The sequence below is a fragment of the Nocardia sp. NPDC051030 genome (assembly GCF_040683015.1).
Taxonomy (GTDB): domain Bacteria; phylum Actinomycetota; class Actinomycetes; order Mycobacteriales; family Mycobacteriaceae; genus Nocardia.
This window is the reverse complement of the sequence record NZ_JBFBCD010000008.1, coordinates 170,733-227,820: the sequence shown is the minus strand read 5'-3', so window position 1 is coordinate 227,820 and position 57,088 is coordinate 170,733. Positions and strand designations below refer to the sequence as shown.

55 protein-coding genes (2 of these 55 only partly in view) are annotated in these 57,088 nt (G+C 66.5%); 28 read left to right on the top strand and 27 right to left on the bottom strand.

All coding sequences use genetic code 11. The annotated features are described in order from the left end of the window. The 8 genes from AB0N05_RS26615 to AB0N05_RS26580 form a co-directional block, all read right to left on the bottom strand. A protein-coding gene (locus AB0N05_RS26615) for an SbcC/MukB-like Walker B domain-containing protein (RefSeq protein ID WP_364698581.1) crosses the window boundary here: on the bottom strand, positions 1–813 show its 5' portion. 3,798 nt of this gene lie to the left of the window's left edge; the window shows 813 of its 4,611 coding nt (coding positions 1–813); its start codon is at positions 811–813; the stop codon falls past the left edge of the window. Continuing rightward, entirely contained in the window at positions 813–2,231 is a 1,419-nt protein-coding gene (locus AB0N05_RS26610; protein WP_364698580.1) for a TIGR02678 family protein, read from the bottom strand. The genes AB0N05_RS26615 and AB0N05_RS26610 overlap by 1 nt, the downstream gene beginning before the upstream one ends. Beyond that, positions 2,231–3,886, bottom strand: a complete 1,656-nt coding sequence (locus tag AB0N05_RS26605; protein ID WP_364699103.1) for a TIGR02677 family protein — start codon at positions 3,884–3,886, stop codon at positions 2,231–2,233. Before AB0N05_RS26605 ends, AB0N05_RS26610 begins: the two co-directional genes overlap by 1 nt. A 272-nt stretch (positions 3,887–4,158) precedes the next feature. After that, positions 4,159–4,770 carry a TetR/AcrR family transcriptional regulator gene (locus AB0N05_RS26600; RefSeq protein ID WP_364698579.1) on the bottom strand — a complete coding sequence of 204 codons (612 nt, stop codon included), beginning with the start codon at positions 4,768–4,770 and terminating at the stop codon, positions 4,159–4,161. Then, the gene (locus AB0N05_RS26595) at positions 4,767–5,636 is read right to left on the bottom strand and encodes an SDR family NAD(P)-dependent oxidoreductase (RefSeq protein WP_364698578.1); all 870 of its coding nucleotides are present in this window, start codon (positions 5,634–5,636) and stop codon (positions 4,767–4,769) included. Before AB0N05_RS26595 ends, AB0N05_RS26600 begins: the two co-directional genes overlap by 4 nt. Further along, positions 5,620–6,984, bottom strand: coding sequence for a cytochrome P450 (locus tag AB0N05_RS26590; protein ID WP_364698577.1), 1,365 nt, complete (start codon positions 6,982–6,984; stop codon positions 5,620–5,622). Before AB0N05_RS26590 ends, AB0N05_RS26595 begins: the two co-directional genes overlap by 17 nt. Positions 6,985–7,188: 204 nt before the next feature. Continuing rightward, positions 7,189–7,962 carry a DUF2127 domain-containing protein gene (locus AB0N05_RS26585; RefSeq protein ID WP_364698576.1) on the bottom strand — a complete coding sequence of 258 codons (774 nt, stop codon included), beginning with the start codon at positions 7,960–7,962 and terminating at the stop codon, positions 7,189–7,191. Positions 7,963–7,987: 25 nt separating this feature from the next. After that, the gene (locus tag AB0N05_RS26580) at positions 7,988–9,181 is read right to left on the bottom strand and encodes an XRE family transcriptional regulator (RefSeq protein WP_364698575.1); all 1,194 of its coding nucleotides are present in this window, start codon (positions 9,179–9,181) and stop codon (positions 7,988–7,990) included. Positions 9,182–9,372: 191 nt separating this feature from the next. Between AB0N05_RS26580 and AB0N05_RS26575 the strand changes: the two genes are divergently transcribed. Beyond that, entirely contained in the window at positions 9,373–9,678 is a 306-nt protein-coding gene (locus AB0N05_RS26575) for a hypothetical protein (RefSeq protein WP_364698574.1), read from the top strand. Here AB0N05_RS26575 and AB0N05_RS26570 read toward each other — a convergent pair. Both AB0N05_RS26570 and AB0N05_RS26565 read right to left on the bottom strand, forming a co-directional pair. Continuing rightward, on the bottom strand, positions 9,580–12,213 hold the full coding sequence (locus AB0N05_RS26570; protein ID WP_364698573.1) for an AMP-binding protein: 2,634 nt from the start codon (positions 12,211–12,213) through the stop codon (positions 9,580–9,582). The two genes, AB0N05_RS26575 and AB0N05_RS26570, sit on opposite strands and share 99 nt — an antisense overlap. A 92-nt stretch (positions 12,214–12,305) precedes the next feature. Then, positions 12,306–13,199, bottom strand: coding sequence for a PAC2 family protein (locus AB0N05_RS26565; protein WP_364698572.1), 894 nt, complete (start codon positions 13,197–13,199; stop codon positions 12,306–12,308). Between the two features lie 116 nt (positions 13,200–13,315). Here AB0N05_RS26565 and metH point away from each other — a divergent pair, with 116 nt between their 5' ends. Next, positions 13,316–16,894, top strand: a complete 3,579-nt coding sequence (metH, locus tag AB0N05_RS26560; protein ID WP_364698571.1) for a methionine synthase — start codon at positions 13,316–13,318, stop codon at positions 16,892–16,894. An 87-nt stretch (positions 16,895–16,981) separates the two neighbouring features. Continuing rightward, positions 16,982–18,721, top strand: a complete 1,740-nt coding sequence (locus AB0N05_RS26555; protein ID WP_364698570.1) for a protein kinase — start codon at positions 16,982–16,984, stop codon at positions 18,719–18,721. Here the strand turns inward: AB0N05_RS26555 and AB0N05_RS26550 are convergent. Continuing rightward, on the bottom strand, positions 18,718–19,137 hold the full coding sequence (locus AB0N05_RS26550; RefSeq protein ID WP_364698569.1) for a VOC family protein: 420 nt from the start codon (positions 19,135–19,137) through the stop codon (positions 18,718–18,720). The genes AB0N05_RS26555 and AB0N05_RS26550 overlap by 4 nt on opposite strands. Positions 19,138–19,162: 25 nt before the next feature. After that, positions 19,163–19,576 carry a VOC family protein gene (locus tag AB0N05_RS26545; RefSeq protein WP_364698568.1) on the bottom strand — a complete coding sequence of 138 codons (414 nt, stop codon included), beginning with the start codon at positions 19,574–19,576 and terminating at the stop codon, positions 19,163–19,165. 189 nt (positions 19,577–19,765) lie between these two features. On the opposite strand from AB0N05_RS26545, the gene AB0N05_RS26540 reads away from it, so the two are divergent. Further along, the gene (locus tag AB0N05_RS26540; RefSeq protein ID WP_364698567.1) at positions 19,766–20,356 is read left to right on the top strand and encodes a TetR family transcriptional regulator; all 591 of its coding nucleotides are present in this window, start codon (positions 19,766–19,768) and stop codon (positions 20,354–20,356) included. A gap of 81 nt (positions 20,357–20,437) precedes the next feature. After that, positions 20,438–21,112 (top strand): HAD family phosphatase, encoded by a 675-nt coding sequence (locus tag AB0N05_RS26535; protein WP_364698566.1) that lies wholly within the window; start codon positions 20,438–20,440, stop codon positions 21,110–21,112. A gap of 39 nt (positions 21,113–21,151) precedes the next feature. Here the strand turns inward: AB0N05_RS26535 and AB0N05_RS26530 are convergent, their stop codons facing one another. The 3 genes from AB0N05_RS26530 to AB0N05_RS26520 all read right to left on the bottom strand — a co-directional run bounded on the left by AB0N05_RS26530 (position 21,152) and on the right by AB0N05_RS26520 (position 22,032). Beyond that, a complete protein-coding gene (locus AB0N05_RS26530) occupies positions 21,152–21,358 on the bottom strand; it encodes a hypothetical protein (RefSeq protein WP_364698565.1) in 207 nt (68 codons plus the stop codon). 105 nt (positions 21,359–21,463) lie between these two features. Continuing rightward, positions 21,464–21,712 carry a hypothetical protein gene (locus AB0N05_RS26525; protein ID WP_364698564.1) on the bottom strand — a complete coding sequence of 83 codons (249 nt, stop codon included), beginning with the start codon at positions 21,710–21,712 and terminating at the stop codon, positions 21,464–21,466. A gap of 20 nt (positions 21,713–21,732) precedes the next feature. Next, positions 21,733–22,032, bottom strand: coding sequence for a hypothetical protein (locus AB0N05_RS26520; protein ID WP_364698563.1), 300 nt, complete (start codon positions 22,030–22,032; stop codon positions 21,733–21,735). 406 nt (positions 22,033–22,438) lie between these two features. Here AB0N05_RS26520 and AB0N05_RS26515 point away from each other — a divergent pair, with 406 nt between their 5' ends. Then, complete coding sequence (locus AB0N05_RS26515) at positions 22,439–23,308, top strand: hypothetical protein (RefSeq protein WP_364698562.1); 870 nt, start codon at positions 22,439–22,441, stop codon at positions 23,306–23,308. Here the strand turns inward: AB0N05_RS26515 and AB0N05_RS26510 are convergent. Next, entirely contained in the window at positions 23,292–24,410 is a 1,119-nt protein-coding gene (locus AB0N05_RS26510) for a hypothetical protein (protein ID WP_364698561.1), read from the bottom strand. The genes AB0N05_RS26515 and AB0N05_RS26510 overlap by 17 nt on opposite strands. 106 nt (positions 24,411–24,516) lie before the next feature. Here AB0N05_RS26510 and AB0N05_RS26505 point away from each other — a divergent pair, with 106 nt between their 5' ends. Together AB0N05_RS26505 and AB0N05_RS26500 are read left to right on the top strand one after the other, a co-directional pair. Continuing rightward, positions 24,517–25,215 carry a hypothetical protein gene (locus AB0N05_RS26505; protein WP_364698560.1) on the top strand — a complete coding sequence of 233 codons (699 nt, stop codon included), beginning with the start codon at positions 24,517–24,519 and terminating at the stop codon, positions 25,213–25,215. 73 nt (positions 25,216–25,288) lie between these two features. Then, a complete protein-coding gene (locus tag AB0N05_RS26500; RefSeq protein WP_364698559.1) occupies positions 25,289–25,654 on the top strand; it encodes an MmcQ/YjbR family DNA-binding protein in 366 nt (121 codons plus the stop codon). Here AB0N05_RS26500 and AB0N05_RS26495 read toward each other — a convergent pair. After that, positions 25,597–26,571, bottom strand: a complete 975-nt coding sequence (locus AB0N05_RS26495; RefSeq protein WP_364698558.1) for a toprim domain-containing protein — start codon at positions 26,569–26,571, stop codon at positions 25,597–25,599. The genes AB0N05_RS26500 and AB0N05_RS26495 overlap by 58 nt on opposite strands. Before the next feature lie 126 nt (positions 26,572–26,697). After that, complete coding sequence (locus AB0N05_RS26490; RefSeq protein WP_364698557.1) at positions 26,698–28,083, bottom strand: FAD-binding oxidoreductase; 1,386 nt, start codon at positions 28,081–28,083, stop codon at positions 26,698–26,700. 179 nt (positions 28,084–28,262) lie between these two features. Here AB0N05_RS26490 and AB0N05_RS26485 point away from each other — a divergent pair, with 179 nt between their 5' ends. The 6 genes from AB0N05_RS26485 (at position 28,263) to hisG (ending at position 33,777) form a co-directional block, all read left to right on the top strand. Beyond that, on the top strand, positions 28,263–29,162 hold the full coding sequence (locus AB0N05_RS26485; protein ID WP_364698556.1) for an arpA protein: 900 nt from the start codon (positions 28,263–28,265) through the stop codon (positions 29,160–29,162). 27 nt (positions 29,163–29,189) lie between these two features. Then, positions 29,190–30,035 (top strand): class I SAM-dependent methyltransferase, encoded by an 846-nt coding sequence (locus tag AB0N05_RS26480; protein ID WP_364698555.1) that lies wholly within the window; start codon positions 29,190–29,192, stop codon positions 30,033–30,035. Next, complete coding sequence (locus AB0N05_RS26475) at positions 30,032–31,834, top strand: choline/carnitine O-acyltransferase (protein WP_364698554.1); 1,803 nt, start codon at positions 30,032–30,034, stop codon at positions 31,832–31,834. Before AB0N05_RS26480 ends, AB0N05_RS26475 begins: the two co-directional genes overlap by 4 nt. A 64-nt stretch (positions 31,835–31,898) precedes the next feature. Then, positions 31,899–32,480, top strand: a complete 582-nt coding sequence (locus AB0N05_RS26470; RefSeq protein ID WP_364698553.1) for a TerD family protein — start codon at positions 31,899–31,901, stop codon at positions 32,478–32,480. Between the two features lie 94 nt (positions 32,481–32,574). After that, positions 32,575–32,838 carry a phosphoribosyl-ATP diphosphatase gene (locus AB0N05_RS26465; protein ID WP_364698552.1) on the top strand — a complete coding sequence of 88 codons (264 nt, stop codon included), beginning with the start codon at positions 32,575–32,577 and terminating at the stop codon, positions 32,836–32,838. Positions 32,839–32,925: 87 nt separating this feature from the next. After that, complete coding sequence (gene hisG, locus AB0N05_RS26460; protein WP_364698551.1) at positions 32,926–33,777, top strand: ATP phosphoribosyltransferase; 852 nt, start codon at positions 32,926–32,928, stop codon at positions 33,775–33,777. Positions 33,778–33,954: 177 nt separating this feature from the next. On the opposite strand, the gene AB0N05_RS26455 is transcribed toward hisG, so the two are convergent. Further along, positions 33,955–34,812, bottom strand: coding sequence for a PD-(D/E)XK nuclease family protein (locus AB0N05_RS26455; protein ID WP_364698550.1), 858 nt, complete (start codon positions 34,810–34,812; stop codon positions 33,955–33,957). Positions 34,813–34,899: 87 nt separating this feature from the next. On the opposite strand from AB0N05_RS26455, the gene AB0N05_RS26450 reads away from it, so the two are divergent. After that, complete coding sequence (locus AB0N05_RS26450; protein WP_364698549.1) at positions 34,900–35,733, top strand: tRNA (adenine-N1)-methyltransferase; 834 nt, start codon at positions 34,900–34,902, stop codon at positions 35,731–35,733. A gap of 245 nt (positions 35,734–35,978) precedes the next feature. Here AB0N05_RS26450 and AB0N05_RS26445 read toward each other — a convergent pair whose 3' ends face one another. Together AB0N05_RS26445 and AB0N05_RS26440 are read right to left on the bottom strand one after the other, a co-directional pair. Next, positions 35,979–36,515 (bottom strand): DoxX family protein, encoded by a 537-nt coding sequence (locus AB0N05_RS26445; protein ID WP_364698548.1) that lies wholly within the window; start codon positions 36,513–36,515, stop codon positions 35,979–35,981. An 82-nt stretch (positions 36,516–36,597) separates the two neighbouring features. After that, positions 36,598–37,362 (bottom strand): class III extradiol ring-cleavage dioxygenase, encoded by a 765-nt coding sequence (locus AB0N05_RS26440; protein ID WP_364698547.1) that lies wholly within the window; start codon positions 37,360–37,362, stop codon positions 36,598–36,600. An 89-nt stretch (positions 37,363–37,451) separates the two neighbouring features. On the opposite strand from AB0N05_RS26440, the gene AB0N05_RS26435 reads away from it, so the two are divergent. Further along, entirely contained in the window at positions 37,452–37,901 is a 450-nt protein-coding gene (locus tag AB0N05_RS26435) for a MarR family transcriptional regulator (protein WP_364698546.1), read from the top strand. Positions 37,902–37,974: 73 nt separating this feature from the next. On the opposite strand, the gene AB0N05_RS26430 is transcribed toward AB0N05_RS26435, so the two are convergent. From AB0N05_RS26430 to AB0N05_RS26420, 3 genes are read right to left on the bottom strand one after another with little or no spacing between them, the layout of a single operon-like run. Beyond that, positions 37,975–38,760 carry an alpha/beta hydrolase gene (locus AB0N05_RS26430; protein ID WP_364698545.1) on the bottom strand — a complete coding sequence of 262 codons (786 nt, stop codon included), beginning with the start codon at positions 38,758–38,760 and terminating at the stop codon, positions 37,975–37,977. A gap of 46 nt (positions 38,761–38,806) precedes the next feature. After that, positions 38,807–39,229: a hypothetical protein gene (locus AB0N05_RS26425; protein WP_364698544.1), complete on the bottom strand. Its 423-nt coding sequence runs from the start codon at positions 39,227–39,229 to the stop codon at positions 38,807–38,809. Between the two features lie 46 nt (positions 39,230–39,275). Further along, positions 39,276–39,737: a hypothetical protein gene (locus AB0N05_RS26420; protein ID WP_364698543.1), complete on the bottom strand. Its 462-nt coding sequence runs from the start codon at positions 39,735–39,737 to the stop codon at positions 39,276–39,278. Between the two features lie 243 nt (positions 39,738–39,980). Here AB0N05_RS26420 and arc point away from each other — a divergent pair, with 243 nt between their 5' ends. Continuing rightward, complete coding sequence (gene arc, locus AB0N05_RS26415; protein ID WP_364698542.1) at positions 39,981–41,741, top strand: proteasome ATPase; 1,761 nt, start codon at positions 39,981–39,983, stop codon at positions 41,739–41,741. Positions 41,742–41,849: 108 nt separating this feature from the next. On the opposite strand, the gene AB0N05_RS26410 is transcribed toward arc, so the two are convergent. Next, positions 41,850–42,257, bottom strand: a complete 408-nt coding sequence (locus tag AB0N05_RS26410; RefSeq protein ID WP_364698541.1) for a hypothetical protein — start codon at positions 42,255–42,257, stop codon at positions 41,850–41,852. Between the two features lie 321 nt (positions 42,258–42,578). Continuing rightward, positions 42,579–43,307, bottom strand: coding sequence for a peptidylprolyl isomerase (locus tag AB0N05_RS26405; RefSeq protein ID WP_364698540.1), 729 nt, complete (start codon positions 43,305–43,307; stop codon positions 42,579–42,581). Positions 43,308–43,546: 239 nt separating this feature from the next. On the opposite strand from AB0N05_RS26405, the gene AB0N05_RS26400 reads away from it, so the two are divergent. The 3 genes from AB0N05_RS26400 to AB0N05_RS26390 are packed head-to-tail and all read left to right on the top strand — an operon-like array spanning position 43,547 to position 47,774. Next, positions 43,547–45,046 (top strand): serine/threonine-protein kinase, encoded by a 1,500-nt coding sequence (locus AB0N05_RS26400; RefSeq protein WP_364698539.1) that lies wholly within the window; start codon positions 43,547–43,549, stop codon positions 45,044–45,046. Next, positions 45,033–46,289 (top strand): hypothetical protein, encoded by a 1,257-nt coding sequence (locus AB0N05_RS26395; RefSeq protein WP_364698538.1) that lies wholly within the window; start codon positions 45,033–45,035, stop codon positions 46,287–46,289. The genes AB0N05_RS26400 and AB0N05_RS26395 overlap by 14 nt, the downstream gene beginning before the upstream one ends. Further along, the gene (locus tag AB0N05_RS26390; protein ID WP_364698537.1) at positions 46,290–47,774 is read left to right on the top strand and encodes a serine/threonine-protein kinase; all 1,485 of its coding nucleotides are present in this window, start codon (positions 46,290–46,292) and stop codon (positions 47,772–47,774) included. Between the two features lie 11 nt (positions 47,775–47,785). Here the strand turns inward: AB0N05_RS26390 and AB0N05_RS26385 are convergent, their stop codons facing one another. After that, a complete protein-coding gene (locus tag AB0N05_RS26385) occupies positions 47,786–49,213 on the bottom strand; it encodes an aminotransferase class I/II-fold pyridoxal phosphate-dependent enzyme (protein ID WP_364698536.1) in 1,428 nt (475 codons plus the stop codon). A gap of 122 nt (positions 49,214–49,335) precedes the next feature. On the opposite strand from AB0N05_RS26385, the gene AB0N05_RS26380 reads away from it, so the two are divergent. From AB0N05_RS26380 to AB0N05_RS26345, 8 genes are all read left to right on the top strand, one after another. Continuing rightward, complete coding sequence (locus AB0N05_RS26380; protein WP_364698535.1) at positions 49,336–50,172, top strand: nitrilase-related carbon-nitrogen hydrolase; 837 nt, start codon at positions 49,336–49,338, stop codon at positions 50,170–50,172. Positions 50,173–50,188: 16 nt separating this feature from the next. After that, positions 50,189–51,610, top strand: coding sequence for a dihydropyrimidinase (hydA, locus tag AB0N05_RS26375; protein ID WP_364698534.1), 1,422 nt, complete (start codon positions 50,189–50,191; stop codon positions 51,608–51,610). 27 nt (positions 51,611–51,637) lie between these two features. After that, the gene (locus AB0N05_RS26370) at positions 51,638–52,675 is read left to right on the top strand and encodes a TIGR03842 family LLM class F420-dependent oxidoreductase (protein WP_364698533.1); all 1,038 of its coding nucleotides are present in this window, start codon (positions 51,638–51,640) and stop codon (positions 52,673–52,675) included. A gap of 253 nt (positions 52,676–52,928) precedes the next feature. Further along, entirely contained in the window at positions 52,929–53,855 is a 927-nt protein-coding gene (locus AB0N05_RS26365) for an ABC transporter permease subunit (protein WP_364698532.1), read from the top strand. Then, a complete protein-coding gene (locus AB0N05_RS26360) occupies positions 53,852–54,718 on the top strand; it encodes an ABC transporter ATP-binding protein (protein ID WP_364698531.1) in 867 nt (288 codons plus the stop codon). The genes AB0N05_RS26365 and AB0N05_RS26360 overlap by 4 nt, the downstream gene beginning before the upstream one ends. Continuing rightward, on the top strand, positions 54,715–55,488 hold the full coding sequence (locus AB0N05_RS26355; protein ID WP_364698530.1) for an ABC transporter permease subunit: 774 nt from the start codon (positions 54,715–54,717) through the stop codon (positions 55,486–55,488). Before AB0N05_RS26360 ends, AB0N05_RS26355 begins: the two co-directional genes overlap by 4 nt. Next, complete coding sequence (locus tag AB0N05_RS26350) at positions 55,485–56,627, top strand: ABC transporter substrate-binding protein (protein ID WP_364698529.1); 1,143 nt, start codon at positions 55,485–55,487, stop codon at positions 56,625–56,627. Before AB0N05_RS26355 ends, AB0N05_RS26350 begins: the two co-directional genes overlap by 4 nt. A gap of 53 nt (positions 56,628–56,680) precedes the next feature. Then, positions 56,681–57,088, top strand: the 5' portion of a protein-coding gene (locus tag AB0N05_RS26345; protein ID WP_364698528.1) for a TIGR00266 family protein. The gene runs 273 nt beyond the window's last position; only the first 408 of its 681 coding nucleotides appear in the window; its start codon is at positions 56,681–56,683; its stop codon lies beyond the right edge, outside the window.

Genomic DNA, 57,088 nt, shown 5'->3' with positions numbered 1-57,088 from the left:
GATATCCGTTTTCGCCTGCACGGCAAGGTATTTGCGATAGACGCCGACGAAGGCGCGGGTGGCGGTGTCGGCCTGGACCAGGCCCTCGAGGGTGCGGCCGACCTCCTCCATATCGCTGAAGGAGCGGGCGGCGTCCAGGATGAGCTGCTCATCGAGGGGGCGCAGACCGTCGGTGAGCGCCTGCGAGAGCCCGCGCGGGTCGAGGTTCTTGGCCAGCTGGGGGCGGCGCAGTGTCAGGATCAGATTGATCAACTGGTCGTAGCGCTGCTGGCCGAGGCCGAACATGCGGGCGTCGATGGCGGCGCGATATTCCACCGGCCGGTCCACAATGGCGTCGGAGCCGATCTGCTCGGCCAGTTGCTTGCGGGTGAGCGGGCGATCATCGGGTCCGAGCAGCGAGAAGTCCACGCCCACACGGCCATCCGCGACGAAATACCAGCGCGTCACCTTGTCCTGGGAGCGGGTGGCGCGCATGCCGATGCCGACGGTCACGGTTTCCGGGTTGTCCCAATTGCCGCGCGCGAACTCCATCCACACATACGAGTACGCCGATTCCTGCTTGCGGTACAACAGGTTCGACTTCATGGTGCGCTCTTCACCCGCGAACGGGTTGAGCCGGCGCGGCTCGATCCGCCCGTCCAGCACGAACGGGAACAGCACCTCGAGGGCCTTGGTCTTACCGGAGCCATTGGGCCCGCGCAGCACCAATCGCCCGTCGGCGAAACAGAACTCCTGATCCCGGTAGTCCCACAGATTGACGATGCCCGCGCGGGTGGGGACGAAGCGGACGCCACCGTGAATGAGGTCTGCCATCAGTTCCCGGATCCCTTCTCTGTCGAGGCGATAGTGCCCTCGGTTTCGGCATCGTCGCCGACTTGCGTTGGGGAGATGAACAATTCGGTTTCCGCGCGGGTGCGAATGGTGACGATCGCGCCGCGATAGCGGGCCAGCGCGGGCATGATCAGCAACCCGCCGTCGACCAGTTCCACCAGTCGCAGCCGCTCCAGCAGCCCGACCACCTCGCCCATCAATCCGGGGACGTCGGCCTGCCACTGCGCGGCGAAGGTCGCGCCATAGCGATCGGAGAGCATCTGCACGGTGTCGCGTATCCAGGAGGACTCGATGAACGGGTACTCCGGAATCTCCGGCTCCTGCATCTCCGAATCCTCGTCCGGCGCAAAGATATCGAACGAATCCGCCAGCGGCGCGAACACGGTCGTCATCGGAATCGCGGAGTCGAGCTGCTCCACCAGATCGGTGAGCGGCCGATCCGGGCGCGGCCGCCGCGCCACCGGATTGTCGATATCGAGCACCAGATCCGCGACCTCACCGGCCAAGAGCAGCGCCACTTGGGCGAGCGTGCCGGTCCCGGGGAACCGCACATCGGACAAGCGCCCCGAACTATCGATCAGCGCCACACCCTCGGCCCGGCGCTCGGCCCGCAGCCCGGTCACCTTCTCGACCTCACCGACCAGCTTCTCCTGCCCCAGCAGAATCCGCTCGGACTCGTCCAGCTCATCGGCGTACACGACAGGCCGCTCCACCAGCGCTCGCCGGATCTTGCGCGCCGCGGAAGCCGTTGCGGGGGAGCGGGTATCGCCGCCACCCGCCTCCTCCCCGAGCAGTCCCGTCACACTCTGCAGGTGCTGCAATGCCCGCGGCGGCCGGAACAGCGCGAACACCACGGCCCGGTCAATGTCGTACAGCGCCTCCCCGGCCTCCGGATCCGAAGCCCACCCGCCCGCATCCCCATCGGCGAGCGTCACCGCCCCCCGCGCCGCCAGCCACCCGACCGCATCCACGAACGCATCCCGATCCGCCGCCCGGTCGGGAGCCAACTCCAGCCCCTCCACCCGCTCGGTATACGAGGCAACCTGATCAGCCAACTCGGACAACGTGATCTGATCCCCCGCCCGCCCCAACGCGGCCAGCCCGAGCGCGAGATAGGCATAACGCCGTCGATCGAACAACCGGTCCCCGGTCGTGCGCGCAGGCTGCCCCGCATCCAGCCGATCCAACACCGGAAACAGCCGCGCCGTCGTCTCGGTAACCTCCAGCCGATACCCGAACAGCTCGCCCAGATCCTCCCGCAACTCGGTCGCCCACCGCCGAATCAACGGCAGCGCAATACGATCCGGATAGGTCCGAGTCACCAGATGATTGGCCAGCATGACGCGGGCAGCCCGCTGATAGGAATCCAGCGCCAAGGAGTCAATCGACCGCGCATGCATCAGCGTCCCCCCTCAACCGTGGTCCCAGAATCCAAAGGCCGAGCATGCGGCTGTGTGGGTACCTTCTCGGCGTTTGCCTGCACAGTTGCATGCTCACGGGCGGCATCGCCGGGTACTGGGTCGGCCGGTGGGGTGGGGCTGCCGGGTCGGGGTGCGGCGGGCCGGTTCTGTTTGGCCGCGGCGGATTTGGTCTTGCGGATGGTGGCGGTTTCACGGACTTGGAGTCGCCGGTTGTTGAGGTGGAGGAGGCCGCGGGAGGTGCGGACTACCGTGGAGCCCTCGTGTTCGGACACGGTGAGGGTCACGCCGCTGTCGGAGCCGGTGCTGCTCACCTGGCCGCTGACCGGGACCCAGGCGGTGGAGGCGGCATCTATCAGGCGGAGCAGGACTTCGGTCTCGCGTTCGTCGAGTTCGCGTTCGTGCACATCGGCGGCGGCCAGGGATTGCGCGGCCTCGGCGCGGGCCCGTTGGGAATCGAGTTGGGCTTGGCGCAGGCGGCGGATGCCCGCGTCATTGCGCTGCAATCGGGCGGGTGCGCCGGGGGTGGGCGGTCGGCCCGTCTCGGCGAGGGTGCGGGCGATCTCCAAAGGTGGTGCGTCCCACCAGGATCGGATGGCGGGAATGACATCGGCGTCCGGATGTTGCATGGCCAGATGCCGTGGGCGGCCCAGCCCGAATACCGCGTCGTAGAGCGCGTGCGCGGCATCGGCGGTCGGAGTGGCCGTGAACCAGCCCGCGAGATGCCGCAGCGCCGATTCCCGGCTGACCCCGCCCTTACGCGTCTCGGTGACCCGCCGCAGCAGCGAGAGCACCGCCGCGATTGCACTCATGGTGGCTTCGCGTAGCCGTTCGCATTCGGTGAGCCCGCTCTCGGTGCCGTCCGCGACGAACCATCCGCGCAGCCCCTGCCAGCGCGCCCGCCAATCCGCCTCGCGCTCGGCGTGATTCATCAGCACCCGCTCATCGCATCGTGCCGCCCGCTCGAGCAGATCCTCCACGCCGGTTTCCTCGACCTCGAGAATGGCGGTGGCCAGCCGCGGCGCGAACCGCGCGAGATCCATCGAGAACTCGCGCATATGCGCCAGCAGCGCGTCCTTGTGCGCTAGGAACGCCTCGGGCGTGATCTCGGTGGCCCGCACCAGATCGCCCAGCGTCAGATAGAAGTGCGCCGCCCGCTCGGCCATCTCCGACAGTGCCCGATCGAGGCGATTCAGCACCCGATACACGCGCGGCGCATCCCCGGTCCGGTTCGCCTCCGCGAGCGTATTCAAATCGGCCAGCAGTTCCGGCAACACCAGCCGCGAGAGCGCGGCCTCATCGAGCCGCGCGTCCAGCACATCCGCCACCGCCCGATATGCCTGGAACCCGGCCTGCGAGAACTGATACACGAAGTGCCGATTCCGATACTCGGCCAGCGTCGCCGCCCGAGTCCCGTCATAACTGCGCTCCAGCACCCCCCACTGATGCAACTGCTCCAGCAATGGCCCGATCTCGGTAGCCGTCAACCCCGGAGCCCCCGGGCAACGATTGAGCGTCTCCACCACGTCCGAGGCGTGCAACAACACCACATAGGCGGCCCGGGCGGTATCGAACGCCCGCAACACCCACAGGTAATCCCCCCGTTTCTCGGCCGTGGCGAACGAGAACAGCCGCAGCCGATCAGCATGCGGGATCTCCTCGACACCGGCCCCTGGGGGGTCGGGCAGCAATCCGTCAGCGGACTCGGTCACCGGCAGTAGGTTAGTACGCCGCACCGACCGCCCCCACATTGCGCCGCGCGTCGGCGCGCCAACCCCCAGCCTCCGCCCGTTTTGCCCTACAGCCCGACACTTCGCCAGCCCCATGAACTGGACATTCGACCGTCACAATGATGCCCCACCACCCTCAACTGTGAGCCGCCGAACAAATGCTCAGAGGCCGGGCCGAGCTACTCGCAGCGCGGGCCGATCAGGGCGAGGGCGGTTTCGACTGCCACGGGAATGATTTCGTCCACGTCGCGCCCGGCTTCCACGGTGGAGGCGATGAGTTCGCGGAAGCCGCCGAAAAGGATGGTGGCCATCTGGCGGGTCGGGGGGTGTAGGCCCTCCGAGTGGAAAGCCGGTGTGGCGGTGAGATTTTGGATCAGGTCGACGAAGGCGTCCGCGGTATCGCGATGGAGTTGGGCGGCCCGCTCGCCGAGCGCGGGGGTGTCGCGAATCCAGGCGAGGGTGATGGAGGTGTCCTGTTGGGATGCGGCGATCCAGGATTCGACCGCCTGCCGGACCTGGGTGCGCCACGGGGCGGAGGGATCCACCGCCGTGTAGATCTCGCGAATGGTTTCGGTATTGCGTTCGGTCAGCAGGGTGATGAAGCAGGCCTGCTTGTCCGCGAAGTGCTCGTAGAAGGTGCGGCGCGAGGTGCGGGCGTAACGCACCACATCGGCGACGGTGGCGTCCTTGTAGCCGCGTTCGCGCACGGCCGCGGCCATGCCATCGAGCAGCCGCCGCCGGAATGCGGATTCGGCGGCGGCGTCGGTGCTGGTCAGCTCGGCTCGAGTCACGACGACCAGGGTAGTTTCTCCCTCCCCGCCGCCCGGGCACCCGCCCGCTCCATGACGAAGGACAGCACATCGAAATAGTGGGTGGGGGCCACCCGGGTGAGAATGTCGAACAGGTAGGCGTCCGGGCCGACCAGAATCCGCGCCTTACCGCGTTCCACTCCGCTACAGATGATCTCGGCCGCCTTCTCCGCCGAGGTCATGGCCAAGGCTTCGAATTCGGTGACCATCTGCTCGCGCGTGCGGCCCTTGCCCTCGGGATCCTTACGCACCCGGGCATTGCGGGCAATATTCGTGGTGATGCCGCCCGGATGCACGGTCACCGCCGACACCCCGGTGCCCCGCAGTTCCTGGCGCAGTGCGTCGGTGAACCCGCGCACCGCGAATTTCGCTGCGCAGTAGGCGCTTTGATATGGCATCCCGGCCAGCCCGTACACGCTGGAGGTATTCACGATCGCGCCGCTGCCCTGCTCCACCAGGAGGGGCAGGAAGGCGCGCGTCCCGTTCACCACGCCGTCGAAATTGATCTGCCGCAACCATTCATCGTCCTCGGGCACCGAGTCCAGCACCGTGGACGCCACCGCCACTCCGGCATTATTGAACACCGCCGCCAGCGGACTGCTAATCCATTCCTTCACCTCCCCGGCGAAGTCGACCTGATCGAGGGCGTCCCGCACATCCAGCACCCGGCTCAGCACGGGACCGGGCATGCTGGCGGCGGTCTGTTTCAAACCGTCGGCATCGATATCGGCGATGGCCACGGGCGAGCCACGGCGAGAAAGGAATTGGGCGAGTCCCCGCCCGATTCCGGAGGCCGCGCCGGTGATCATCACCGGGTGACCGGACAGTGGTCTAGAGGTACGAAGCATCGGTGCTCCTGGGTTCGGCGATGCGGTTGTGGGCGTCGACCGGGTGCTTCGGGGCACGCCGATGGACCACGGCGCGACCCTTCTTCGCGGGAACCAGTGCGACACCGCGGAAGTGCGCCCGCTCGTCCGGCGCGTCCGTCGTCTCCAGGGTGAAATCTCGCAGCAGCGTGCGCAAGACGATATTCATCTCCATGGTGGCGAATGCCGCGCCGATGCACCGGCGCTGGCCGCCCCCGAAGGGAATCCAGCTGAACGTCCCCGGCCGCACGCCCACGAACCGATCCGGATCGAAGGCCCGCGCATTCGGGAAGAGTTCCTCATTGTCGTGCATCAATCGAATGCTGACCATCACATGCTGCCCGCGCGGCAGGGTCCATCGCCCCAGCTGCATGGACTCGGCGCGCACCTTGCGCGCCGTCGCGTCGATGACCGGTCGCACCCGCTGCACCTCCAGCAGGGTCGCCTCGCGCAGCGCCGAGCCGCCCGAATCCGCCTCCGCCACCAGTCGATCCAGGATGTGCGGATGCCGTCGCAACCGTTCCACGGTCCACGCCAGCGAGGTGGCCGTCGTCTCATGGCCTGCGGTCAGGAGCGTCAGCAGCTCGTCCGCGATCTCCTGCCGCGTCATGGCCGATCCGTCGTCATAGCGCGCCTGCAAGAGCATGGCCAGAATGTCGTGCCGTGCGCCCAGCCCCGGATCCTCGGCTCCCCGCGCGATCATGCCCGCGACGATCTCGTCGTATTGCCGCCGGTATTGCGCGAACCGCGCCCAGGGTCCGAATCGCCCCAGGAACTTTCGCGGCACCGGCACCGCCGCCAGCGCCGACCCGACCAGCACCAGCTTCGGCAGTAGCACTCGCAGTCGCTCGAATTCGGCTCCCTCCGCACCGAATACGGCCCGCAGAATCACATTCAAGGTCAGCCGCATCATGGAATCCATGGTCGAGAATTCCCGGCCCGACGGCCACGAGGCCATCTCCTTGACGGCCTCCTCCTCGATCAGCTCCTCGTACACCGCCAGCCGCCGCCCATGAAACGGCGGCGCCAGCAGCTTCCGTTCCTTGCGGTGCTCATCCCCGCGCAGCGCGAAAAGTGAACCGCGCCCGAGAAATTGACCGAGGTTGGCGTCGATATTGTCCGCCAGCTCACTGCCCGCGGTGAACAGCGTCCGCACCTCGGCGGGATCCGATATCACCACCGTGGGGCCGAAGCGCGGCATGTGAATCACGAACGCCGACCCATATTTCCGATGCAGCCGCCGCCAAGCCCGCGTCCGCCCCACCAAAATCTCCGCGCCCTGCACGATTCCCGGCGTCGAAGGCCCCGCGGGCAATGTCACTGTGGTCATCAGCCACTCCCAGCTTGGTACTCCTATGTACCGCCCTGACGGTACGCCGCCGTACCAACTGTGGCAAGGGTCACTCCCTGCCAAGATCGCCCCAGGTGGGCGCTGCGCACTTCACCCACGTTTCTGTTCTCGACCAACGCAATTGGGTGGGTGGAGAGCAGCAGGCGTGGGTGAAGTCGGCGGATTCCTGATGGACGCCCGGGGTTAGGTGGCGGGTTTGGCCTCGGCGGCCACAGCGGAGCGCTCGACCGTGAGGAGGCTTTCGGAGTGGTGTTCCGCGTAGTAGGCCTTGGCTCCGCCATTGAGGCCGAAGAGGCGCTTGGACCAGAGCAGCCAGATGACCGCGGCGAGGTTGATGATCAGTGCGGCGGCCCGGAGGAAGGTGACCTTCTCGGTGAGTTCGTAGATTTCCAGGGGGAGGAAGATGCTGGTGGCGATGACCGCGAAGTATTCACCCCAGCGTTTGACCAGCCAGAGGCCCACGGCTTCGGTGAGTTGGATTGCGGCGTAGGCGAACAGGGCCACGGCCACCCAGATGAGGGTGGTGGGGGAGAGGGTGAAGGCGGTGTCTATCCAGTGGACGATTTTGGAATGGTCCGGGTCCCAGCCGATTTGGTCCGCCAGTTGGCGGATCAAGGGGAGTTCCTGTTCCCAGTTCGACTTCCAGGATTCCTGAGAGCTGCGGAGCTTGAGGACACCCGCCGCCAGGAGGATGAGGACCAGGGCTCGGCCGACTCGTTCGGCCGCCAGCAGGCGCATGATGATGCGGTCGCGCAGCAGATGTCCGCGGGGGACTTCGGGTGCGTCGTCGGCGGGGCCGCGGCGGCGGGGCTCGCCGGGAGCGAAGTCTCCGCAGCGCAGGCAGCGCCAGGCCTCACCGGCGGGCGTGGCCACGTGCAGGCGGGCCGCGAGCGCGGGCTCGTCGGGGGCGTAGGTCTCGTGACCTCGGAAGGCGCAGGTCCACAGACTGAAGTCCATGAGCTGGAGCGTAACCGGAGAATGGTCAGCTTGCCGCGAGGGCTCGCAATTGATCGAGATAGGTCCGGGTGCGCGGATCGCCCGGGAAGCGCTCGATCATTTCGCGGGCGGTCTCACCCGCGATCCACATGAGGGAGGGCAGGGAGCGCCGCTTGCCGGAGAAGGCGCGCATGCCCTCCTCCACTGCGAGCTCCAGATTGCGATCGCGGATTGCGACGACGGCGAGGGTCAGGTGAGCCTCGGACACACGCATGGGTTTGCGGATGCTGCCGTCGGGTCGGGTGGCGGCCAGGATGACTTGGTGCGCATAGTCTTCGGCGAGGCGGTCGTCACCGGCGACGCGGCAGCAATCCATGGCGTAGAAGTCGAACTTCTGCGGATCGACCACGAAGTGATTGTCCAAATTGGCCGGATGGTTCAGTTTGTCCAGAATCGAACGGCCTTGGCCCAGTGCGAGTTCCACCTGACGGCGATCACCGAGGCGAGCCCAGGCCTTGGCGCGCTGCGCGGCCAGTTGAACGCCCACGCCGAGATGCTCGGTGGTGAGGCGCGCGGACTCGGCGGTTTCGATGGCCCCGCGATAGTTGGCCTGCGTCAACGCGAACCAAGCGGCCATTTCGGCACCCCAGCCAATGATTTCGGCGTGCTCGGCCTCCTGTCCCAGCGACAGGGCGGCGCGGCGGGTGGCCTCGGCGGCGGTGCGCCAGCCCAGATCGTAATCAACACAACCGACCAGTAGGGCAACCCATCCGGCCAGTACCAGGACTTCTCGATGCTGCGCCAACGTAAGTCGACCGTCCAGTAGAGAAGTAATGCGCCGCAACCACGCAGTGCCCTCGGCATGCAACTCGTGCGGATCGGCACACGGATACTCCGAGCACAATCGATCCGCGGTGATGTGAATGGCGTCAAGGGTTGCTGACGACACATCGGACATGCGCAGCCGCCCGATGAACTCGAGGGTGTCCATCCCGGTCGCCGAGAGCAGTTCATCATCGCGATTGGGTCGGGCCTTGGGAAAGAAAGCGGCCGTGACCGTGTCGAACGCCGCCGCGATGATCGGCGCGTAGAAGTCGTCCGGCCGTGATTCGCCCGATTCCCAACGCCGCCAATTGCGCAGCAGTGTGCTGTCGGTGGGGAGATTGTGGCTGGATTTGGCTCGCATGGCCCGCACCGCGTCGGCCTGTGACCACCCCCGTGCATCGCGTTCGGCGCGCATTCGGACAGCCCAGACGGGTCGATCGTCACATGCGGACACGCTCTGTAGTATCTCACCAGTTAACGCCGGATGGACCCGGATAGGGCACGCGGATGTCAGTGGGTTGACATCTGCAATTGCATCTTCACGAACGCCATGATGTTTACGGGCACACTTTCAGAACAGCGATACCCAATCCAACGGAGGTTCGGGTGGAAGCGTTGATCTATGGGTACGTGCGTGACGATCTGGCAGACGGCCGTAGCGAAGAGCTGGAAACCGCGATGTGCGGCCTCGCTCAGTCGGCCGGAATGTGTTTCGCCGCAACGTTCCATGAATCGACCCCTGGCGATGGCACCGCATTCGCGGAGCTGACCGCCGAACTCAAGCGTGCCGATGCCCACCATGTGGTGGTGCCGTCACTCGATCACCTTGCCGGCCAGACGATTCCGCGTGACATCTTGATCGCGAAACTGGCCCATGAGGCGGAAGCCCAGGTCTGGGCCGTGGAACACTGAGCCCAGGCTGCGCTCGCGCAGCTCCCTCGTACGAATACCCCGCGCCGCGATATTTCGTGTCAGCGTCATCAGTCGCGCGGCCGCTACCCCGGCCGCCAGCGACGCCCCCAGCGCGAGCAGCCGGTGCTCGCCGAACAGCGGATATACCTGCCAGTGCAGCAGATACGCGAACAGCGAGGCATCCGCCAGCACCGCCGCCACCCCGGCCACCAGCGCGGGCACCCCCACCGAGGGCAGCCACACCAGCAGGAGCAAACCGGCCAGGATCATTCGTTCGCGCTCGGTGTCTCCGAAATAGCCGGTCACGGTCAAAAGCGCTACGCCGCTGAGCAATGCGCGCTGTCCGATCCCCTGGGCCTTGGCCGCCGCCCAGCCGAGCACGAAGAACCAGGCCGCCAGGGGTGAGAACGGGACATCGTGCGGCGCATAAAGATCGAAGGATTGGTAACGGAAAATCATTGCCAGAGCCAGCAATCCGAGAGCGAACCAGAATGGGGCCCGTCGTTCGAGGCTGTCCGCGAACGGCAGCCGCATGAGCAGCGCCGCCCCGACCATGAAGTAGACGACCACTTCCACGAACCAGAGGTGTCCGGCGGTCGGGCTGTCCTCCGGCCCGAGAATCTTATTGAGCAACAACACATTCTGCCAGCCGTAGTAATCACTGAAGGCCAGCGTGATCGCCACCCAGGCGGCGGTCGGCACCGCGATGACCGCCGCCGTGCGCAGCGTCTTGCGCAAACGCTGAGGTGCGGGGGCCGCCGTCACCGCGAACCGGGCGAAATTGAATCCGGCCACAGCCAGCAGCACATGTGCGCCGCCCCACAGGACGAAAAGTCCGATATGTGAACCGACTACGGCAATGATGCCGAGCGCCCGCAACAGCGTGGAGGTGTCGAGTGAGCGCCCGAACCGGCGGCGCTGGCGGGGGAGTGACTCCAATTCGGCGACGGTCATGGTCTGCCAATTGGCGGGCAGCTGCCCGAGTGCCCGATCCAGCTTCACCGACAGCGTCACATAGGTGAGCGAGTCACCGCCCAGATCGGCGAAGGTGCTGTGCGGGGTGAGCTCGGCCGGAGTGAGATTCAACGCATCGGCGAAGAGCGTGCGGACATCGGCGCGCGGTTCGGTGCGCGCACCCGGAAGTCGGCGGATCGCAGGATAATCCGGTTTTCCGCTGGGCAGTCGCGGGATCTCGCCGACCGCGCAGACCCGCACCGCCGCGGCGGGCAATCCGGACAGTTGCGCCGCTAGCTGAGTGGCCGCCGCCCAGTCCCGGCCTTCGACCGCGACCACCAGCATCTCGGCATCATCGGTGCAGGAGGCCGTGTAACCGGCTGCGGCCAGCCCGGATTCGATGCGATGCAGGTCGATGCGCAGTCCGAAGATCTTGGCGAACCGCGACCGCCGTCCGATCACCCGATACAGCCCATCCTCGTTCCGGCAGGCCAGATCTCCGGTGCGCAGCTCGGTCGATACCGGCCCGGCCGCCAGTTCGGCGGGGGATTCGGCATAGCCCATCATGACGTTCGGCCCGTGATAGACGAGCTCGGTGCCGCCTTCCTCGACCGGTTCCAGGGTGAAAGAGCCACCGGGAACCGGGATTCCGATGCAGTCCGGATGCTCCGCCGCCAGCCGCGGCGGCAGGTACGCCATGCGCGCGGTGGCCTCGGTCTGCCCGTACATGACGAAGAACCGCCATCCGGAGCGCTCCCCGAGCCCGGCATACCGGCGCACCCGCTCGGGCGCGAGCTTGCCCCCGGCCTGGGTGACATAACGCAGGTGCGGCAGCGACATTCGCTCGAAGCCGACGCGGTCGAGCAGGTCGAAGGTGTAGGGAACGGCCGCGAAGGACGTCGCGCCATGACATCGGAAGTCGTCCCAGAACTCGGGTTCCAGCACCGAGCGGCTGGTCATGAGCAGGCTCGCGCCGCGCAGCAGATAGCTGTGCACCACCGACAGCCCGTAGCAATAGAAGAACGGCAGCGTGGTCGCCGCGCGATCCTTCTCCTCTATATCCAGGTAGTCGGCAATGGCTCCGGCATTGGAGAGCAGGTTCCGGTAGGACAGCCGCACCAGCTTCGGCGATCCGGTCGATCCCGAAGTGCTCAGCAGCAGCGCCAATTCCGGATGCAGCGTATGCGCCGATCCGGTGCGTCGCCAGCGTGGTTCCGGGATTCCGTCCCCGTCGCCCGGCTCGATGATGATGTCCGGATCGTAGAGGCGCACCAGCTCGTCGCCGATCGAACCGGTCAGCAGCACCACGCATCCGGCCTCGAGCGCGCCGAGATACGCGACCAGCGAACCGATGTCATTGCGGGCGGACAGCGCCACCAGCCGTCGCGCCGGTCGCGGCGCGGTTGCCCCGGATTCGCGAGCCCCATGGGAAACCGAAAGACGTTCGGCCCCCAAGCGGTTCGCGTACCCGGTCACCAGCGCTGCTAGCTGCGCGTACGTGAGTTCGTGCGACCCCTCGCCGATTACTGCCGTGCGGTCGCCGAATGCAGTCAGGTGCGCGACAATCCGTGGCGAGGTCATTCGGGCGAGTCTAGTAAGGGCAGGTTTAGTTCCGTGCAACCACGCCCCTATGAATCGCCGGTGAACTCCCTGGGAGCCGCTCCCGCGCGAGGCTAGAGCCCGAAGCCCCCGCGCCCGCGTCGCCGCAGGTATTTCTCGAATTCCGCTGCGATGGCATCACCGTCGATCTTGGCCATGGCCTCGTTGATGTCCACGTCCGCGTCCCCGCGCTCCTCCAACGAACGCACGTACTCCGCGATTTCCTCATCGCCGACGGTCATTTCATTGACCGCGCCCTCCCACTCCTCGGCCTGCTCGGGCAGACCACCCAGGGGCACCTCGACATCGAGCACATCCTCGACCCGGTGCAGCAGCGCGATGACGGCCTTCGGGTTCGGCGGCTGCGATACGTAGTGCGGCACCGCGGCCCAGAAGGAAATGGCCGGGACACCCGCGCGCACGCAGGCGTCCTGCAGCACACCGGTAATACCGGTCGGTCCCTCGTAGCGGGTCTGCTCGAGATTGAAGCGCTCGGCGGCTTCCTTGCTGTATGCCGTGCCGGTGACCGGAACCGGGCGGGTATGCGGGGTATCGGCCAGCAGCGCGCCCAAGATCACCACGGTGGTCACCCCGAGCTGCTCCACGAATTCGAGCAGGTCATTGCAGAAGCTGCGCCACCGCATATTCGGTTCCACACCGCGCAGCAGCACCACATCGCGATCGCTACCGGGAGGTGAGCACACCGACAACATGGTCGACGGCCACACAATCTCCCGCGTCACCCCATCCACCTGACGCACGGTCGGGCGGTTCACCTGATAGTCGTAGTAGTCCTCGGAATCGAGCTCGGCCAGCGGCTGCGCGTCCCAGATCAGTTCCAGATGCTCGACCGCTCCACTGGCGGCATCGGCGGCGTCGTTCCAGCCTTCGAAGGCGGCGACGAGGATCGGATCCCGCAAGGTGGGGAGGTCCGAATCGGCTGGCACCGAGGGTTCACTGGCGTTCACCCGGTCAGCCTACGGTGTGCCGTTCGATGACGCGCCAGCGACGCGCAATGACCGAGTTCAGCGGGCGCGCAGGACCGAAGCCCGGATTGTCCGCGCCTCCCACTACTCTTGAGTACATGTCTGTGTCCCCCCGCGCCGAGTTCGACACCACCCTACTCGACACGCTCCAGCGGCGTGTCGTGATCGGCGACGGTGCGATGGGCACCATGTTGCAGGCCGCGGACTTAACCCTGGACGACTTCCTTGGTCTCGAGGGCTGTAATGAAATCCTGAACGAAACCCGTCCCGACGTGCTGAAAAGCATTCACCGCGCCTACTTCGAGTCCGGTGCGGACGCCGTCGAGACCAATACCTTCGGTTGCAACCTGCCCAACCTCGCCGACTACGACATCGCCGACCGGATCCGCGATCTATCCGAGCGCGGCACCCGCCTCGCCCGTGAGGTCGCCGACGAGATGGGCCCGTCCGCGGACGGCACCCCCCGCTATGTGCTCGGCTCGATGGGCCCCGGCACCAAGCTGCCGACCCTCGGTCACGCCCCGTACGGGATCCTGCGCGATGCCTACACCGAGGCCGCGCTCGGCATGCTCGACGGCGGCGCGGACGCGATCCTCATCGAAACCTGCCAGGACCTGCTGCAGGTGAAGTCCGCCATCGTCGGCAGCCGCAATGCCATGAAGCGGGCCGGGCGGCGCATCCCGATCATCACCCACGTGACGATGGAGACCACCGGCACCATGCTGGTCGGTTCCGAGATCGGCGCGGCGCTGACCGCCCTCGAGAACCTCGGCATCGACATGATCGGCCTGAACTGCGCGACCGGTCCGGACGAGATGAGCGAGCACCTGCGCCATCTATCCAAGCACGCACAGCTGCCGGTCTCGGTCATGCCGAACGCCGGTCTGCCGATCCTGGGCGCGAAGGGCGCGGAATACCCGCTGACCCCCGAAGAACTGGCAAACTCCATGCGCCAGTTCGTATCCGAGTTCGGTCTGGCCCTGGTCGGCGGCTGCTGTGGCACCACCCCGGAGCACATTCGGCAGGTGGCCGAGGCCGTGCGCGAGGTGACCCCGGCGGTGCGCAAGCCGGTGCACGAGCCGAGCGTGTCCTCCATGTACTCCGCGGTCCCGTTCGAGCAGGACGCCTCGATCATGATGATCGGCGAGCGCACCAATGCCAATGGCTCCAAGGCATTCCGTGAGGCCATGCTGGCCGGGGACTGGCAGAAGTGCCTGGATATCGCCAAGGACCAGACCCGCGACGGCGCGCACATGCTCGACCTGTGCGTGGACTACGTGGGCCGCGACGGCGCCGCCGATATGTCCGAGCTGGCCTCGCGACTGGCCACCGCGTCCACGCTGCCGATCATGCTGGACTCCACCGAAACCCCGGTGCTCAAGGCCGGTTTGGAGCATCTGGGTGGGCGCTGCGCGATCAACTCGGTGAACTTCGAGGACGGCGACGGACCCGAATCGCGCTACCAGCAGACCATGGCCCTGGTCGCCGAACACGGTGCGGCCGTGGTGGCCTTGACCATCGACGAAGAGGGCCAGGCACGTACCGCCGAGCACAAGGTGGCCATTGCCGAGCGGTTGATCGCCGATATCACGGGTAATTGGGGTGTCGCCGAGTCCGACATCATCATCGACACCTTGACCTTCACCCTGGGCACCGGCCAGGAGGAGTCGCGGCGCGACGGCATCGAAACCATCGAGGCCATTCGCCAGCTCAAGCAGAAGCATCCGAATGTGCAGACCACGCTGGGCCTTTCGAACATTTCGTTCGGTTTGAGTCCGGCCACACGGCAGGTGCTGAACTCGGTGTTCATGCACGAATGCGTCGAGGCCGGACTGGATTCGGCCATCGTGCACGCCTCCAAGATCCTGCCCATGGCACGCATTCCGGAAGACCAGCGTGAGGCCGCGCTGGATCTGGTCTATGACCGCCGCCGTGAGGGCTACGACCCGCTTCAGAAGCTGATGGCGCTGTTCGAGGGCGTGTCGCTGTCCTCCTCCAAGGCCTCGCGCGCCGAGGAGCTGGCGGCCATGCCGCTGTTCGAGCGGCTCGCGCGCCGGATTGTGGACGGCGAGCGCAATGGCCTCGAGGCCGACCTCGATGAGGCCATGAAAGAGGTTCCGCCGCTTCAGATCATCAATGAGACGCTGCTCTCGGGCATGAAGACCGTCGGTGAGCTGTTCGGCTCCGGGCAGATGCAGCTGCCGTTCGTCTTGCAGTCGGCCGAGGTCATGAAGACCGCTGTGGCGCACCTGGAACCGCATATGGAGGCCACCGACGACTCCGGCAAGGGTCGCATCGTGCTGGCCACGGTGAAGGGCGATGTGCATGACATCGGCAAGAACCTGGTCGACATCATTCTGTCCAACAATGGCTACGAGGTCGTGAATATCGGTATCAAGCAGCCGATTGCGAACATTCTCGATGCCGCCACGGACAAGAAGGCCGATGTGATCGGCATGTCCGGACTGCTGGTCAAGTCGACCGTGGTCATGAAGGAGAACCTCGAGGAGATGAACACGCGCGGCGTCGCCGAGCAGTTCCCGGTGCTCCTCGGTGGTGCGGCGCTCACGCGCGGTTATGTCGAGAACGATCTGACCGCGGTGTACGAGGGCGATGTGCACTATGCGCGCGACGCGTTCGAGGGCCTGCGGCTGATGGACGAGATCATGACCCGCAAGCGCGGCGGCGGCCTCGACCCGGACAGCCCGGAGGCCATTGCCGAACGCGAGAAGGCCGCCGAACGTAGGGCCCGGCATGAACGGTCCAAGCGAATCGCCGAGGAGCGCAAGGCCAAAGAGGTGCCCATCGAGGTGCCGGCGCGCTCGGATGTGGCCGCGGAGCTGCCGGTGCCGACGCCGCCGTTCTGGGGCACCCGCATCGTGAAGGGTCTCTCGGTCGGTGAGTACTCGGGGCTGCTCGATGAGCGTGCCCTGTTCCTCGGCCAGTGGGGTCTGCGCGGCCAGCGTGGCGGCGAGGGGCCCTCCTATGAGGAGCTGGTGGAGACCGAAGGCCGTCCGCGGCTGCGGTATTGGCTGGACCGGTTGATCGCCGAGGGCGTGCTCCAGCATGCTGCCGTCGTGTACGGCTATTTCCCGGCCGTTTCCGAGGGCGATGATGTGATTGTTCTCACCGAGCCGAAACCCGATGCGCCCGAACGGTATCGGTTCACCTTCCCGCGTCAGCAGCGCGACCGGTTCCTGAACATCGCCGATTTCATTCGCTCCCGCGAATACGCGGCATCGACCGGACAGGTCGATGTGATGCCGTTCCAGCTGGTCACCATGGGTCAGCCCATCGCCGACTTCGCCAATGTGCTGTTCGCGCAGGACAACTACCGCGATTACCTCGAGGTGCACGGCATCGGCGTGCAACTCACCGAAGCGCTCGCCGAGTTTTGGCATCGCCGAATCCGGGAAGAGCTTGTGTTGGAGGGCCATTCCGTCGCCGACGAGGATCCCGCCGATGTGCTGGATTACTTCAAACTCGGCTACCGTGGCGCTCGGTACTCGTTCGGCTACGGCGCGTGCCCCAACCTGGAGGATCGGGCCAAACTTGTTGACCTGCTGGAGGCAGGCCGGATCGGAGTAGAGCTGTCCGAGGAGTTGCAGCTGCATCCCGAGCAGTCGACGGATGCTTTCGTGCTGTTGCACCCGGAAGCCAAGTACTTCAACGCTTAATATTTCCAAGAGGTTCGGTCGGGCTTTCGCGCAGAGTTGCAGGGTGGCTCGGCGCGGCGCGAAAGCCAGCAGGAGGGGCACAACCACATGAGCAGCGACCGGCTGATTGCGGGACGGTACCGGCTGACGGATCCGATCGGCACCGGTGCGATGGGGGTCGTGTGGCGGGCGACCGATGTACGCCTGCGACGCACGGTCGCCGTCAAACAGTTGCTGCTGGGTCCGGGCCTGTCCCGGTCCGCGGCGATCGAGGCGAAGATGCGGGCCATGCGCGAGGGGCGGATCGCCGCGCGCCTGCATCATCCCAATGCCGTCACCGTCTTCGACGTGGCGGAGGAGGACGGCCAGCCCTGGCTGGTCATGGAATACGTGGACGCCGTGAGCCTGGCGGCGCTCATGCGCGAGAAGGGGCTCATCGCACCCGCCGAGGTCGCCCGCATCGGGGCGAAGGTGGCGGCGGCGCTGGCGGCGGCACACAAGGCCGGGATCGTGCACCGGGATGTGAAGCCCGCCAATATCCTTGTCGCCGACGACGGCACGGTGAAGATCACAGACTTCGGCATCTCGCGGGCGATCGGTGACGTCACGGTCACCTCGACCGGATTCCTGGCCGGAACCCCCGCCTACCTCTCGCCCGAGGTGGCGCGCGGGGAGAATCCCGAACCGTCCTCGGACGTATTCGCGCTGGGCTCAACGCTTTACGCGTCCGTCGAAGGCATGCCGCCCTTCGGTGAGGGCGATAATCCGCTGGCCGTGCTGCATTCGGTGGCGCGGGCCCGCGTACCCGAGCCCAAGCATGCCGGGGCGCTCGCGCCGGTGCTCATGGATCTGCTGGCCGCCGAGGCGGAGGGCCGGCCCACCATGGAGCAGGCCGCCGAGCGATTGCAGGCCGTCGCCGAGGGGCGGGTCACCGCGCCGATCCAGGCGACCAAGGTGCTGCCCAGGGCGAATGCCGGTGCGGCCGTGGACAGTTCGGCCGCCACCACAATTCTGCCCGGAGCGCGCAGCGGTGCGCGGGCGAGCAATGCGCATGATGCGACCGTGCACGTCGATATGACCGAGAAGGCCTCCTCGCCGTCCACTGGGCCACAAACGCCGGTGCCGCCCATCGTGCCGTTCGCCACGAATAGTGGTGGGGCGGACCGTAATCGACGCCAGCTCGGGCTGGTGGCGGTCGGCATTGTGGGCGCGCTGGTGATCGCGACGCTCATCGCGGTCGTGGTCAGTCGCAATGGCGGCGGCGGAAATACCCCGGTCGCAGGCGGATCCAGCGTGGTCAGCACGCCCGCGAATCCTCCGGCCACCGAAACCTCGCCGGACACCGCCGGTCCCGGCCAGGGCGATGGCGGTGCGGGGCAGCAGAAGCCCAGCGCCCAAAGCGGTGCGGGCCAGCTCACCCAGGCTCCGCCGAGCAGCGTCCCGCCGACCTCGGCCGCACCGAGCACCCCCGCGAACCCGAGTTCGACCACCCCGGTCAAGCCCACCACCACGGTCCCGCCGACCACCGCCCCCCTGGCGGGCCCGCCGTCGGCGGCCGCGATCGCCTCGTTCATCCAGGGCTACTACGGCCAGCTCCCCGGAAACGTGAATGGGGCCTGGTCCATGCTGTCCCCGGCATACCAGGCCGCGCACGGCTTCAACGACTTCTCGAGCTTCTGGGGTTCGGTCGCGTCGGTCAGCGCCGGAGCCATCACCTCCACCGGCGAGAACCGGGCCGTGGTCAACCTCACCTACGTCATGAAGAACGGCCAGACTTCGAGCGAAAGCCGGTGGATCCAAGTGGATTCCACCGGCGGTCGTCTGCTCATCGCGGCATCGGGCCTCTAGCTTGCCGATTCGGCGTACTTTCCGAGATCGCTGCCCTCGAGGGCGGCCTTCTCGTTCACGCCGATGACGTAGCCATCGAGATCGCGGAAGTAGAACATGCGCTGGCCATTGTGATCCTCGGTGAGGGGTTTCACGATCTCGGCGTGCTGGGAGATCTCCTCATACGCGCCCGAAAGGTCGTCCACCGCAAGGTAGAACATTCCGGCGAACCCGATCGGAGTGTCCGCCAGCACCGGCAGCCACTTCTTCAGATCGTCATTGAGATAGATCATGCCGACGAACTCACCCTTGTAGAGCAGCATGTGGATGTCATCGCCGGGGCGTGAGGTGCTGCTGTCGGCGCTGAACCCGATCTTCTCGTAGAACGCGAGGCTGGCCGCGGTGTCGCGGACGCTGATACACGGGGCGTAAGTCATGGTCTCTCCTTGTTGTCGGTTCGGTTCAGTGCCCGGTCCACGGGCGGCTGAGGCAGAAGGGCTGGCCGGACGGATCCAGCAGGACCGTCCATTGCTCGCCGCCCGGCTGAAAATCCGGTTTGGTCGCGCCGAGTTCCAGCAGGCGGCGTTCGGTCGCCTGCGGATCGTCGAAGTGCAGATCCAGATGGAACGGCAGCTCCTCGGCGGGCCAGTCCGGGGCCTTGAAGTGCTTGGCCGTGTAGAAGACGAAGGTCGTGACGCCGTCGGTGACGAGAAACGCGGTGGGAACGCCGTTTTCGTCGGGGAACTCCTGGGTGAGCTGCCAACCCAGCGCCGCGGCATAGAAATCGGCGAGTTGCCTGCCGTTCGCGGACCAGAAGGCGTACGAGGCGACGACGCCGACAGTGGGCTTCGACGGTGTTGTCGTGGTTCCGTTCATCGGTGCATCACTTCCTCGATATCGACTGCTGTGTTTAGTACATCTGTACTGTACGACTGGCAATGACGGCATGCAACCAGCACTTATGCCGATTTTCGAGGAAAATGTGGCGTCGACTGGATCGATCTGAGGGCTGACCTGGTACATATGTACTGAAGAGTGATTCGCCTCATCGACTGGAGTAACCGAATGGGTGCCGCCAAACCGGCCAAGCGTCGCCGTGACCCTGAGCGGCGGATCGAGGAGATCACCGCGGCCACCGAGCGGGTGATTGCCGCGCGCGGGATCGAGGGGCTGACGCATCGGGCGGTCGCGGAGGAAGCGGGCGTGCCGCTCGGCGCGACCACGTATCACTTCGCCACCAAGGGCGACTTGATCGCGGCGGCCCTGCAACGCGCTGTCGATCGCTTCGGCGTCTACCTCGACGACTGGGTCGCCCAGCGGCCGACGCTCACGATCGATCAATACGTGGTGTTGCTCGCCGATGCGCTGGTGCGCAGCTTCGAATCCGAACATGACCAACAGGTGCTGGAATTCGAGCTGTACATGGCTGCCTTGCGCCGTCCCGCCTTGCGCGTCATCGCGGACCAGTACACCGAGTTGACTGTCCGCACACTGATGCATTACTCCGACCCGGTCACCGCCACGGCCGCGGCCGCAGCTCTGAATGGCATCAGCCTGCGCGCCCTCGCGAACTCCACTCCGCCCACTCGCGCCGAGATCGAAACCATCCTCCGGCGGATCCTTACCCCCAACCCCGCCCTCCCTGTCGAGCCGTAGTCGGTCCTCGCCGATACGCTGATGGGCGGTTCGTGCCGTATGCGGTGCGCTGATGAGGGGTTTGGAAGGAGCTAGGTTCCGGTGACGCGGTTGGATGCGGTGCTTTGGGATATGGACGGCACGCTGCTCGACTCGGAGAAGCTCTGGGATCTTGCCATCGGTGAGCTTGCGGTCGAATTGGGTGGAGAACTGACCCGGGAGATTCGGCATGCGCTGATCGGTGCGTCGGGGCCGAATGCTTTCCGGATCCTGTTCACCGGGCTCGGTCTCGATCCGACACCCGCAGAGGTGATCGAGGCGGGCGAATGGATCGAACTCCGGATTACCGAACTGTTCCACGGTCCGATCCCGTGGCGGCCCGGTGCTCAGGAAGCTCTCACGGCCTTCCGTGCGGCGGGTATCCCCATGGCTCTGGTGACCAATACCAAACGGTCGATCACCGAATATGGGCTGAATACCTTGGGGCGGGACTTCTTCGAGGCGTCCATCTGCGCCGATGAGGTTCCGCACGGCAAACCGGCACCCGACCTCTACCTGCGAGCCGCCGAGCTACTGGGTGTCCTCCCGGAACACACTGTGGCCATCGAGGATTCGCCGACGGGCGCGCTCGCTGCCGAGGCAGCGGGCTGCTCTGTCCTGGTAATCCCTTGCGAGATCCCGGTTCCCGACGCTCCCGGCCGCACCTTCCGGGACAGCCTGGTCGGCTTGACCTCCGCTGACCTGCACAATCTCATTCTCGACCGCCGCGCTTCCTGAATAGGGCACATGCCCGATACCGGCGGGCGTCGCATGCTTCTAGCCTCGGTCCGGGTCGGGTGCGAGGCGAAGGGTGTGGAGAATGCGGACTGGTAGTCGGCTGCGAACGGTGAGTGGTGTTGTGCTGGCGGTGATTACGCCGGTGCTGATGATGACCGCGTGCTCGAAGGATTCCGGGTCCGGGGGAACGGCCTCGACTTCGGTGACCAAGACCTCGGCGACGGCGACGAAGACGACGACGCCCACGAGTTCGAATGGGTCGCAGGGGAATCCGGGTGGGACACCGGGGCAGGGCGGGAATCCGGGACAGGGCGGGACCTACTCGGATCCGACCGCGCCGGAGTCGCCGTACTACCCCTCGCCGGAGGTCACCGTGCCCGGTGGTACGGATAATTGCAGTACCGAAGCCTGCGGGAATCCCGATATCCCCGGGGGGCACGACCATTGCAATGACAATTGCGGTGTGCCTCCGACAACGACGACGAAGCCGACCACGCCCGGTGGCACGGACACGTGCGGTGCGACCTTCTGCGGTACGACATCGGCACCGGCGACCACGACGGTCGTCACCACCTCGCCCGCGGGTGCGGTCGTGACCACTTCGCCCGCTCCGCCGGTGGTCACCTCGGCGGCGAAATAGGGCTCGCGCTCATCTGGGCGTGATGCGGACGATCGTGCCATCGAGATCGGCGGCGAGGTACGCGCCGCCGTAATCGTCGGTCGGGCGAATCCACAATGTGGTGAATCGCCACCACATTCGGGTGGCCGATGCGGGCCAGCGCCCGCGCCTCGCGCAGCACCCGCTCGCGCTGCACCACCGAGGGGCTCACGCCGGGGGAATCGTCCGAGCGCACCTCTTTCAATGCCACCTCGCGATGCAGCGCGATGTCATAGGCTCGCCACCACCGTTCCCATTCCACCGCTACCGAGTGGCTCGACCAACTCGAAACGTCCGCCGACCACCGTCTGCCCGGAATTCGCCGCGCCAGCTTATGGTCTGGAGACATCGGGCGCGCGACACGGATCCGATTTTGCGGGAGATTCATAGCGAATTCTCGCGACGACCTGCTCGCTGTAGTATCTTTCGGAATGAAAGATGGTGCATTGCAACATATTTGACCAGGGGGTCGACTATGTCGCGGTGTAGGGGAATCCCGTCGGCACGGTGTGGGTGCGAGGCGGGAGGGGAATCCTTCGAAACTGAACTCGCGTGGACGCGCTCGTGGTCCCGCACGCGAATGGATGACACCGCTGATGTTGTCATCGACGACCTGGTGACCGTCCGGTTCCGCAGAGCCGAAAGCCGCTCGCACAAAGGAATCTCGAGTGTTCGACGTCTTCCCCGATCATCCCGCCGAGCTTTCTTCCACTCCGACCGATCTGTCCCTGCTGCTGCGCCCGGCCCCGCCCGGCACGCCCACCGGACTGGTGCGCCTGCACGGCGGCGACGGATTCCTGCTGTGGGCCGACCTACCGCCCGTTCTCGTGATGGGCAGTGCGGGTGGCGCGGGTGCGACCACCACCGCGCTGGGCATCGCGTCCGCGGCCTCCTTCGACTACTACGGGGAATACTCGCCGGTCGTGGTCGATGCCACGCCCACCGGCGGGGACCTCGCCCGCCGCGGCTGCGACGCCATCGACGCCGCGGGGACGGTCCAGTCCTGGCTGAATATGAGCCATCGCGGCCTCGCCTCCGCGGTGATCGACAGTTGCGGTGAGAGCACCGCGAGTGTCGGTGTGCTGCCGCGTGGTCCGGAGGCGCTACCCCGGCGCGAAAGCTATGCCTCGGTGCATCGCGACCTCTGCGACGCCGGATGCCTGCCGATCTATGACGGCGGCGGTCCGGTCACCAATCGCATGATCGCGCCGCTGCTGTGCGATTCTCGGATCTCGCTGGTGATCACCGTCGCCGCCCGCGCGGACGCGGTGAATCGGCTCAAACCGGCTCTGATCTGGCTCGACGACAATTACAGCCAGTACCACCTGGCGGACTGCGTCATCGTGGTGACCAGACAGCATCGCAGTGATGGCCCGGGCGTCGCCGAGCATGTGCGCACGTATCTGGGTGAGGTGGTGCGCGCAGTGGCCGAAGTGCCCTACGACTCGCACCTCGCGGCGGGCGGCCCGGTCAGCTGGAATCGGCTCGCGCCACCGACCAAGGCCGCTTATCGGCAGATACTCACCCTGCTGCGGTAGCGAAACACCACTCGCGGCGGTAGTCCGCCCAATCCTGGGGTGTGGCAGCGAAATCCACGTACAAGGCGACACCGAAGGCCTGCCGCCCGGGGGATCGGCGGTCGAGTCCGCGGCGAATGCCGTGAATCGCGGCGGCGACCGTCTCCGCCGATCCGTGATGGCCGGGGTCGTCGGTGTAGAAGGCGGGGACGCCCATGAGCAGGTCGGTATCGGCGGGGGACACCTCGAGGGCCAGTTCTGTCTGCTGGGCGACGTAACCGCCGTACAGGGATTTCGTCGGCATGGCGGTGTCGTAGGACATCACCGCGACCTGATCCACCCGGCGGGCCACCTCCGCGAAATACGCTTGGGACCACCATTTTCCGTGATCGAGGAGCGCTATGCCCAGCGAATGCAGCCCGGGCAGCGGGTCGATCTGAGGCGCGGATACCGACAGCAGCGCGTGACCGGCCGAGGTGACCTCATGTGTCTGCTCCAGCAGCGCGAGGAATCCGGAGGTCCCGGAACGAATCGGCTCCAGGTCGAAATGAATGCCCTCGAATCCGAGGGTGAGTACCTGCTTCACGGACGCGGCGATTCGGAGCCGGACGGAAAGGTCGTCGACATTCAATCCGTCGAACTCGGGCCGCACGATATCCCCGAGCCAGGATTGCACCCGAACCCCGGGGATCTTCTCGTGCACCTCATAGATGAACCACGTTGCCTGTAGGGACAACTCGGGCCGCAAACTACCGTCATGCTCGAGCGGCCCGGTGTGCACGAAGAGATCCTTGATCCCGGTTCCGGCCAATAGCGTTGCCAGCTGGTCGATATCGGCCTCGGTCTTGCGGCCGTCCACCCACGCGTGTCCCAGCCACACCGCATCCCGCCCCCGGGTTCGGGCCTCGGCGGACAGGCCTCCCGCATACTCCAGCCGCAAGGCCGCCGCCATCACGAACACCGAATTCAGCAGCACGCTCACGACCATCAAGACAATGACGACTACCCGCCGCCACCACGACGATCCGCGCCATATCGACCGCACCCCGGCGACCGCGCGCCCTACGAAACCCCCGCTACCCATATCCCCGTCGACAATACGCAGTGTCGACGTCAACAGCATGCGGTGCACCGCGCCGGTAACAGACCGGCGAACCGCCGTGTCGATGCGCGGGGATGTCACCGGGCATCCGTAGTCTCGGGCGGGCCGACGAAAGGGGATCACCTCGATGTTCGAGCGTGTGCTTCAGAAATCCACTGAATTGGTATTGCGGACCGGAGCCGGGATACAGGCTCCGCTGGCGGCGAAATATGTCGAGCGATTGCGCCGCAAGCATCCGAGCCGCTCCCCGGAAGACATTGCGCAGGGCCTGCAAACGCGATACCTGACCCTCGTCACCATCAGTGGCACCGTGGCGGGTCTGACGGCGGCCGTTCCGGGCGTGGGAACCCTCATCGGCCTGGCGGCCAGCGGCGTCGACGCGGTGTTCTTCCTCGAAGCTTCCGCGCTGTACGCGGTATCGGCGGGCGCTGTGCACGGGATGGCCTCCATGCCCGCCAAACAACGCCGCGCCGTGACGGTGGCGGTGGTACTCGGTGAAACCGGTGCGGAAATGCTGGGCAAGAACGCGAGTCAATCGGCGCGGGACTGGGCCACCGCCGTGGCCGATCACCTCCCGATCGTCCGCAATATCGACAATGCCCTTGCCAAACGGTTCATCGTCCAATTCATCGTCAAACGCGGTGTGCTCATGTTCGGCAAGACCCTGCCCGCCGGTATCGGCGCGGTAATCGGCGGGCTGGGCAACCGCGCACTCGGCAAGACCGTAATCACCAATGGCCGCAACGTATTCGGACCCACGCCGGAGAATTGGCCGGACGCCGCCATGCGGGCCGCCGTGGATTCTCGCGCCGGATCGGGTTCCTGATCCGGGCCGGTAGGCCGTGCGCGGCCGCCCATTTATCCAAGCGATCGCGGGATTGATCGCCTAACCTGCGGTTATGGATGATGTGCTGGAGTCGCTGCGCACGGTGTGCATGGCGCTGCCCGCCGCGCAGGAGCGGCTCAGTCATGGGGAGCCGACGTGGTTCGCGGGCGGGAAGAAGACCTTCGTGATGTTCGCCGACCATCATCATGATGATCGGCTGGGGTTTTGGTGTGCCGCACCCGCGGGAGTGCAGGAGGAACTCGTCGCGGCGGAGCCCGAGCGGTTCTTCCGGCCGCCTTATGTGGGGCATCGGGGTTGGCTGGGGGTGTATCTGGATGTGGACGTGGATTGGGGGGAAGTGCGGGAGATAGTCGAGGAGGCCTATCGGTCTGTGGCCTCGAAACGGCTGGTGGCGGAACTGGATTCGCGAGACGCGTAGGGGCTGCGGTAATGCAGGTCGAGGATCGGGACCGGGTCGAGATCGGAGAGGGCGTGGCCCGCATTGCAGTGGTCGGTGAGGTCATTGCCGTCCCGCGCCTGGACCACGCGTAGTTCGGTGACGTGATTGTGGAGGGTTTCGGCGACCTTCGCGGCATGGCGGTAGCCGGGGGCGTCCCGGTCGGCGATTATCCAGACACGGTGTGCGCCTGCGAGATAGGCGGCATGGTCGGGGTGCCAATTGTTGGCGCCTCCGGCATTGCAGGTGGCGGTGAGGCCCGCCCTGGTGGCGGTCAGGGCGTCGGATTCGCCTTCGCAGATGTAGATGTCGCGTCCGGTGCGAATAGCCGCCAGGAGTTCGGGGAGGTGGAAGGGCAGGTGGGGGAATCCGCCTGGCTGCCAACCGGATTCGGTGGGGTGCTCCTGATAGAAGGATTTGATGTGGCCGCGGCGGTGCAGGGTGCGGACGCGAATTATGCGGCCCGCAGGGCGGCCGTCGGGCCAGCGGTAGATATAACCGGCCACGCGGCGGGGTCGGCCGAGGCGGGGGCCGGGGTCCGGTTTGTGGACCGACAGCGGGAGACCGGCGGCGAGAATGGCCCGGTCGGCCAGAGCCAGTTCCGGGGGCGGGCCGTGGCGGTGGGCTGCGGCGCGGTGCTCGGGCGGGCCGTCGAAGAGATCGCGGACATGCAGGCCCAGGGTCTCGAGGACGTCTTCGTCGCGGCAGCCCGCAAAGCATTTGATGATGGTGCGGGCGCGCTGATGGTTGTAGACCACGCCGAGGGACGGGTGATGGCGGCGGCCGTCGGCCTCGTGGACGGGGCACAGGTAGGTGATCCAGTCGCCGCCGCGCCTGCCCGGGCCGCTGACGCGGTCGAGGGCGGCGGTAATGGTGTCCCAGGATCGGTGTCTGTCCATGGTGCGGTCCTCTCAATACCGGTGTACCCGGATTGACTGGACTGTCAAACAGCGCGAATTCGATTGGGACGCAAAGTTATCGGATGGTCACCCGAACGCGTTTGCAGGCGTGTGTGCAGGTCGGGGTCAGCGGCCGGACAGCAGATCGGCCATCCGGGCGATTCGTGAGGTGCGGCCGAGGGTGGATTCGCGATGGTCGGCGGCTCGGTAGAGCGAGTACATGACCTGTACGCCCAGCCAGCGCAGCGGTTCGGGCTCCCAGCGGCGGACCTGCCAGTCGACCCACGGGAGGGAGGTCAGGTCGGTGTCGCGGCGCAGCAGCAGGTCGGTCAGGGTGCGCCCGGCCAGGTTGGTGGCGGCGACGCCGTGGCCGGTGTAGCCGCCCGCATAGGCGAGGCCGGTGCCGTGATCGAGGGAGACGGTGGAACACCAGTCACGGGGTACGGCCAGGACACCGGACCAGGCGTGGGCGAGGGGGACGTCGGCGGTGGCGGGGAAGAAGTCGATGAGCATGGCGCGCAGGGCATCCACGGTCCACTGGTGCGTCCGGCCCGCGTCGTCGATGCGGCTGGCGTAGCGGTAGGGCTTGCCGCGGCCGCCGAAGGCGATGCGGCCGTCGGCGGTGCGCTGCGCGTACATGTAATAGTGCGCCATATCGCCGAGGAGTTCGGCTCCGCGCCAGCCGATCTCGTCCCAGACGCGATCGGGGAGGGGCTCGGTGACGATCATGGAGCTGTTCATGGGCAGCCAGTCGCGATGCGTGGCGTCGAAGGCGGCGGTGAAGCCTTCGGTCGCCCGGATCACGTAGTCGGCGGTGACGGTGCCCCGCGCGGTGACGGCGGCGGCGGGCGTCGAACCCGAACGTGGGCGGATGGTTTCGACGGTGGTGTCCTCGTAGATCCGTACGCCGAGCGCGCGGACCGCGGCCGCCAGTCCGCGCGCCAGTTTCGCGGGCTGCACGCGGGCGCAATGCGGCGTCCACAGCGCCCCGGTCGCGCCCGCTATGTCGATCCGCTCGCGCGCCGCGACTTCCCTGAGATCGCCTTCGTGCCAACCCCATTCGCGGGCGTGGTCGAGCGTCTCGCTCAGCCGTGACTGCTGCGCGGCGTTTCGCGCCACCGTGAGTTGCCCGCTCTTGACGACATCCGCGTCGATGCCCTCGGCGTCGGCAACCTTCACGATCTCGTCGACCGTGTCGAACATGGCCCGCTGCAATCGGATCGCCGCGTCCCTGCCATGCCTGCGCGCGTACACGCCCGCCGATCCGGCTATCTCCCCGACAATCCAGCCGCCATTGCGCCCCGATGCGCCGTACCCCGCAAACTCCTTCTCGAGCACCACGATTCGCAGATCAGGCTGCGCCTGCTTGAGGTAGAAAGCGGTCCACAGTCCGGTGTATCCGGCCCCGACAATGCACACGTCTGCCTGCGCGTGCCCGGGCAGCGGCGCACCGGGCTCGGCCGGGCCGATCGCACGGAACCAGTACGACACCGAACCATTGACAAAGGACATATCGGACATCCGGAGCTATCGCCGAGCATTCGGCATCTCGGGGTGGGTCGGCGGTCGGTCGACGCAGACTTCGAGAGAGTGATTATCACATGAAAACTCTTGGTGCACAGGAAAAGTGAGTATCCACAATCGTGGAGCATCCCGGGCGTGTCGCAGGTTGTCGAGGCAAGAATGGGCGGATGGTTGCGGCAGGGGGCTATGTAGACGCGTGTAATGCCGACGGTGCGGGCATGGGGGACGCGCTCTCCGGCGTCGATACCGCGCGCTACCCGATCGATACGCCCGGCAGCGCACGGTGGGCGGCGGCCGTGCAATCGGCGCGCAATGAGCTGGCGGCAGACGGGTGCTGTGTGCTGCGCGGGTTCATCCGGCCCGAGTATGTGCAAACCCTGCGGCACGAAGGCGTCGAGCTCGCCCCGCACGCGTACTACACGGTGGAGCGGGTCAATGCGTACAACATTCCCCTGGATACCGAACTGCCCGAGGATCATCCGGGGCGCATTGTGCTGCGGCGTGGAAACGCCTTCGTCGCAAGGGATCTCATCCCGCGCGAAGCGCTCATGCACCGGCTCTACACCGAGCCGCGCTTCCAGCGGTTCGTGGCGGACTGCTTCGGCCTGAGCGAATTGCACGAGTTCACCGACCCCCTCGCCGGACTCTGCCTGAATGTGGTCGCGCCCGGTATGTCGCATCCCTGGCATTTCGACACCAATGAGTTCACCGTCAGCATGCTCACCCAGGAGCCGGAATGCGGTGGGGTGTTCGAGTATTGCCCGAATATCCGTTCCCGCACCGCGGAGAATTTCGAGGATGTTCACGCGGTGCTCACCGGCCACGGGGAACACCTGATTCGGCGGCTCGAGCTACAGCCGGGTGATCTACAGCTGTTCCAGGGCCGCTTCTCACTGCACCGGGTGTCGCCGGTCGGCGGGACCGTACAACGGCATTCGGCGATCTTCGCCTACAGCGACACCCCGGGCGTCATCGGCAGTGTCGAGCGCACCAGGCAACTGTTCGGCCGGGTACTGCCGGACCACCACGCCGCGGGCGCCATCCGCGGCGATCGACTGCTCGACTGAATTCATTGTTCGACCGAGAGGACCAGCGTGCCGCCAGCCTCATCCAATGACACCGTTCTGGACACCACCGGGAAGGCCTCGTTCGACGATATCTACACCCGGCCCGATCCGACCGAGTACTACGCCCGCATGTCCGAATTGGACTATTTGATACCGGAACTGGCGAAACCACACTTCCTGCAACTCATTGCCGACCATCGCGCCGCCACCGGCATCGCCGCGCCCACCATCCTGGATATCGGCTGCTCCTACGGTGTGAATGCCGCCCTCATGCGGCTGGACGTCAGCATGAAGGAACTGTCCGCGAACTACGGCACTCACGAAACGCCCGAATTGATCGCCCGCGATCGGGCTCTCCTCGCCGAGCACGACGAACTGCCCGGCGTGCGCTTCATCGGCATGGATTCCTCCGCCCCCGCCCTGGATTACGGCCGCGCCGCCGGATTCCTGCACGACAGCGTGCACGCCGATCTGGAGAACGCCGAACCCACCGAGGCGCAGCGCCGCGTGCTGGCGAGCGCCGACCTGGTGATCTCCACCGGCTGCGTCGGCTATGTCACCGATAGGACCCTGCTGCGCGTCGCGCGGGCGCATGGTGGGAAGCTGCCGTGGATGGCGCATTTCGTGCTGCGCATGTTCTCCTTCGATCCCATCCAGGCTCAGCTCGCCACGCTCGGCTATCGCACCGAACGCGCCCCCGGCGTGTTCAAGCAGCGGCGTTTCGCCTCGGCGGACGAACAGTCGGGCGTATTGAATACCCTGCGAGCCAATGGGATCGACACCGCCGGACACGAATCCGACGGCTGGCTCTACGCCCAGCTCTACCTGTCCCGACCGCCCCTGAACCTATCCATCGAACAGGACACGCATTGAGCGAACGGACCTTCGCCTACGACGAGCAGCTGCCGAGAGTGCCGCTGCCCACCCTGGAGGAGAGCTGCACCCGGTTCCTGCACTGGAGCGCGCCGCTATTGACCACCGACGAGTACGCCGCCACCGCCGCGACCGTCGCGGATCTGCTGCGCCCCGACAGCCCGGCCCGCACCCTGCACGAGGACCTGCAACGCTTCGACGCCACCCCGGGCGTCGGCAGCTGGCTGGACGAATTCTGGCCGTCGCGGTATCTGGGCCGCCGGGACCGAATCGCCTTGAATGCGAACTTCTTCTTCCTGTTCCGCGATGACACGGTGCTGGCGGCCTCCACCGCGGCCACGCAGAGTGAGCGCGCGACGGCATTGATCACCGCCGCGGTGAATTACAAGCTGCGCCTGGACGCCGAGGAGATCCCGCCCGCCACTCAGCGCGGGACGCGGCTCAATATGGCGCAGAACAAGTTCCTGTTCTCGGAAACTCGCATTCCGGGCGATCCGCAGGACACGGTGCGGGTGCCCTACAGCGATGACTGGCCCGGACCGTCGCAGGCGCGGCACATTGTGGTGTTCTACCGCGGCAATATGTTCCGCATGGACGCCATCGGCCCGAATGGCGTTCCCTATACGCCCGAGGATCTCGCCGCCGGATTGCATTCGGTCATGAAGGCCGGGGCTCGCCGCGCTCCCACCAATACCTCGGCCGGGCATCTCACCACCCTGGCCCGCGTCGACTGGGCGCCCGTGCGCGCGGGCCTGCTGCCCGCCAATGCCGCCGCCTTCGAGACCATCGAGACCGCGCTGTTCTGCGTCTGCCTGGAGGATTTCGCGCCGCGCGACACCCTGCACGCCTGCGATCAACTGCTGCACGGCGACAGCGGCAATCGCTGGTTCGACAAGGCGGTGTCGTTCATCGTCTTCGCGGACGGGCAGGCCGGGATCAATGTCGAGCATTGCGGGCTCGACGGCACCACCATCCTGTCGTTCGTGGACACGCTGCTGGAAACCCCGGTGGCCGAACATGCCGCGCAGGCGGGCGCGCAACCGCAGGGCCTGCCCGCCAACGAAGCGATCGAATTCGTCCTCGACGGTGAGCAGAAGGCCGTGATCGCCTCCGCCGCAGCGGCATTCGCGCAATTCGCGGCCGACGCCGCCACCACCACGGTGTCCTTCGACTTCGGCACCAGGCGGGCCAAGGCCCTGCGCATCTCGCCGGACTCACTCGCGCAGATGAGCTATCAGCTGGCCCACCAGCGCAGCAAGGGAATGATCGGGGCCACCTACGAATCCATCGCCACCCGGCAATTCCGCAATGGCCGCACCGAGGCCATGCGGGTGGTCACGCCCGAGGTGCTGGAATTCATTGCGGTCATGCAGGATCCGGCCGCCGATACCGGGCGCAAACGGGCCGCCATGCGGACCGCCGCCGATGCGCATGTGCGCCGGGCGCAGGAATGTCAGCGTGGTGAAGCGCCCGAACAACACCTGTGGGAGCTGCAACTCATCCAGCGTCGCCGCGGTGAGAAGCTCGGTGCGACAGCGCCTATGGCGTTCTACGACAGCCCCGGCTGGCGCATCGCGCGTGACGACTATCTCAGCACCAGCTCGGCGCCGTCGGTCAATATTCAGTTCTTCGGATTCGGGTCCACCAGCCCCACGTGCATCGGCATCGCCTATGTGTTGCTGCCGGATCGCTGGAACCTCTACCTGGCCACTCCGAGATCGGTTGCACAGCAAATGCACGACTTCGCCGGGCACCTGCGGGATGCGGTCGCGGAGTTGACGGAGCTGCTGCAAGAGTGAGGTAGATCATGCCGGGATGCCGCTGCGCGCCACCACGTTCCGTAATCGTCGGTAGGGTGAAACCGTGATTACGCTTCGGAAAGAAGACGGCGCAGCGGATCTCGGCGGCATCTCCAAGATGAGCGTTGGAGTGAGCTGGGATCCCTCGGCCGGTACCAGTGGTGGACTGCTCGGCATCGCACGCCGCAAGAAGGGTGTCGATCTGGACCTGATAGCCATTCTCATGCAGGGCGCCGAACCGGTGCGGTTCGCGGGCCTGGATTCCCTCGACCCGCTCGGCAATGGCTCGGTGCTGCACACCGGTGACGAGCAGACCGGCGCGGCCTCGGGCGACGATGAGACCGTGCACGTCACCTTCGCCAATGTGCCGACGCCGATCACCTCGATCGTGTTCGTGGCGGCCGCGTTCAAGAAGGGCACCTCCTTCGAGAAGGCCAATAACGTGTCGTTCAAGATCTACGACGCCAGCGGCGGCAGCACCCAGCAGGTGGCCGACGTCTGGCCGTCGCTGCTCGGCGCGGAGAACGCCAATGCCATCGCGCGCGCCTTCCGCGACGGGCAGGTGTGGAAGCTCGAGGTGCTCGACCGCAAGGGCAAGATCAAACAGGGTGATATGCAGGCGCTTCTGCGCTTCGCACTGGCGTAGCGCCGGATCCGGGGACGCCCGGTTGGTGCGGCGCGCACCGCACAGACCGGGCGTATTGCGGGAGGTGTGCGCGGGTCTGCGACAATGACTCCCTGTGAAATCTTTCGAAGCCCTGTTCACCGAGCTACAGGATCGTGCTGTCAACCGCCCCGAGGGGTCCGGAACCGTCGCCGCTCTGGACGCCGGTGTGCATGCGCAGGGCAAGAAGGTACTCGAGGAGGCCGGTGAGGTATGGCTGGCCGCCGAGCATGAGAGCGACGAATCCCTGGCTGAGGAGATCTCCCAGCTGTTGTATTGGGTGCAGGTGCTGATGGTGGGCCGCGGCTTGCGGCTCGAGGACGTTTACCGACATCTGTGAAGCGCCGATTCGCCGTACACGCGGTACGGCCGACCTCCACAAGGCCCATGTCGTCACGTCCCCCCACCATCCGGAAAGGACATCCCTATGCTTCGCGTCGCCGTCCCCAATAAGGGCTCACTCTCCGAATCCGCCGTCGCCATCCTCGCCGAGGCCGGTTACCGCGGCCGCAAGGACGCCCGTGATCTGAGCGTCCTCGACAATGCCAACCAGGTCGAGTTCTTCTTCCTGCGCCCCAAGGACATTGCCATCTACGTCGGGTCCGGCGAGCTGGATCTCGGCATCACCGGCCGCGACCTCGCGCTGGATTCCGGTGCGTCCGTGCAGGAACGCCTCTCGCTCGGCTTCGGCCGCTCCTCCTTCCGTTACGCCGCCCCCGCGGGCCGCGAATGGAAGATCGAGGACCTTTACGACAAGCGCATCGCCACCTCCTACCCCAACCTGGTGTTGTCGGACCTGGCCGCCCACGGCATCGAGGCCGAGGTCATCCGCCTCGACGGCGCGGTCGAGATCTCCATCCAGCTGGGCGTGGCCGACGCCATCGCCGACGTCGTCGGCTCCGGCCGCACCCTGCGCCAGCACAACCTGGTCGCCTTCGGCGATTCGCTGTGCGACTCGGAAGGCGTCCTCATCGAGGCCAAGGGTGCGGACCAGCAGAACAAGGCCCGCAACCAACTGGTGGCCCGCATCCAGGGCGTCGTCTTCGCCCAGCAGTACCTGATGCTCGACTACGACTGCCCCAAGTCCCTCCTGGACGCCGCGGTCGAAATCACCCCGGGCCTGGAGTCCCCCACGGTCTCCCCGCTCACCGACCCGGACTGGGTCGCCGTCCGCGCCCTGGTCCCGCGCAGCAGCGGCAACGAACTCATGGACAAGCTCGCGGACTTGGGTGCCAAGGCGATCCTCGCCACCGACATCCGCTCCTGCCGCGCCTTCTGAGTTCGGTTCTCTCCCAACCCCACCCACGAAGCCCGGCCCCCCAAGGGCCGGGCTTTCGTGCACCGTGAGGGAGCACTGGTGGTGGAATTTGTCCGAATTCCCCACCACCACAGCTCCCTCGGCGATTTGTGACCGCTGAGCGAGATGATCCGGGGGCGCGTGACGCACTCGGATGGGCTACAGGTCGGTCGTTCCCGGGATGGGGGTCACTGTGGGGTAAGGCGGTGGGGTGCCGCCGAATTCGGGGCAGAGGGGCTTGAATTCGCAGTACTGGCACATCCAGCTGCGGCTGGGTGGGAAGTCGCCGGTTTGGGTGGCGGTGGTGATGGCTTGCCAGAGGGCGGAGACGATGCGTTCGAAGCGGAGCAATTCTTCGGCGTCCGGTTCGTAGGTGAGGGTTTGGCCGTCGGTGAGGTACATGAGGCGGAGTTCGGCGGGGGCCGTGCCTAGGGTGCGCATGAGGACCAAGGCGTAGAACTTTAGTTGGAAGAGGGCTCGGGTTTCGTGGTCGACGCCTGGTGCTCGGCCGGTCTTGTAGTCGATGACGTGCAGTGCGCCGACGGGAGTGCGGTCTATGCGGTCCACGAAGCCGCGCAGGGGAGTGCCGTCGGGGAGTTCGGCCTCGATGAAGGCCTCGCAGGATTCGGGATCGAAACCGGTGGGGTCCTCGAGTTGGAAGTAGACACGAACGAGGTCGTGCGCCTCGGCGAGGAAGCCGCCCAGCTCATCCTCGGCTATCAAGTCGGCGGTTTCGGGGCGGCGCTCGAGGAGGCGCTGCCAGGCCGGTTGGATCAGACCGGCCGCGTGATCGAGATCTCGCTCAGGGGCGGGCAAGCCGAACAGGGCCTCGAGTATGGCGTGTACGAGGGTGCCGCGGACGGCCGCGCGGGAGGGGGCTTCGGGGATCTTGTCGATGGCGCGCAGCCGGTACTTGAGGGGGCACTGTTTGAAATCTATTGCCCGCGAAGGGGAGAGGGCCGGTCTGCGCGGCGCCTCACCCTCGGAGTCCGGGGTAGTGATCGCGGGAACCGACATACCTGGCAGGCTAAACCCCGGCACCGACAAGGTGTGAATGACATCCAGACAGCACAGTCGCAGCAAACAGCGCAGGAACGGAGATTCATGACGGCCAGACGGACCGGGCCTTTCCAGATCGGTGACCGGGTACAGCTGACCGATGCCAAGGGCCGGAAGTTCACGGTGATCCTGGAGGAGGGCAAGGAGTTCCACACCCACGCCGGGCACATCAAGCACGACGACCTCATCGGCGCGGATGAGGGCTGCGTGGTGACCTCCGCCAAGAACACCACGTACCTGGCGCTGCGCCCCCTGCTGACCGACTACGTGCTGTCCATGCCGCGCGGCGCCGCGGTCATCTACCCCAAGGACGCCGCCCAGATCGTGCACGAGGGCGACATGTTCCCCGGCGCGCGTGTCCTGGAGGCCGGTGCCGGCTCCGGCGCGCTGACCTGCTCGCTGCTGCGCGCGGTCGGCCCCGAGGGCAAGGTCATCTCCTGGGAGATCCGCGAAGACCACGCCGAGCACGCCGTCCGCAATGTCGAGCGCTTCTTCGGCGAACGCCCCGACAACTGGGAACTCACCCTCGGTGATGTCGCGGACTACACCGGCGAACAGGTCGACCGCGCGGTCCTCGACATGCTCAAGCCGTGGGACGCCCTGGAAGCCATCTCCAAGGCGCTCGTCCCCGGCGGCGTCCTGCTGGTCTACGTGGCCACCACCACCCAGCTCTCCGAGGTAGTCGAACACCTCCGCCGCCAGGAATGCTGGACCGAACCCCACGCCTGGGAATCCATGGTCCGCCCCTGGCACGTGGTCGGCCTGGCCGTCCGCCCCGAGCACCGCATGCAGGGCCACACCGCCTTCCTGGTGAGCGCCCGCCGCCTCGCCGAGGGCGTCACGGCCCCCAAGCCCCAGCGCCGCTCCGGCAAGGGCTGACCCACCGACGGCGCAAACCATATGCGCCCCTTCCGAATACAGCGAACCCCTGCCACCCATGTGGCAGGGGTTCGCCGCTTCTCGCGCTGCGTCCGTCAACCGCGAGTGTGCCTTGATGCAGGTGACGCGCCGACAGATCCCTGCACCAGCGCTCCCTCACCGCGCGGCTTCGGCGGGCCCAGCCCCACCATCAACCGCGACACACCGGGAATCGCTTGCGCCATTGGGCACTCGGCGGGCGCGGGTCAGTTGCGGATGAGCAGGACCAGGGCTGCGGAGATGAGGGCCAGGGCGAGGGCGGCGAGGGCGTAGGTCAGGCGGTGGGTGCGCAGGGCGGGGATGAAGCGGTCGGCGGCCAGGCGGCCGGGGCCGGTGAGGGCCAGGGTGGCGGACGCGAAGGTCAGGAGGAGTTCGTATTCGACGCCCTTGGGGGCGAAGAAGCCGTGGCCCCACTTCACGGCCAGGGCGTTCAGGAGGGTGCCGACCAGGGCTGCGGCGGCGAGAGGGGTGAGTAGGCCGACGGTCAGGGCCAGGCCGCCCAGGGTTTCGGTGAGCCCGGCGATCACAGCCATGGTCTTGCCCGCCGGGTAGCCGCTCATGGTGAAGAAGGCGGCGGTGCCGTCCAATCCGCCGCCGCTGAACCAGCCGAAGAGTTTCTGGGCCCCGTGCGCGGCCATGGTGAGGCCGACGGCCATCCGCAGCACCAGCAAGCCGAGATCGGAGGTCAGCGTGGACGCGGGCGCATCGAGACGGGGTGCGGGAGCTGTGACGGTGGTGGTCATGGGAAGCCTTTCGGTGGGGTGCGTCGGCCGATTCGATGGCGCGGTCAGCCAATTCGGGTGGGGGAGTGGACAGAGAGGGCGGTCAGCCGAGTTGGAGGGAGCGGCGGGACAGGCCCAGCCAGTAGCCGTCGATGACCGTGCGCTGGTTCGCCAGGTCGGCTTCGCCCGCGCCGAGCGTGACGAACAGGGGAGCGAAGTGCTCGGTGCGCGGATGCGCGAGATGTGCTGCCGGAGCCTTGTTCTCGAAGTCGAGGAGGGCATCCAGATCGAGCCCGGCCAGGGCCTCGCGACCCCAGTGGTCGAATTCGGTCATGAAGCCGTGGACGTGCTCGTCATCGGGGGTGATGGCGCGCAGGTTGTGGGTGAAGAAGCCGCTTCCGACGATCAGGACGCCCTCCTCGCGCAGTGGGGCGAGCTTGCGGCCGATATCCATGAGTGCGCGCGGGTCGAGGGTCGGCATGGACAGTTGCAGCACCGGCACGTCGGCGTCCGGGTACATCTCCTTCAAGGGCACGTAAGCGCCGTGGTCCAGTCCGCGAGCCGGGTCCTCGGCCACGTTCGGTCCGAGCAGCTTGCGAACCTTGTCCGCGAGTTCCGGCGCGCCGGGCGCGGCATATCGAACCTGGTAGTACCGCTCGGGGAAGCCACCGAAGTCGTAGGTCAGCGGGACGGTCGTGGTCGCGCCGAAGGCGATGGGTGCGGCCTCCCAGTGTGCGGAGATCATCAGAATCGCTGTCGGCCGGGGCAATTCCCGCGACCACGCGGCGAGTTCGCCGGGCCAGCGGGGGTGGTCGGCCAGCGGCGGCGCGCCGTGCGAGAGATAGAGCACCGGCATGGATCCGGTCATCGGGTTCCTCCGATCGGGTTGTTCAAATTTGAACCCGAAACGAGCGTAGCTTGTTGTTCAAATTTGAACAACCCGGGTAGGGTGCGGGGGTGGCTGATGCGAAATGGCTGAACCGGCGCGAAATGGCGACCTGGCAGGGATTCCTGGCGGCCGGGGCGCTGGTCGGGCGCGAGGTCGAGCAGCAGCTCAAGCGGGAGGGCCTATCGCACGCCCAGTACGAGGTGCTGGTGCGCCTGGCGGCGGCCCCGCAGGGCCGGGTGCGCATGACCGAACTGGCGGACGCGCTCTTCACCTCGAAAAGCGGCCTGAGCTACCAGATCACCCAATTGGAGAAGTCGGATCTCGTTCGGCGGGAAGCGGTTCCGGACGACGTACGCGGCGTGATCGCCATCCTCACCGACGCGGGCCGCAAGCGACTCGAGCAGATCGCGCCCGGCCACGTGGACATCGTCCGCCGCGTCCTCATCGATGTGCTCACCCCCGAACAACAGCGTGTGATCGCGGACGGACTCGGGGAAGTCGCCCGGCGGCTGCGCTGACGGATCGGGCTCCGGCACGCGGCGGCTCGCTCGAACCGCCATGGGCCCAGTGATTTCCGGTGCCGTTGTCAAGTCAGCGCTGGCGCGCCGTAGCGAGAAAGTCGAGGGCCAGCGGGCTCGCAATGGCGCGGAACTCCTCGAAATAGGCATGCCGCGCGCCGGGAATCAGATGCATGGAGGCGAAGGGGATGCGCTGTGCGAGCAGCGGCGCATTGGCGGCGGGATTGAAGCGATCGTCGGTGCCGTGCAGGACGAGCGTGGGCGCGGCGATATCGGGCAGGATGTCCCACGCGTCGTGCTGATTGCTCGCGGCCAGATGCCGGCGCTTGGCGTAAGCGGGCATGTCCGGGTCGCCGAGGGTGTTGTACGGGCCCTGGTGGGTCGCCAGCCAGGCCGGGGTGTACATCAACTCCAGTAGCGCCTGCCGCGCCGCTGGTTGCGGCTGGGCCAGTGACTTACGCACCTCGTTGTCGCGTTCGATGCCATGCGTGCCCCCGGGCGAGGTGCAGCCGAGCACGAGAGCGCCCACCCGGTCCGGATAGCGGGCCGCGAGGTGTTGCGCCACGCGCCCGCCCATGGAGGTGCCATAGATATCGGCACGGTCGATACCGAGTTCATCCAGCACCGCGATCACATCCTGCGCGAATCCCGCCGTGCTGTAAGGCTGATCGGGTTTGTCGCTCTCGCCCGTACCGCGGTAGTCGAGAGTGAGGGTGCTGTGCGCGCTGTGGAAGTCGTTGCGCACTCCGTCCCACCAGTGATGATCGTTCGCCTGGCCGGACAGCAGCACGAGCGGCGGTCCCTGCCCTTCGATCTGGTAGGCGATCCGCACGCCGTCGGACGTGGTCGCGTGCCGCATCGAAACCCTCACTCTCGCCGCAGGATCCGGTCTCGGGAGTCGGGACCTAGCAGGGCGCCTTGCCCATGGAGAGGATGGTGCACGCGGTGTTCTCGGAGATCTGCCAGCCCGCATCGGTGTGCTGCCAGGCCATCGGAATGCCGGGGACGGTGCCATGCGGCGACACGATCGCCACGGACGCGTTCGCGGTGTCTCCGCTCGCCGACACGCCCGACACGTTGAACCCGATCTTGCCGTAGTTGGCCAGCCCCTGATTCATCTTGTCGATATTGCTCTCCCGGCGGTCGCCGCCGACCATGAGCTTCTCCTTGTCCGCGGTCGGCACGCTCGGATCGGTGAAGCGATCCAGCGTCGACTGCAACTCGCTCTCCGACGGCGCGGGCGCGGCGGCGGCCCAACCGGCCCCCGAGCTGAGCAGGGCGGCCGCGCCGAGAGCGGTCAGGGAGAGGCGAATGGTGCGAGCGAGCATGAACGGTCGAGCCTTTCGTGAGAGCGGGGTGAAAAGTGGTGCGGGATTACGGCTGGCAGTTGGCGCGCGCCATGCCGAGGATGGTGCACGCCCCGGCGTCGGAGAGCTTCCACGCACCATCGGCGTAGGTGAAGCTCATCGGGACATCGGGCATGGTGCCATGCGGGGAGGTGACCGAAACCTTGGCATCGGCCTTGTTTCCGTCGGTCTTGATTTCGCCTACGGCGAAGCTGACCTGGTAGTTGGCCAGGCCCTGGTTCATGGTCTCGATATTGGTCAGCCGCTTATCCCCGCCGACCACCAATTTTGCCTTGTCAGCAGCGGGTTTCGCCGGATCGGCGAAGGTGGTCAGGAGTGCCTGGAGGGCTTCCGCGGAGGGTGCGGGAGCGGCCGCGGCGGCGCTGGAACTCACCGTGCTGCTCGCCTTGGAATCCGTGGAAGTCTTGTCGTCGGAGCCGCAGCCCGCCAGAGTGGCGGTTACGGCAAGTGCCGCCGCGGCGATAGCCACGGAAACACGAAGCGTCCGCGTGACGTTGCGCATACCAGGAACACGACTGGTGGGAAGGAGCATCAACGGCACCCTTTCGGCTCTGGCGAGAGTTAACTCGCCGGTAATAGGTTAGGGCAGGCTAACATGTCCGACTGGCTAGTGAGCCGCAGCCTAGATGTGATCACGACGAAACCATGTCGGAAAGCGAGAACGGTTATCGCCCGGTAGCGTTGATAGACCGGGATTGGGAGGAGCAGCATCATGAGCCCCATAGAACATTCGGATTCGGCAGCCTGGAGGGAACTCGAGGCGGTACGTGCCGAGGCGGCTGCACTCCGGAGGCAACTCGCCGACTCGCCGGATCGCTCACGGGAATTGGAAGCGCGCGTTGATTCGCTGACAATTCGCAACACCAAGTTGATGGACACGCTCAAGGAAGCTCGGCAGCAACTTGTCGCGCTCCGTGAGGAAGTGGACCGTCTCGGTCAGCCACCGAGCGGCTACGGCGTCCTGATCGGCGTGTACGAGGATCAGACGGTTGACGTGTTCACCTCAGGACGCAAGATGCGGCTGACGTGCTCGCCGAATATCGATACGACCACCCTCACCTACGGCCAGACAGTGCGACTCAATGAAGCGCTGACCGTGGTCGAGGCGGGTCTGTTCGATCAGATCGGCGAAATCGGAACGCTGCGAGAGATTCTCGACGATGGACGTCGTGCTCTGGTGGTCGGCCATGCCGACGAAGAGCGCGTGGTCTGGCTGGCCGGCCCACTGGCCAACCTCGTCGATGTCGACGATCTGGAAGATCCGGATCGGCCGATTCGTAAACTGCGGCCGGGCGATTCGCTTCTGGTCGACACCAAGGCGGGCTTCGCCTTCGAGCGGGTTCCCAAGGCCGAGGTCGAGGATCTCGTGCTCGAGGAAGTGCCCGATGTCGACTACGAGGACATCGGCGGCCTGACTCGCCAGATCGAGCAGATTCGCGATGCGGTGGAACTGCCGTTCCTGCACAAGGATCTGTTCCGCGAGTACGCGCTGCGGCCGCCCAAGGGCGTGCTGCTCTATGGCCCTCCCGGTTGCGGTAAGACGCTGATCGCCAAGGCTGTCGCCAACTCCCTCGCGAAGAAGATCGCCGAGGCGCGTGGTGAGGATGCCAAGGAAGCCAAGTCGTTCTTCCTGAACATCAAGGGTCCCGAGCTGCTCAACAAGTTCGTGGGCGAGACCGAGCGCCACATTCGGATCATCTTCCAGCGGGCTCGTGAGAAGGCGTCCGAGGGCACTCCGGTGATCGTGTTCTTCGATGAGATGGACTCGATCTTCCGTACCCGCGGTTCGGGCGTGTCGTCCGATGTGGAGACCACGGTCGTGCCCCAGCTGCTGTCGGAGATCGACGGCGTCGAGGGCCTCGAGAACGTGATCGTCATCGGCGCCTCCAACCGCGAGGACATGATCGACCCGGCCATCCTGCGGCCCGGCCGCCTGGACGTGAAGATCAAGATCGAGCGCCCGGATGCCGAAGCGGCACAGGACATCTTCTCCAAGTACTTGCAGGAGACGCTGCCGCTGCACGCCGAGGACGTCGCCGAGTTCGACGGTGACCGCGCCAAGTGCGTACAGGCCACCATCGAGCGCGTGGTCGAGCGCATGTACGCCGAGAGCGAGGACAACCGCTTCCTGGAGGTCACCTACGCCAATGGTGACAAGGAAGTCCTGTACTTCAAGGACTTCAACTCCGGCGCCATGATCCAGAACATCGTGGACCGGGCCAAGAAGTACGCCATCAAGTCCGTCCTGGAAACCGGCACCCCGGGCCTGCGCATCCAGCATCTCTACGATTCGATCGTGGACGAGTTCTCCGAGAACGAGGACCTGCCCAACACCACGAATCCCGATGACTGGGCTCGCATCTCGGGTAAGAAGGGCGAGCGGATCGTGTACATCCGCACGCTGGTCACCGGCAAGAATGCCAGCGCCAGCCGCGCCATCGACACCGAGTCGAACACCGGCCAGTACCTGTAAGCCGGACTGCTCCTCTCGCAAGAACGCAAAGGGGCGCGCTTCCTTCGGGAAGCGCGCCCCTTTCGCATGCTCGGAAGAGGTTGCGGTACTGCCTGTTTCCGCGGCCGATCAGCCGATGCCGGGCAGGTAGCCCGGGTACACCCAGTTGCTCGCGCCGCCACCGGGGGCGGAGGAGCCGGTGAAGGACGGGAAGTTGAACGGCAGGGCGGTGAGCTTGTGCGGGTTGCCGTCCAGGTCGGCCTGGTAGCAGGACAGGGCCACGCCGTGGAAGCCGGTGCAGACGACGCGGGTGCTGTTGCCGAACGGCGAGGTGAGGCGCGAGCTCGTGTCGAGCGGATTCCAGTAGGCCGGGTCGGTCGGGGTGAGGAAGTGCGCTTCGAACACGTAGACGGCGCTATTGGGGTCCTGGACGGGCCACTCGTCGGCGCTGGCGATACCGGTGCCTGCCGCGATGATCGCGCCGGATGCGGCGGCGGTCGCGGCGAGGCGGGTGACTCGGCGGGTGATCGGGTTCATTTTCGCCTCCAGAGGTTGTCGATCGATTGTGGTCATCGATAAGGCATCGCTCGCTGATCAGTGGCCTGTTACGGCGGGCGGGGTGCCGTGGGGGCCGAGTGAGGGCATGCCGCGGGAGGCCGGAATCCTGCTCCGAGCAGGGTGCCAAGTGTTTGCTGAAGCTCCGGCGGGCTGCATGCTCCGGTGACGTGGATCACGCTGAAGATGCTCGCGCACCCGCTGATCGCCGGAGCCATCGCTCTCGTGGGCGATGACCGGCGTCCGCCGCGGCCGAGATGCCCGGGCAGGGTGTCTCGGCCGCGTGCGGCGTGCGATGCGGGATCAGCCCTGAGCGGCCGAGACCGAGCTGAGAATGATGTCGGTGGCGGGTGCGCCGTCGCCGGAGCCGTCCTTGGTGCCTCCGGCGGCGATATTGCTCAGCACGCTCATTCCGCTGGTGACCTTGCCGAACGGGGTGTAGTTCGGCGGCAGCTGGCTGGCGGCGTAGACCAGGAAGAACTGGCTGCCATTGGTATTCGGACCGGCATTCGCCATGGCCAGGGTGCCGGCCGGATAGGTTGCGCCGCTGAGGTTCTCATCGGCGAACTTATAGCCGGGCCCGCCGGTGCCGGTGCCGGTCGGATCGCCGCACTGCAATACGTAGATGCCCTCGGTGGTGATCCGGTGGCAGCGCGTGTGGTCGAAATACTGTTCGCCGGACAGGAACACGAACGAGTTCACGGTGTGCGGTGCCTTGGCGGCGTCGAGCGAGAGCCCGATGGACCCGCAATTGGTGTCCAGCGTCGCGGAGTAACCGGCATTGGTATCGATGAACATCCCCGGTTCCGCGGGCCACTGCTTCCCGTTCGCCTGCCCATCCGCCGCCGTCATGCACCCGGCGGTCTTGGCAGGCAGCGGACTCGGTGCCGCGACGGCGGGCCCGGCCGCGGCCGCCACCAACGCCACCCCGGCCGCCGCGGACGCTATCCGTCGTAGCGCCCTGCGCCCTCCGGTAATTCGAGCCTCGGGCATGTCGACGTTCGGGCGCAGGGCGTGCGGGGCGTTGTTCACCGGTGGTGGCCTCCGTGATCTGGTCGGTCGGGTCGATGTTGCCGCGCATCCTGCCACGTCCGCCCGGGGCGGGTACGACGAACCCGAAGATGAGGGTGAATAGCCCTCGTTCCAGTCAGTGAGCAGACGTTTCGCCGCGAGGCGGTCCGATAACTGGACGCGCGGTATAGTCCGGACCGCACCTGTTGCGGGACAAGTTGTTTCGGTCCGTCGGGTGGAGCTGGATCGGGAGGGGCCCGTTGGAAATCGCTGCTGGTACGACATTCGCGGGCTATCGGATCGAGCGTGAGCTGGGCAGCGGCGGGATGGGGACCGTGTATCTGGCCCAGCATCCGCGGCTGCCGCGCAAGGATGCGGTGAAGGTGCTCTCCGCTACGCGCTCGCGGGGTGAACAGTTCCGGACGAGCTTCCTGCGCGAGGCGGAACTGGCGGCGCGGCTGCGGCATCCGAATCTGGTGGCCATTCGGGATCGGGGCGAGTACGACGGGCGGCTGTGGATCGCCATGCAGTATGTGGCGGGATCGGATCTGTCCGGGCTGATCCGCAATCGGCGTGCCGCGCTGAATCTCGAACGCGTGGTGCACATTCTGAGCGAGACGGCGCTGGGGCTCGACGAGATCCATCGGGCCGGATTGCTGCACCGCGATGTGAAGCCCGCCAATATTCTCATTGCCGAGGAGCCGGGGCGGCCCGACCAGGTGCTCGTGACGGACTTCGGGATCGCCCGCGCGGTCGACACCGAGGCGGGGGCCGTCGGGGGCGGGGACTTCGCGGGCACGCTCGCCTATGCCGCGCCCGAACAGTTCGACGACGGCCCGATCGATCGTCGCGCCGATGTGTATGCCTTGGGCTGCACGCTGTTCCAGTTGCTCACCGGGTCGCTGCCGTTTCCTCGTGAGACGCCCGGGTCGGTCATGTACGCGCACATGCACGAGGACGCGGCCGCGCCGTCGAGTATCGATCCGGGCGTGCCGTCGAGCTTCGACGCCGTGGTGGCCAAGGCGATGGCCAAGTGGCCGGACGACCGATACGCCACCTGCGGTGAGCTGGCAGCGGCCGCGAGGGAGGCGCTCAGTGGCGGTTCACCGCCGGTGGCCCGCGCCCGGCCGCGCCGGTTCGGCAGGACTACGCCCGGAGTGCTTGCGGCCGTGGTGGTTTCGATACTCGCGGCGGCGGCCGTCGCGGTGGTGGCCGGGCGCGGCTCGGGCGCACCCGAGGCGAAGGCGGTGTCGAATCGGCCGATCACCGGAACGATCGAACCGGCGCAGTGGGGCGCGGCGGCCTTCATCGCGCAGACCTTCCCGGATCTGGTGCCGCCCACCCCATTCGGGGGCGGATATCAAGAACTGTCCGGATGCATCCAGATGAACGAGGCCTTCACCATGCAGTCCTTCACCAAGGTGCTGGACGTGCCGAGGTTGTACTGCATAGGCAATTCCGATCCGGTCTACTCGGTGATGTTCACCTGCAATGCCGATCGAACGCCGATCTCGCCGGACTTCGCCGTCGCCACGGCGGAAGGAGACGAGCGTTGGACTCGTGGCACGGCGTCGGGTCGGATCTATTGGGGTACAGGTGGATTGCTCGATACGGGCACGGTGCTCGACGATCGCCCGCTAGGCGTCCTGGACATTCTCTTCGATGATCCCGCGCGCAATTTCTGCCGAATCCTGGTGTACGGCAATACGGAGACCGGTGCCGAACTGCGAACCACATGGTGGACCGATGCGCCACTCTGATCGCAGACGCGTCATCCGCGTGCTGTCCGCGGTCCTGGTCGCTCTCGCCCTGGTGCTCGTGACCGGATGCACGGTGCCGGGCCGCCCGATCGGGCAATACCCCGATCCGACCGCACTGGATGTGGGCGCGTACAGCATCCATCCGCTCGACGAGCCGACCGGCAATGAGCGGTACGGCCGGGTCGTGGAGGCCGCGCGCATGGCCGAGGCCTTGATCGACCCCGTCGAGGCCGATCCCACCCTGACCCTCGCGGTCGGTGGCGACGGCGTCATGCTGATGCCCACCACGGCGAAGGCGACCATCTTGCTCGCCGCGCCGGTGCGTGCCGTGCTCGAACGCAATGGCATGGTGACCGGCTGCGCGGTCGGCGGTACGGACAAGGACCCCCCGCAGCACGGCCCGGTGGTGGGGCAGGCCCGGGTGCTGATGGTGATCACGTTGCGATTCCCGGATGCGCCCGCGGCCCAGCGAGCCGCACGCGAAATCGATGATGTCGATAAGGCGATGAGCCCGGAGAACGTCTCGGTGCCGATTCCGGGATACCCTGCCGCGGCGGCACATTGGCGGCCGACCGTACCGAGCATGGCGGCGACCATCGCGGAGGGGCCGTATGTGGTCAGCCTCATCGCCGGGCATACCGCGACCGACTCGGAGGCGCTGACCGGGTTGGCCCGCAAGGCTTTCGACGCGCAGCTACCCCGGCTGCGCGAGTTCGTGCCCACGCCCGCCGACCAGCTCGCGACGCTGTCACTGGACCATGAGGGCATGCTGCGCCGGATCGCGCCCGAAGCGCCGGGCCGCTGGCCCTATCCGAAGGTGATCGTGACCAACCCACAGCGAGTGGCCAATTGGAATCAGGTGATCCGCGGCGAGGGGATCGTCTATGGGCCGCGTGGCACCCGCTTGTGGAACGGTCGCATCCATCAGGAGCGGCCGATCGAATGGGAGGCCGTCAATGGCATGACGCAGCTGCAGCGGTACTCGACCGCGGTGGCGGCCCGCCGTGCTTTCGAGGAGATGAAAAGCAGTATGACGCAGGGGTTCGGCATAGTCGAGGGACCGCAGGGCGTCCCGGAGGTCTTCTGCGTCGAGACCCCCGGATCGGTCAGCGATGGGCGCTCCGCATTCACCTGCCGGATGGTGTACGGACGCTATCTGGGGATGCTGATCGGCAATGATCTGAAGAACCTGCGACAGCGGACCGCGCTGCAGTTGGCCTTGCTGGTGAATGCCGGAGACTAGATGACGGAATCACTGTCTCCCGGTGAGGTCTTCGCCGGATATCGGATCGAACGCGTCCTCGGCCACGGCGACCGGGGCACCGTATATCTGGCGGCGCATCCCCGGCTGCCGCGCTACGACGCGTTGAAGGTGCTCTCGCCCACCGGCAGTGGTGATTTCGAGTTTCGCACCCGATTCATTCGCGAGGCCGAACTCGTTGCCCGGCTGGAGCATCCGAATATCGTGCCGGTCTACGATCGCGGCCTGGAGCGCGGCTGCCTCTGGATCGCTATGGGATTCGTCGACGGCATCGATGCCGCGGAGTTGATCCGTCGGCACCCGGCGGGGGTGCCGACGGAAACGGCGCTGCGCATTGTGGCCGAGACCGCGCGCGGCCTGGACGAGGCGCATCGGCTCGGACTGCTGCACCGGGACGTCAAACCCGCCGAGATCCTGCTCGAATCGCTGCCCGGGCTGCCGGATCGGGTATACATCTCGGATTTCGGGGTGGCCCGGCCCACCGCCGATACCGAGGGGCTGACCGAGGCCGGTTCGGTGGTGTCGGCGCTGGCGTATGCCGCACCGGAGCTGCTGGCGGGCACCGCGGTCGATCATCGGGTCGATGTGTACGCGCTCGGCTGCACCCTGTTCGAATTGCTCACGGGTGTCACGCCATTCGCGCAGTCGAGCCCTGCCGCCGTGATCCGCGCGCACCTGTCCGAATCTCCTCCCCGTCCCACCGCCGCCAATCCGGAGCTCCCGGCGGCCATGGACGAGGTGATCGCCCGTGCGCTGGCGAAGAATCCGGAGCGACGCTACGACTCCTGCGCGGCATTGGCGGAGGCCGCGGCGGCCGCACTGGGGCAGGGCGCACCACGTCCTCGCCGCCGCGTGGCCGTCCTTGCCACGGTGGCCGTCGGCGTGATTGCCGCATTGGTGGCAGCGAGTGCCGTGGCGCTACACGAACATTCACGGGGTCAGCCGTCGTCACAGGACGTGGTGTCGGCTGTCCCCGTCACGGTCACCACCACGACGGCCGACGCGCGCTCCTCCTGGGGTGCGTACGAGTACATGATTCAGGCCTTTCCGGCCCTGCTGCCGCCCACGCCCCTGGACAGCGGCCATCAGTCGATCCACTGTCTACCAGTGGATTCCGAAGGCAGTCGGGTGGATATCCGCGCGGCGACGGGAACCGTCACCGGCCTGCTCTGCAATGGCAACGGCAATCCCTTGGACTTCCTCTTCGTGTACTGCAATGTCGACCGCACCCCCATATCCCTCCGCTCCGACAGCGACGTGAGCTTCACCGCCATTCAGCCCTGGCAACGTCCCGGCGGCTCCGGCAGCCTGCGCTGGGGAAACGGCACCGGCGTCTTCAGGAAGCCGTCAGGTCTGCTGGAAGCTGTATTCGATGATCCCGCACGAAGTTTCTGCACCATGAACGCCTGGGGCGGCACCGTGGGTTCGGATCTGTTCGATCGTTGGTGGCCCACCGTCCCACTGTGAGTCGCGGGCGGTCAGGCGCGGCGGATGCGGCGGTAGGTGGGGACCGCGACGGCTGCGGTGGCGAGATGGGTTGCCAGTTCCGGGATTTCGGTGGGGTGCAGGGTGGCGATGGTGAGGCGGAGGTGGTCGGTGTGGGGGTGGTCGGTGAGTTCGAAGGGGCCGCCGGGGGCGGCCTTGATGCCTGCCGCGGCCAGGGAGATCATGGCGGCGTTCTCGTCGGTGACGGGGAGCCACAGGTTGATGCCGTCCCGGCGGGGGATGTGGATGCGGTGGCGGGAGAGGGATTTTCGGAGGAGTTCGGAGCGGGTGCGGTAGGTGGTGCGGGCCGTCGCGACCGTGGTGCGGGCGGCCGGGTCGGCGAGCATGTGCAGGAGGACTCGTTGCAGGAGGCGGCTGGACCAGCCGGGGCCCAGCATGCGGCGTTCGATGACCGGATCGAGGAATTGGGCCGGGCCGCCCGCTACCGCGAGGCGGAGGTCCGCGCCGTGGGATTTGGAGTAGGAGCGAATGTGGACGGTGTGGGTGGGGCGGCGGGTGCCCAGGGAGCGCAGGGGGGAGTGGGCTATGCCGTCGGAGTGGTCGTCTTCGATGACGAGGAGGTCGGTATTCGCGAGGATCTCGTCCAGCTCGCGGACTCGGCTCGCGGAAAGGGATGCGCCGGTGGGGTTTTGGGCTCGGGGCTGGTAGAGCAGGGCCGTGGGGGAGTAGGTGGCGAGGGCGTCGGCCAGTTCGGGCGGGAGCAGGCCTGATTCGTCCATGCCGACCGGGATCGGGCGTGCGCCTATGCGCGAGAGCAAGTCGAGGAAGGGCGGAAAGCAGGGGTTCTCGACGAGGACGGCGTCCCCGAGGCGGATGTGCGCGGCGAAGAGGCGGTCCACCGCGTCGAGAGCGCCGTCGAGGACCGTGAAGCGTTCCGCGCGCAGGGGCCAGTCGACTCGGACCATGGCCTCGAGTTCGGGGAGCATGGCGTCGCCGAGGTAGGTGGCCGAGAGATCGTCGATCGCGCCGTCGTCGGCCAGGACGCGCAGGGCCGAGGTGAGGTCGGGGAGTAGGGCGGGGTCGGGGACGCCTCTGGAGAGATCGATGCGGAAGCTGCTGTCGGATTGGGAGTGCAGGCGCTGATAGCGCCCGGCGGGGGTCGAGCGGACCGGCTGCGGCATGGTGTCGACGAAGGTTCCGGCGCGGCCGCGCGCCACGATGGCACCGGTGGCGGCGAGGGCGCGCCAGGCCTGATTGACGGTGGCGGGGGAGACCTTCAGTTCGCGTGCCATATCGCGCACGGTGGGCAGCCGGGTGCCGGGTGGCAGCGCGCCGGAGCGGATTCGGCGGCTCAGGGCGGCCGCTATGCCCGCCGCGGTGCGGTCGTGGACGTGCGCGGTGACCTCGGCTGCCACCACACCGGCCGAGGTTGCGTCGGGGGGTCCGAGTTCGGTTGTCACAGTTCGATTCTGCGATGGACACCGGGTCGCAACCAGCATCACCCCCAGGATTTACGATTGCGAAACTGTTTCCGCCGATTTGTAACACAAGGTGATGCGTATCGGGTGCAGTATTACAAAGCATGGCAATCGTTCGAGCTGCGCTGGTCCAGACGAACTGGACCGGCGACAAAGAGTCCATGATCAAAGCCCACGAGGACTACGCCCGGCAGGCCGCCGCGGCAGGCGCCAAAGTGATCTGCTTCCAGGAGCTGTTCTACGGGCCGTACTTCTGCCAGGTGCAGGACGCCAAGTTCTATGAGTACGCCGAAACGGTGCCCGGGCCTACCGTGGACCGGTTCGCCGCACTGGCAAAGGAACTCGGCATGGTGATGGTGCTGCCGGTGTACGAGCAGGAACAGAGTGGCCTGCTGTACAACACCGCCGCCGTCATCGACGCCGACGGCAGTTACCTGGGCAAGTACCGCAAGCATCACATTCCGCAGGTCAAGGGGTTCTGGGAGAAGTTCTACTTCCGGCCCGGCAATCTGGGCTGGCCGGTGTTCGATACCGCGGTCGGCAAGGTCGGCGTGTACATCTGTTACGACCGGCATTTCCCGGAAGGCTGGCGGGCGCTGGGGCTGGCGGGGGCGGAGATCGTGTTCAATCCGTCGGCGACCTCGCGGGGACTGTCGAGTTATCTGTGGAAGCTCGAGCAGCCCGCTTCGGCCGTGGCCAATGAGTACTACATCGGCGCGATCAACCGGGTCGGTATCGAGGAGCTCGGTGACGATGACTTCTACGGCACCAGCTATTTCGTCGATCCCGAGGGCAAGTTCGTCGGTGAGGTGGCCTCCGATACGAGCCCGGAACTCGTTGTGCGCGACCTGGATATGGATTTGATCAAGGTGGTGCGGGATCGCTGGGCGTTCTATCGCGACCGGCGTCCGGATGCCTATGGCCCGCTGGTGAATCCGTGAGGGCGGTGACTTTCCGATGACTCGCGTATTCATTCACGGCGGAACCGTGGTGTCCGCCACGGGTTCTCAGCTGCTCGACGTGCTGATCGACGGCGAAACCATTGCCGCCGTCGTGCAACCCGGCACCACCGCGCTGGGCACGGATCTCGCCGCCGCCTCCGATGTCGTCATCGACGCCACCGGCAAGTATGTGATCCCGGGCGGCGTGGACCCGCACACGCATATGCAGCTGCCCTTCGGCGGGACCGAGGCCTCGGACACCTTCGAAACCGGTACTCGTGCGGCGGCGTGGGGCGGCACGACCACGATCGTCGACTTCGCCGTGCAGAAGCCGGGGGAGCGGGTGCAGGACACCCTCGCCCTCTGGCATGGCAAGGCGGACGGCAAGTGCGCCATCGACTACGGCTTCCACCAGATCGTCGGCGATGTGAATGCCGAATCCCTCAAGGGCATGTCGGAATTGGTGTCCGAGGGTGTCACCAGCTTCAAACTGTTCATGGCCTATCCGGGCGTCTTCTACTCCGACGACGGCCAGATCCTGCGCGCCATGCAGACCGCGGGCGACCTCGGCGCACTGCTGATGATGCACGCGGAGAACGGCATTGCCATCGACGTGCTCGTCGAGCAGGCGCTGCAACGCGGCGACACCAGCCCCTACTTCCACGGCACCTCACGGCCCTGGCAGATGGAGGAGGAGGCCACCCACCGCGCCATCATGCTGGCGCAGCTGACCGGCGCACCGTTGTACATCGTGCACGTATCGGCCAAACAGGCCCTCGAGCAGATCGCCATGGCACGCGGTAAGGGCCAGAACGTTTTCGGCGAAACCTGCCCGCAGTACCTGTACCTGTCGCTCGAAGAGCAGTTGGGCGCACCGGGTTTCGAGGGCGCGAAGTGGGTGTGCTCGACGCCGCTGCGGTCGCGGGAGGAAGGCCATCAGGACGAGCTGTGGCGCTATATCCGCACCGGCGACGTCACCAGCGTGGCCACCGACCACTGCCCGTTCTGCATGAAGGGCCAGAAGGATCTGGGCCTGGGTGATTTCAGCAAGATCCCCAATGGCATCGGCGGCGTGGAACACCGCATCGATCTGATGTTCCAGGGTGTGAAGGACGGCCGCATCTCCCTGGAGAAGTGGGTGGAGGTGTGCTGCACGGCCCCGGCCCGCATGTTCGGGATGTACCCGCGCAAGGGCATCATCAGCCCCGGCGCGGATGCCGACGTGGTGATCTACGACCCCAACGGGCACACCAGCATCGGCCTCGGCAAGACCCACCACATGAACATGGATCACTCGGCCTACGAGGGCTTCGAGATCGACGGGCATGTGGACACGGTGCTCTCGCGCGGCCGCGTGCTCATCGACGGCGGCGAATATCTGGGCAGCGCCGGGCACGGCCGATTCGTGAAACGCGCCCTGGCGCAGAACCTGATCTGACCCCTGACTCGAAACGGAGAGTGCCGCATGGATATCGGTGTGGTGCTGCAATGCACCCCTCCCGCGTCACGGGTGGTCGAACTCGCGAGACTGGCCGAGACGCACGGGTTCTCGCATGTGTGGACCTTCGATTCGCACCTGCTGTGGCAGGAGCCGTATGTCATCTACAGCCAGATCCTCGCCGCTACCCGGAAAGTCGTGGTCGGGCCGATGGTCACCAACCCGTCCACGCGTGATTGGACGGTGACGGCCTCGACCTTCGCCACGCTCAATGACATGTTCGGCAATCGCACGGTCTGCGGAATCGGCCGGGGCGACTCGGCCGTCCGCACCCTCGGTTGGCGGCCCGCCAATCTGGCGACGCTGCGCGAATCCATCGGCGTCATACGGGAACTCGGCAATGGGCGCAGTGCCCAGGTCGGGGACACGGTGGTGCGATTCCCGTGGGCCTCGGCGTCGCGGCTGCCGGTGTGGGTGGCCGGATACGGCCCCCGCGCATTGGATCTCACCGGTGAGGTGGCCGACGGCTTCATCCTGCAACTCGCAGACCCGGACATCACCGCGTGGACCATCGCCCGCGTGCGGGCCGCCGCCGAGCGCGCCGGACGCGACCCGAAGGAGGTGAGCATCTGCGTGGCCGCGCCCGCCTACATTACGGACGGCACGGTCGCGGGCCTGAAACACGCACGAGAACAATGCCGTTGGTTCGGCGGCATGGTCGGCAATCACGTGGCGGACATCGTCGCGAAATACGGTGCCGACAGTGAGGTCCCCGCGGCCCTGACCGAATACATCGCCGGACGTCAGGGCTACGACTACAACCAGCATGGCCGGGCCGGAAACACCCACGCCGACTTCGTCCCCGACGCCATCGTGGACCGCTTCTGCCTACTCGGCACCCCGGACGAGCACCTCGCCCGCCTCGGCGAACTGGAAGCCCTCGGCGTGGACCAGTTCGCCGTCTACCTCCAGCACGACGCCAAAACCTCAACCCTCGAGGCCTACGGCGAATCCGTCCTCCCCCGCCTGGGCCGCCCCGTCACAGCCACGGAGAGTGCGTCGTGACAACGCGATTCGCGAAGCCCGGGAGTCTGCCCAGGATTCGACGCGATCTGCACGTCGGAGAGTCCTCGCCAGGCTGCGGCCACGGCGCGGGAATCAAGATCAGGGAGCACTGGTGGCAGTTTCGGGGCTCGATTCCCGCTACCACAGCTCCCTCAGGGCGGAACCACCTCGGCATGCTGTCGGGATCTAGATCGGGGATCAGGGCGCGATGACTACAGATTTAGCTCGCGCGGCTTCGCTTCTGGAGCCGGGTGTGGATCCTCTTGCGGTGGTCGAGCCCGTCTCGCCGTTGAGGCGGGCCGTCGGGGTCGGGGCTAAGGCTCGGGCGCTGTTGTATCCGATTGCCGCGTTCGGGTTACTGCTGCTCGCTTGGGAATTGGTGAAGGTGTTCGTGCCTGCCAATGGGGTGAGCATTGGGGAACAGCGGGTTTTGCCGCGTACCTCGGATGGTGCGCTGCCGCATGTGTGGGCGGTCGTGACCGTGCTCGGGGATCAGGACGGGAAGTCGACGGTCGGCGCGACGTTGGTGCGGACCGGTGGATTCACGCTCGGGCTGGCGCTGTCGGCCTTGGTGATGGGGACCGTGGTCGGTGTGCTGCTGGCGGTGCTCATGCAGCGGTTCTCGTGGGTGGAGCGCGGGCTGTTGCCGTATGTGATCGTGTCGCAGACGATTCCGTTGATCGCGCTCGCGCCGCTGGTCGCGGGGTGGGGCGGCAAGATTCATATTGCGGGGCAGCCGTGGAAGCCGTGGATGAGCATTGTCGTGATCGCGGCGTATCTGGTGTTCTTCCCGGTCGCCATCGGGATGCTGCGGGGGCTGCAATCGCCGTCCAAGGCCTCGGTGGAGCTGCTGCACAGTTGTGCCGCCGGATGGTGGGCCACGTTGCTGCATTTGCGATTGCCCGCGGCGGTGCCGCATCTGCTGCCCGCACTGCGGTTGGGGGCGGCGGCCGCGGTGATCGGGTCGGTGGTCGCGGAGATCTCCACCGGGACCGCGGGCGGGATCGGCCGCCAGATCATCGTGTTCTCCCAGCAGTCCACCGGTAATGCCGCGCGCTTGTATGCGGCGGTCGTCGCGGCCGCGCTGCTCGGTGTGCTGCTCACTGCTCTCGTCGGCTTGGCCGAGATCGTTCTGCGCCGGTACAGCCGTCCGGGGCATGCTTCAGGAGGTTCCCGTTGACCGTCGAGACATCGACCGAAGAGCCGGTGGCGACGCCCGATTCGGCGGCCGCCGTGGAACTTCGCGCCGTCGGCAAGATTTACACCGCCGGTGCGGTCACCGCGCTCGAGCACATCTCGCTGAGCGTGGCCGCCGGGGAATTCGTCTCCCTGATCGGACCGTCCGGATGCGGCAAGTCCACGCTGCTGCGGATCGTCGCGGACCTGGAGCAGCCCACATCGGGAACCGTTGTGGTGCACGGGAAGACGGCTCGGCAGGCGCGACGCGATCAGGATTACGGCATCGCCTTCCAGCAGGCCGGTCTCCTGGACTGGCGGACCGTGCGGGAGAACGTGGAGCTGCCACTGCAATTGCATGGCGTCGGCAAGAAGGAACGCCGGGCGCGAAGCGCGGAACTACTCGAGATCACCGGATTGAGCGATTTCGCACAGCGCTATCCGGCGGAACTCTCCGGTGGAATGCAGCAGCGCGTCGCCATCGCCCGCGCGCTGGCCCGCAAACCGCCACTGCTGCTCATGGACGAACCGTTCGGCGCGCTGGACGAGATGACTCGCGAGCGTATGCAGGGGGAACTGCTGCGTATTGCCGAAGAGACGGGGGCGGCAGTCGTTTTCGTGACGCACTCGATCCCGGAAGCGGTATTCCTCTCCGATCGCGTGGTCGTCATGTCGCCGCGACCGGGCCGCATCACCGCCGTGCTGGACACCGGCGGCTGGGGGCGCGACGAGGAGGGCGACGTGCGATCCAGCGAGGCGTTCTTCAGTGCCGTCGCCGCCGTACGCGCGGCCCTGCACGAGGGGCACGAGCCCACGGCGAACGCCACGACCGCGCAGGACAGCACGGCGGGGCGGGACCTGCGATGAAACGTGTGCTCGAGACCTGGCTTCCGCCGGTCCTGTTCGGCGTGACCCTGCTCGGTCTCTGGCAAGTGCTTACGGTGGCGGCCGGTGTCCCATCCTTCCTGCTGCCCTCGCCGAGCTCGATCGCGGACGCGTTCTCCAAGAACTTCGACTCGATCACCAAGGCGGCCACCTCCACCGGGGCCAATGCGCTCATCGGACTGATGTCGGGCGCGATCCTCGGTATTGCCGCCGCCATTCTCGCCGTGCGATTCCGTGTCGTAGACGGACTGCTCGGCTCGCTGGCGGCGGGCGCGGCGGCCGTGCCCATTGTGGCGCTGGCACCGCTGCTCAACTCCATGTACTCCACCACCACCGACCTGCCCCGCCGCCTGGTCGCCACCATCGTGGTCTTCTTCCCCGTATTCGTCAGCACCGCAAAGGGATTGCGCCAAGTCCCGCAGGTGCACGCCGACCTTATGACCGCCTACGCCGCCACCGGCTGGCAGATCACCCGCACCGTCCGCCTGCCCGCCGCGCTCCCACACCTGTTCACCGGCCTGCGGATCGCCGCCCCCGGCGCGGTGATCGCGGCCATCATCGCCGAGTACTTCGGCGGCCTGCAGCACGGCCTGGGCAGCCGGATCACCTCCGCCGCGGCCAATACCGCCTACCCGCGCGCCTGGGCGTACGTCACCGCCGCCATGATCCTCGGCCTGATTTTCCTGGCCGCCGTGCTGTTGCTCGAACAGCTCACTCGCAGACCCCGCACCACCATCTGGAGATCGAAATGAGAAGTACCGCACACAAATTCCGCTTCCGTGCCTGTCTGGCGGCCGCCGCGCTGGGACTGGCCGCGCTGACCGGTTGCAGCACGACCGACAACTCCACCACCGCCGACGGCCTGACCAAGGTGAAACTCCAGCTGCAGTGGTTCAAACAGGGGCAGTTCGCGGGATACCTGGCCGCGGTGAACCAGGGGTTCTATAAGGAACAGGGTCTCGATGTCGAAATCCTCGACGGCGGAACCGATATCGTGCCGCAGACGGTGCTGGCGCAGGGCCAGGCCGACTATGCCATCGCTTGGGTGCCCAAGGCCCTCGCCTCCCGCGAAGCCGGGGCCGGAATCACCGATGTGGCGCAGATCTTCCAGCGCTCGGGCACCAAGCAGGTCGCGTTCAAGACCGCGGGCATCAACGGCCCGGGCGACCTGCGCGGCAAGAAGATCGGAAACTGGGGCTACGGCAATGAATTCGAGCTCTTCGCGGGTATGGGCAAGGCCGGTCTCGACCCCGCCAAGGATGTGAAGCTCGTCCAGCAGCAGTTCGATATGAACGCCTTCCTGGCCCACGATATCGATGCCGCCCAGGCCATGTCCTACAACGAGTACGCGCAACTGCTCGAAACCAAGAACCCGGACACCGGAAAGCTCTACACCGCAGCCGATTTCACCGCCATCGACTGGAACGACCAGAACGTGGCCATGCTCCAGGACGCCATCTGGGCCAATACCTCGAAGCTGAAGGATTCGAAGTACGCCGATCAGACGGTCAAGTTCATTGCCGCCTCGCTCAAGGGCTGGGCGTTCTGCCGCGACAATGTCGACAAGTGCCGCGATATCACCGTGGCGGCCGGGTCCACCCTCGGCGCGAGCCATCAACAATGGCAGATCACCGAGGTCAACAAGCTGATCTGGCCCTCGCCCAAGGGAATCGGCCTGATGGACACCGCCGCCTGGGATCGCACCGTGGCCATTGCCAAGACCACCAAGAACGCCGATGGCGCGACCGTGCTCACCAAGGATCCCGACACCGAGGCCTACACCGTCGAGTACGTCACCAAGGCTCTCGACATCCTGAAGTCCCAAGGCGTGGATGTCACCGGAAGCGGCTATGCGCCAGCACAGGTCACGCTTTCCGAGGGCGGCAAATAGTCGACGGGCCGCGTTCGGCGTGCTCGTCGGCCTGCGCTGTTAGGGTCGCAAACATGAAGGTAGAACTGCGGCACAACCCGTCGTCGACCATTGCCCGCTGCTTTCTGGCCGGGGGTGAACCGATGCGCGTGGAGAGCGGGGCCATGGTCGCGCACTCCGCGGGAGTGACCCTGGCCGCCAAGGCCGAGGGCGGCATCCTCGCCGGGCTGAAGCGCTCGGTCCTGGCGGGGGAGTCGTTCTTCGTCTCCACATTCACCGCGCCGCAGCAAGGCGGCTGGGTGGATGTGGCTCCCGCGCTGCCGGGCGACATGCTGTCTCTCGCAATCACTCCCGATCGGCCGTTCTACATCAGCCGGGGCGGCTGGATCGCCAACTCGCACGATGTGACCGTGGAGGCCAAGTGGGGCGGGTTCGCGAACCTGTTCGGCGGCGAGGGCGGATTCGGCCTGCGCGCCCACGGG

What these genes read in the sequence shown, in the direction of transcription:
- AB0N05_RS26610 (WP_364698580.1), bottom strand. Translation starts at nt 2,231, where the DNA reads ATGCATGCGCGGTCGATTGACTCCTTGGCGCTGGATTCCTATCAGCGG.
- AB0N05_RS26595 (WP_364698578.1), bottom strand. Translation starts at nt 5,636, where the DNA reads ATGCTTCGTACCTCTAGACCACTGTCCGGTCACCCGGTGATGATCACC.
- AB0N05_RS26590 (WP_364698577.1), bottom strand. Translation starts at nt 6,984, where the DNA reads ATGACCACAGTGACATTGCCCGCGGGGCCTTCGACGCCGGGAATCGTG.
- AB0N05_RS26585 (WP_364698576.1), bottom strand. Translation starts at nt 7,962, where the DNA reads ATGGACTTCAGTCTGTGGACCTGCGCCTTCCGAGGTCACGAGACCTAC.
- AB0N05_RS26580 (WP_364698575.1), bottom strand. Translation starts at nt 9,181, where the DNA reads ATGCGCGCCGAACGCGATGCACGGGGGTGGTCACAGGCCGACGCGGTG.
- AB0N05_RS26570 (WP_364698573.1), bottom strand. Translation starts at nt 12,213, where the DNA reads ATGACCTCGCCACGGATTGTCGCGCACCTGACTGCATTCGGCGACCGC.
- metH (WP_364698571.1), top strand. Translation starts at nt 13,316, where the DNA reads ATGTCTGTGTCCCCCCGCGCCGAGTTCGACACCACCCTACTCGACACG.
- AB0N05_RS26555 (WP_364698570.1), top strand. Translation starts at nt 16,982, where the DNA reads ATGAGCAGCGACCGGCTGATTGCGGGACGGTACCGGCTGACGGATCCG.
- AB0N05_RS26550 (WP_364698569.1), bottom strand. Translation starts at nt 19,137, where the DNA reads ATGACTTACGCCCCGTGTATCAGCGTCCGCGACACCGCGGCCAGCCTC.
- AB0N05_RS26545 (WP_364698568.1), bottom strand. Translation starts at nt 19,576, where the DNA reads ATGAACGGAACCACGACAACACCGTCGAAGCCCACTGTCGGCGTCGTC.
- AB0N05_RS26540 (WP_364698567.1), top strand. Translation starts at nt 19,766, where the DNA reads ATGGGTGCCGCCAAACCGGCCAAGCGTCGCCGTGACCCTGAGCGGCGG.
- AB0N05_RS26510 (WP_364698561.1), bottom strand. Translation starts at nt 24,410, where the DNA reads ATGCTGTTGACGTCGACACTGCGTATTGTCGACGGGGATATGGGTAGC.
- AB0N05_RS26505 (WP_364698560.1), top strand. Translation starts at nt 24,517, where the DNA reads ATGTTCGAGCGTGTGCTTCAGAAATCCACTGAATTGGTATTGCGGACC.
- AB0N05_RS26500 (WP_364698559.1), top strand. Translation starts at nt 25,289, where the DNA reads ATGGATGATGTGCTGGAGTCGCTGCGCACGGTGTGCATGGCGCTGCCC.
- AB0N05_RS26495 (WP_364698558.1), bottom strand. Translation starts at nt 26,571, where the DNA reads ATGGACAGACACCGATCCTGGGACACCATTACCGCCGCCCTCGACCGC.
- AB0N05_RS26490 (WP_364698557.1), bottom strand. Translation starts at nt 28,083, where the DNA reads ATGTCCTTTGTCAATGGTTCGGTGTCGTACTGGTTCCGTGCGATCGGC.
- AB0N05_RS26485 (WP_364698556.1), top strand. Translation starts at nt 28,263, where the DNA reads ATGGTTGCGGCAGGGGGCTATGTAGACGCGTGTAATGCCGACGGTGCG.
- hisG (WP_364698551.1), top strand. Translation starts at nt 32,926, where the DNA reads ATGCTTCGCGTCGCCGTCCCCAATAAGGGCTCACTCTCCGAATCCGCC.
- AB0N05_RS26455 (WP_364698550.1), bottom strand. Translation starts at nt 34,812, where the DNA reads ATGTCGGTTCCCGCGATCACTACCCCGGACTCCGAGGGTGAGGCGCCG.
- AB0N05_RS26450 (WP_364698549.1), top strand. Translation starts at nt 34,900, where the DNA reads ATGACGGCCAGACGGACCGGGCCTTTCCAGATCGGTGACCGGGTACAG.
- AB0N05_RS26445 (WP_364698548.1), bottom strand. Translation starts at nt 36,515, where the DNA reads ATGACCACCACCGTCACAGCTCCCGCACCCCGTCTCGATGCGCCCGCG.
- AB0N05_RS26440 (WP_364698547.1), bottom strand. Translation starts at nt 37,362, where the DNA reads ATGACCGGATCCATGCCGGTGCTCTATCTCTCGCACGGCGCGCCGCCG.
- AB0N05_RS26430 (WP_364698545.1), bottom strand. Translation starts at nt 38,760, where the DNA reads ATGCGGCACGCGACCACGTCCGACGGCGTGCGGATCGCCTACCAGATC.
- AB0N05_RS26425 (WP_364698544.1), bottom strand. Translation starts at nt 39,229, where the DNA reads ATGCTCGCTCGCACCATTCGCCTCTCCCTGACCGCTCTCGGCGCGGCC.
- arc (WP_364698542.1), top strand. Translation starts at nt 39,981, where the DNA reads ATGAGCCCCATAGAACATTCGGATTCGGCAGCCTGGAGGGAACTCGAG.
- AB0N05_RS26410 (WP_364698541.1), bottom strand. Translation starts at nt 42,257, where the DNA reads ATGAACCCGATCACCCGCCGAGTCACCCGCCTCGCCGCGACCGCCGCC.
- AB0N05_RS26395 (WP_364698538.1), top strand. Translation starts at nt 45,033, where the DNA reads ATGCGCCACTCTGATCGCAGACGCGTCATCCGCGTGCTGTCCGCGGTC.
- AB0N05_RS26390 (WP_364698537.1), top strand. Translation starts at nt 46,290, where the DNA reads ATGACGGAATCACTGTCTCCCGGTGAGGTCTTCGCCGGATATCGGATC.
- AB0N05_RS26380 (WP_364698535.1), top strand. Translation starts at nt 49,336, where the DNA reads ATGGCAATCGTTCGAGCTGCGCTGGTCCAGACGAACTGGACCGGCGAC.
- hydA (WP_364698534.1), top strand. Translation starts at nt 50,189, where the DNA reads ATGACTCGCGTATTCATTCACGGCGGAACCGTGGTGTCCGCCACGGGT.
- AB0N05_RS26370 (WP_364698533.1), top strand. Translation starts at nt 51,638, where the DNA reads ATGGATATCGGTGTGGTGCTGCAATGCACCCCTCCCGCGTCACGGGTG.
- AB0N05_RS26355 (WP_364698530.1), top strand. Translation starts at nt 54,715, where the DNA reads ATGAAACGTGTGCTCGAGACCTGGCTTCCGCCGGTCCTGTTCGGCGTG.
- AB0N05_RS26350 (WP_364698529.1), top strand. Translation starts at nt 55,485, where the DNA reads ATGAGAAGTACCGCACACAAATTCCGCTTCCGTGCCTGTCTGGCGGCC.